The following is a 57,398-nucleotide window of genomic DNA, read 5'->3' as shown; positions in this document are numbered from 1 at the left end:
GGGCGCCGAAGCGAAGGCCGAAGCGAAGCCGAAGCGGGCACCGAAGGCGAGCCGAAGCGCGGCCGTTGCGGGGCCGCACCGAGGCCGAATCACGGCCTAAGCAGAGCCGACGCGTTCGCGAGCCGGCCGCCGGATCGGCCCCGCATCGAGGTCATTGGCTGCCCCGGCCCGGTTCGACGTCCTCCGTCAGCACGCCTTCCAGCCGCTCGAACACGCGCCGCGTCGCGCCGCGCGCCTCCAGGGCGAACAGCAGCAGCGAGCGCCCGGTGACCTGGTAGACGTCGCCGGACGAGAACTCCGGCAGCTCCTCGCGCACCGGCATGTTGGTGTCGATCAGGCAAGTCCACTGGTCGCTGCCGGGTATCTGCGGCAAGGTGAACTCGACCACGTCGTGATAGGCATTGAACACGAGCAGCAGCGTCGCGTCCGAGGCCGGTCGGCGGATGCCGGTGGCGCGCGCGCGGCCGTCGATGACCAGGCCGAAGCAGCGCATCGAGGCGTCGTCCCAATGTTCCGGCGTCAGCTCGTCGCCCGCGGCGCTGATCCACTTGACGTCGGCCACCCCCAGTTCGTCATCGACCTCGCCGGTCAGGAAACGGCCCCGCCGCAGCACCGGCAGTGCGCGCCGCAGCGCGGTCAGCTTGCGCACGAACTCGATCAGCCCGCGGCCGCGCTCGTCGATCTCCCAGTCGACCCAGCTGATCTCGTTGTCCTGGCAATAGGCGTTGTTGTTGCCCTGCTGCGTGCGGCCGAACTCGTCGCCGGCCACCATCATCGGCGTGCCCTGCGAGAACAGCAGCGTGGCCAGCAGATTGCGCTTCTGGCGCTCGCGCAGCTCGACGATGTCGGGGTCGTCGGTCGGCCCTTCGGCGCCGCAGTTCCACGAGCGGTTGTCGCTGGTGCCGTCGTTGTTGTCCTCGCCGTTGGCGTCATTGTGCTTGTCGTTGTACGAGACCAGGTCGTGCAGCGTGAAGCCGTCGTGCGCGGTGATGAAGTTGACGCTCGCCCACGGCCGCCGCCCGCTGTGGTTGAACTTGTCGCCGGAGGCGGTGACGCGCGCCGCCAGTTCGGGCGCAATGCCCTCCTCGCCGCGCCAGAAGTCGCGCACCGTGTCGCGGAACTTGTCGTTCCACTCGGCCCATCCGGCCGGAAATCCGCCGACCTGGTAGCCGCCCGGGCCGCAGTCCCAGGGCTCGGCGATCAGCTTGACGCTGGACAGGATCGGATCCTGCCGGCACGCCTTCAGGAAGCCGCTGCCATAGTCGAAGCCGCCGGGCTCGCGCCCGAGGATGGTGGCCAGGTCGAAGCGGAAGCCGTCGACCTGCATCTCGGTGACCCAGTAGCGCAGGCTGTCCATCACCATCTGCAGCACGCGCGGATGCGACAGGTTCAGCGTGTTGCCGGTGCCGGTGTCATTGATGTAGTAGCGCTTCTCGTCCGGCATCAGCCGGTAGTAGGACAGGTTGTCGATGCCGCGGAACGACAGCGTCGCCCCCAGCTCGCTGCCCTCGGCCGTGTGGTTGTAGACCACGTCGAGGATGATCTCGAGCCCGGCCTCGTGGAAGCGGTCGATCATCTGCTTGAGCTCGCCGACCGCGCCCGGCCCCCGGGCAAAGAAGCGCGGATCGGGCGCGAAGAAGCCGATCGTGTTGTAGCCCCAGTAGTTGGTCAGGCCCTTGTCGAGCAGGTGGCTGTCGTTCAGGAAGACATGGATCGGCAGCAGCTCGACGGAGGTCACGCCCAGCGCCTTGATATGGTCGATCACCGCCCGCTGACCCAGTCCCTCGAAGGTGCCGCGCATCGCCTCGGGGACCGCCGGATGGCGTTTGGTATAGCCGCGCACGTGGGTCTCGTAGAAGATGGTCCGCTCCCACGGCACGCGCACGCTCAACGGGTGCTCCCAGGTGAAGGCCTGGTCCACGACCTGGCACTTGGGCATGAAGGGCGCGCTGTCGCTCTCACTGAAGCTCAGGTCGTCCTGGCCCATTTCATAGCCGAACACCGCCGGGTCCCAGCGCAGTTCGCCGACGTAGGCCTTGGCATACGGGTCGAGCAGCAGCTTGTTCGGATTGAAGCGATGGCCGTTGGCCGGATCGTAGGGCCCGTGCACGCGATAACCGTAGACCGCGCCCGGCGCCAGCCCCTGCACGCGGACGTGCCAGACCTCGTCGGTGTATTCGGGCAGCGCGATGCGCTCGATCTCCCGTTCGCCGTTCGGGTCGAACAGGCACAGCTCGACCTTGCTGGCATGGGCGCTGAACAGCGCGAAGTTGACGCCGTCGCCGTCCCAGGTGGCGCCCAGGGGAAACGGCAAGCCTTCGCTGATGGTGTGGTTGGACATGGCGTGCGGCACTCCCGTGTGGAAACGATGGTGCGGAGCACGGCGCATGCCCGGGCGCCGGCCATGGGACACACGCCGGCGCTTCCCATATTTCCCGCCACCGGTCCTGTAGCGTTGTCAAAACTACAGAGGCGCGGCGATCGGCCGCCAGCTCGGGCCATGAGGCTCCCGGGCGGCCCGCTCTCGCAACTGAATTGCATCTCCGGGGGCACTATGGTTAAATCGCCCCCATGTCTTCGCCCACTCCCAGCCTGCCGGCCGCCGTCGATGCGGCACAGGAACGCCTCCGGGCGTTGGGTGCGCGCGTCACGCAACCGCGCGTCTGCATCCTGGCTTGCCTGATCGGCAGCGACATTCCGCTGACCCACCAGGCCGTGATCGACCGCCTTCCCGGCGGCGCCGAGGCAATCGACCGCGTCACCGTCTATCGGGTGCTCGACTGGCTGGTCGAGCAGGGGCTGGCGCAAAAGCGCGCCGGCAACGACCGCGTGTTCCGCTTCAGCCTGATCGAACATGAGGCGGCGCGCGCCGAGGTCCATCGCCGGCACAGCCATTTCCATTGCAGCCGGTGCGACCGCACCTTCTGCCTCGACGCCGACAGCGCGCCGCCGCGGCAGGCCGCGCCGCCCGTGCCGAGCGGCTTCGCGGTCGAACACGTCGAATTGACCGTCAACGGCATCTGCGCCGAATGCGGCGCGCGCACCGTGGCCGACGCGCCCGCCAACGGTGCCGTTGATGCTTCCCCCCATCCCGGAGAACCAACATGTCCAAACTGATCCCGGTCACGATCCTGACGGGCTTTCTCGGCAGCGGCAAAACCACGCTGCTCAAGCGCATCCTCAACGAACAGCACGGCATGAAGATCGCCGTGATCGAAAACGAGTTCGGCGAGGAGAACATCGACAACGAGATCCTGGTGCAGGACGGCCGCGAACAGATCGTGCAGATGAGCAACGGCTGCATCTGCTGCACGATCCGCGGCGACCTGGTGCAGGCGCTGTCGGACCTGATCGGCCGCCGCGACGCCGGCGAGATCGACTTCGACCGGGTCGTGATCGAGACCACGGGCGTGGCCAACCCCGGCCCGGTGGCGCAGACCTTCTTCATGGACGACGAGATCGCCTCGCGCTATCTGCTCGACGCGGTGGTCACGCTGGTCGACGCCAAGCACGGCAACCAGCAGCTGGACAAGCAGGAAGAGGCGCAGCGCCAGGTCGGCTTCGCCGATGCGATCTTCATCACCAAGGCCGACCTGGTGTCGGCCGACGAGCTGGCCGACCTGCGCCATCGCGTGCTGCAGATGAACCCGCGCGCGCCGATCGGCACCGCCCATTTCGGCGAGGCGCCGATCGACTCGATCTTCGACCTGCGCGGCTTCAACCTGAACGCCAAGCTGGAGATCGACCCGGACTTCCTGCGCGCCGAGGAACACGAGCACGACCATGACCACGAGCATGGCGAGCACTGCGGCGCCGACTGCGACCATGACCATGATCACGAACACGCGCACGACCACGGTCACGGCCACCACAACCACAACCACCACCATCATCACCACCACACCGACCGCATCGGCTCGTTCGTCTTCCGCAGCGACAAGCCCTTCCACTACGGCAAGCTCGAGGAATTCCTGTCCGGGATCCTGACCGTCTACGGCGAGAAGCTGCTGCGCTACAAGGGCGTGCTCTATATGGAAGGGGTCGACCGCAAGGTGGTATTCCAGGGCGTGCACCAGCTGATGGGCAGCGACATCGGCGGCAAATGGGAGGACGAAACCCCGAGCACCAAAATGGTGTTTATCGGTGTCGACCTGCCCAAGGACGCCATTCTGAAGGGCCTGGCCAACTGCCTCGCCTGATTATCGGTGCCCGCCGCAGGCCCGCTCCGGGCCTCGGTTTCCGTCATGCAAGCGCCATGCGGGCGCCCTGCTTGCCGCACTGCGGCACCCGGATGGGTGACACGGCGCCGCCGCTGCACGGTGATACGCAGCGTGCGCGGCTCGGTGAAACACCGAATATCCGGTCCGGTTTTCCACCGTATCTCCTGGTAATTTGTTCAAGTACAATAAGCCGGATGTGATGCGGGCAGCGCGGTCTTGCCGCCGCCTGCGTCGTATGCAGGGCGGCGGTTGTCGTCAGCATCAGACGGCCGTCCTCCGGTGCGGCCGCTGTGCTCGTGCGATGGCCGTCGAACGCGCGGGATCTCGTGCCGCAACGTTTCAGGCGTTGCCGCTGGGGCAACGACGCCGACCGATGTCGACCGACGCCGAGAAAGGGATCCCATGGTAGCCGCAGCAAAAACCAAAGAAAGCCGCAGCAAAACCGCTGGTGCTGCGGCCGCTACGACGAAGGCGCAGGGACAGCAAGCTGCGCCTACCCCCCGGAACGGCTCGGCGCAGGCCGGTACCGGAGCGGCAAAGGGAGGCACGCGAAGCAGCAAGACTGCAGCAGCCAGCCAGAGTGAAACGGTCGAACCGCGCAAGCGGACCGACACTGCATCCGCGCGGAACACGACGCCGCCGGTCGCATCAACAAGAGAATCAGCAGCAACCATGAGCAGCAATAAACTTCTGACTGAAGCTGAAATCCTGAAGATGGACGACAAGGACTACATGAACGAGGCCCAACTGGCCTTTTTCAAGAACCGCCTTGAACAGCTGCGCGACGAAATCCTGAAGAACGCCGACCAGACCACCGAACATCTGCGCGAAACGGTCATCGTGCCGGATCCGGCGGACCGCGCCACGATCGAAGAAGAACATGCCCTGGAGCTGCGCACGCGCGACCGCGAGCGCAAGCTGCTGAAGAAGGTCGAACAATCGCTGGCCCGCATCGAGTCGGGCGAATACGGCTGGTGCGAGGAAACCGGCGAGCCGATCGGCGTGCCCCGCCTGCTGGCCCGCCCGACCGCGACGCTGTCGCTGGAAGCCCAGCAGCGCCGCGAACTGCGCCAGAAGCTGTTCGGCGATTGAGGCCTGCGCCCCTCGATCTGCGCTGTCAACGGCCCGGAACTCCGGGCCGTTTGCTTTTGTACGCGAGACAGACCCGAGCCGTCGCCGAGAGGCGACAGCGAAGGTGCCGCGGCCTCGCATTTCTGCTACAGTCGCAACCTTGTTGCAATAAGCCGGCGATCCGCCCTGCGCGCCGCCGCGCGACATCCCCCCTCATCCTCCAGATCGCCATGGCCGACCGTCTTCCCGTCACCGTATTGGCCGGCTTCCTCGGCGCCGGCAAGACCACGCTGCTGCAGCATGTGCTGGCCAACCGCGAAGGCAAGCGCGTGGCGGTCATCGTCAACGACCTGGCGGACGTCAACATCGATGCGCGGCTGGTCGGCGAAGGCGTGCTGGCGCAGGCCGGCGAGCGCCTGGTCGAGCTGTCCAACGGCTGCATCTGCTGCACGCTGCGCGAGGACCTGCTGGTCGAGATCGCCGCGCTGGCGCGCGAGGGGCGCTTCGACTATCTGCTGGTCGAATCGACCGGCGTGGCCGAGCCGCTGCCGATCGCCGAAACGTTCACGTTCGAAGACGAACACGGCCACGCACTCGACAGCCTGGCCCGGCTCGACACCATCGTCACCGTGGTCGACGCCGCGCATTTCCCGCAGGACTTCGACGAGGCCGACTATCTGCGCGACCGCGGCCAGGCCCGCGACGACGAGGACGACCGCACCGTGGTCGATCTGCTGATCGAGCAGGTCGAGTTCTGCGACGTGATCGTGCTGAACAAGATCGATCTGGTCGACGATGCCGAGCGCGAGCGGCTGATGGCGCTGCTGCACGTGCTGAACCCGCGCGCCGAGATCGTGCCCGCCAGCTTCGGCAAGGTGCCGCTCGACAAGGTACTCGACACCGGCCGCTTCGACTTCGAAGCCGCCGCGGCCGCGCCGGGCTGGCAGGCCGAACTGCGCGGCGACCATGTGCCCGAGAGCGAAGCCTACGGCATCGGCAGTTTCGTCTACCGGCGCCGCCGCCCGTTCCACCCGCGCCGCTTCGCCGACCTGATCCATACCGAATGGCTGCGCCAGCATGGCAACGTGCTGCGCTCGAAGGGCTTCTTCTGGCTGGCGAGCCGCATGGCGGTGGCCGGCAGCTGGAGCCAGGCCGGCGGCGTGTGCCGCCATGGCGGCGCCGGTGCCTGGTGGGCCGCGGTCGATCGGGCCGACTGGCCGCAGGACGACGACACGCTGGCCGCGATCCGCGCCGACTCGGAGGTCGACGGTGCGCCGGCCCCGTTCGGCGACCGGCGCCAGGAGCTGGTGCTGATCGGCCAGAACATGGACCGCGCCGCGCTCGAGGCCGCGCTCGATGCCTGCCTGCTGACCGATGCCGAGATGGCGGCCGGGCCCGAGGCCTGGGCCGCCTACGATGATCCCTTCCCCAGCTGGGAAGACGCCTTCGGCGACGATGACCACGATCATCACGAACATGATCACCGTCACGATCACGATCACGATGGCGGCCCCTGCGACTGCGGCCACCATGGCGGACATGCGCACTGAGTTGCTGCGCAAGCTGCGGCGCCGAGGCACAGGCCGCCTGACCGGTGGACTGTGGGCCTTGTGGCTGGTGCTGTGCCTGTTGCTGGCCCAGCACGCCGGCCTGGTTCACCGCATCCAGCATGGCGGCGCGCCGGTCGGGCTGATGTCGACCGGGCTGATGTCGTCCGGCTTGATGTCGGCCGGGCTGACGTCGTCCGGCTTGATGTCGGCCGGGCTGACGTTGGCCGGGCTGACGTTGGCCGGGCAGGCATCGCCCACCGCCGCTGCGACCGCGACAGCCGCGCGCGACGACGCCTCCGCCTCCGCCTCCGCCTCCGTCGCCGATGCCGATATCGACACCGGTACCGGCACCGACCGCCACGCACCGGACAGCGCGCGCGCATCGACCCACTCGTGCGTGCTGTTCGACGCGGCCACGCAGGCCCCCGGCGCCTGCGGTGCGCCACCGATGCCGCTGCTGTCGCACGGCAAGCCGCTGGTGCCGCCCGGCATCACCTGGCGCTGGCCCCACCTGCCGCCGCAGCGCAGCTTCCTGACGCGCGCCCCACCCGCTTCGCTCGCCTTCGCCTGAGCCCGGCCGCCCTCGCGGCCGCTTGTCGACGACCCGGCGATCCCGACGTTCGACCACGCTGACCGGCACGACTCCCCGGACATGCCGCCGACATCCCGGCGACATCCCGGCGCCATGCTGGCGACAGGCCCGCACTCCCATGCCATCGCGGCGGGACGTGCCTTGCCGCGCCAGCCGGGCAATCAGTCAGCGATCGCGCCGATCGCCCCCCGATGTCCTTCGCATCGCGAGCCATGAATCCGACCCTGCAACGCACCGCCGCCGCACGCCGTTCCTCTCACGCTTCGGTCCGCCCGACGTACGACCTTCTGCAACACCTGACGCAAGACCTGTCGCATCGGCTTGGCACCCGCCTGACGCCGCTGGCCGCCGTCGCGCTGTGCCTGGCGGCACCCGCCGCCTGGAGCCAGAGCGCCCCGCCCGCCGCATCGACCGCGGTGCCGGCTGCCACCACTGCCACCACTGCCACCACTGCCGCCACTGCTGCCAGCGCCGCACCGGCCGCCCCTGCCGCGATGCCGGCCGCCACCCCCGCGGCAGCCGCCCCGACCCTCGGCGAAGTCGTGGTCACCGCCAACCCGCTCGGCAGCGACCTGAATTCGCTGGTGCCGGCCGTCTCCACGCTGCAGGGCGACAACCTGGCCGTGCGCCAGAACAGCACGCTCGGTGAAACGCTGAACAGCCTGCCCGGCGTGTCGTCGACCTACTTCGGTCCGAACTCGAGCCGGCCGGTGATCCGCGGGCTCGACGGCGATCGCATCAAGGTGCTGCAGAACGGCGGCAGCAGCATCGACGCCGCCACGCTGTCCTACGACCACGCGGTGCCGCTGGACCCGCTGGTGGCCGAGCGCATCGAAGTCGTGCGCGGCCCCGCGGCGCTGATGTACGGCGGCAATGCGATCGGCGGCGTGGTCAACGTGATCGACAACCGCATCCCGAAGGCGCCGATCGAAGGCGTCACCGGCGCCACCGATCTGAGCGCCACCATCGACGGCGACGCGGCGCGCAATGCCAGCGGGCTGGTCGAGGCCGGCAACGGCAAGTTCGCGATCCACGCCGACGCGTTCGCCCGCAAGACCAGCGACCTGCGCATTCCCGGCTTCGCCCGCAGCGAGCGGCTGCGCAACAGCCAGCCGCTGGAGGAAGGCGAGACCGAGGTCCGCGGCCGGCTGCCCAACACCAACGCCGAGCAGCACGGCGGCGCGCTGGGCGGCTCCTACACCTGGGCCGACGGCTTCGTCGGCGCCAGCTACAGCGCCTATCGCAACGACTACGGCACGCCCGCCGAAGACGAGGTGCGGCTGAACATGAAGCAGGACCGCTTCGCGCTGGAAGGCGAGGCGCGCAACCTGTCCGGCACCACCGGCGGCTGGTTCGAATCGGTCAGGGGCAAGTTCGGCTATACCGACTACGAGCACAAGGAAATCGAGGGCGGCGAGACCGGCACGGTGTTCAAGAACAAGGGCTGGGATGCCCGCATCGAAGCGCAGCACGGCAACATCGGCCGCATGCGCGGCGTGATCGGCGCGCAGTTCGGCGCGACCCGCTTCTCCGCGCTGGGCGAGGAAGCCTTCGTGCCCAGCAGCGACACCGACAATGCCGCGCTGTTCGTATTCGAGGAAATGCCGCTGGATGCGGCCGGCAACCTGAAGCTGAACCTGGGCGGCCGCATCGACCATACCAGCGTCAAGGCCACCGCCGGCGGCAACGAACGCTTTGCCGACGCCAACCGCAGCTTCAACGCGGGCAGCGCCTCGGCCGGCCTGCTGTACAAGCTGGGCCCGGCCTGGTCGCTGACCTCCAACGTCGCCTACACCGAGCGCGCGCCGACCTTCTACGAGCTCTACGCCAACGGCCCGCACGTCGCCACCGGCGCCTGGGAGCAGGGCGATCCGAACGCCAACAAGGAACGCGCGACCTCGGTCGACCTGGGCCTGCGCTTCAAGCAGGGTGACCACAGCGCCGGCGTGTCCGGCTTCTACAGCCGCTTCTCCAACTATCTGGCGCTGTCCGCGACGGGCAACGCACGCAACGAGGAAGGCGAGCTGGTGGCGCCCGGCAGCGCGGACGCCCTGCCCGAGCTGCGCTACCTCGGCATCCCCGCGACGCTGTACGGCTTCGAGGCCGAAGGCAAGACCCGGCTGGCGCGCAAGCTGCTGACCGGCAGCGATACGCTGGACTTCGAGGCGCGTGCGGACTACGTGCGCGGCGAGAACCGCGAGACCGGCGAACCGCTGCCGCGGCTGGCGCCGCTGCGCCTGGGCGGCGCGCTGGTCTACGGCGCCGGGCCGTTCGGCGCGCGCATCGACCTGACCTGGGCCGCGAAGCAGACCCGCGTGCCGGTCAACGACACGCCCACCGACGCCTACACGATGCTGGGCGTCGCGCTGACCTACAAGATCAGGAGCGGCCGCACGCAAACCCTGCTCTATCTGCGCGGCGACAACCTGACCAACGAGGAGGCGCGCAATGCCACCTCGATCCTGCGCGACATCGCGCCGATGGCAGGCCGCAGCGTGCGGGTGGGCATGCGCACGACGTTCTAGCGGTGCGCGCCGGTGGCCGGGCACCGCTTCCCGGCTACCGGGGCGACGTTTCATCGCGGTGCAACAGGCACTCGACCGGGGCGCGCGGGGGCCTGCCGTGGCCTGGACTGCCTGCTGGGGGTGCAGCGCCGCGCCGCGGGTCTATCCGTCTTGACACTGCAAGAGCGCGGTCCGGACAATGCCGCACACCTCAACCGACGGGAGTGCCCGATGCCATTCGTTCGTCGTACCCTGCGCGCCGCGGTGCTGGCCACAAGCCTGGCCTTCGGCGCCGCCGCCCTGCCCGCGCACGCGGCCAGCCTGACCATCGGCCTGTCCGGCGATATCACCTCGCTGGATCCGCACTATCACAACGTCACGCCCAACGCGAACGTCGCCGAGCACATGTTCGAGACGCTGATCGCCAAGGACGAGAAGATGCGCTTCAAGCCGGCGCTGGCGCTGAGCTGGCGCGCGGTCGACGAGACCACCTGGGAGGTCAAGCTGCGGCCCGGCGTGAAGTTCCACGACGGCAGCGAATTCACCGCGCAGGACGTCGTGTTCTCGCTGGCGCGGCCGGCCACCGTGAAGAACAGTCCCTCGCCGTACACGATCTACACCAAGGGCTTCAAGGACGTGGTGGCGGTCGACAAGCTGACCGTGCGCATCACCACCCACGGTCCCTATCCGCTGGTGCCCAACGATCTGTCCACGATCTACATGGTGTCGAAGCAGGCGGCGGGCAACGCCTCCAGCGACGACTTCAACAGCGGCAAGGCGATGGTCGGCACCGGGCCGTACAAGTTCGTCAGCTTCCGCAAGGGCGACCGCATCGAGCTGACGCGCAACGACGCCTACTGGGGCAACAAGCCGCAATGGGACACGGTGTCGCTGCGCATCCTGACCAACGACGCGCCGCGCGTGGCAGCGCTGCTGGCCGGCGACGTGCAGGTGATCGAGAACGTGCCGACCTCGGATATCCGCAAGCTGTCGGCCGATCCGGGCGTGTCCGTGTTCAAGGTGCCGACCTTCCGCATGATGTACCTGCATATGGACAGCGACCGCGAGGTGTCGCCCTTTGTCGCCGACAAGGCCGGCAAGCCGCTGCCCCGCAATCCGCTGAAGGACGCGCGCGTGCGCCAGGCGATCTCGAAGGCGATCTCGCGCCAGGCGATCGTCGACCGCGTGATGGAAGGCGCGGCCGAGCCGACCGGCCAGCTCGTCAACAGCTCGCTGTTCGGCCACGTGCCGGGCCTGAAGCCCGATGCCGCCGATCCGGCGGCGGCCAAGCGGCTGCTGGCCGAGGCCGGCTATCCCGACGGCTTCCAGCTGACGCTGCATACGCCGAACAACCGCTATGTCAATGACGAGCAGGTGGCACAGGCGATCGCCTCGATGCTGACCCGCATCGGCATCCAGACGCGCGTCGAGGCGATGCCGTCGGCGAGCTTCTTCACGCGCGCCAACAAGCTCGATTTCTCGTTCATGCTGGCCGGCTGGGGCGCCGACACCGGCGAGGCCGGCTCGTCGCTGAAGTCGCTGCTGGCGACCTACGATCCCGCCAAGGGCTGGGGCGCATCGAACCGGGGCCGCTACAGCAACCCGGCGCTGGACGCCAAGCTCAGCACCGCGCTGACGACGATCGACGACCGCGCGCGCGAGAAGCTGCTGCAGGAGGCCACCGAGATCGGCATCAAGGACTACGGCGTGATCCCGCTGTACTACCAGATCAATGTGTGGGCGGCGAAGAAGGGCCTGACCGTGATCCCGCGCCAGGACGAACGCACCTACGCGTTCAGCATTACTCGCTGACGGCCCGGGGCGACGCCGGCGCCGGGGTCCGGCTCGGCGCCGGGGTCGGAACGGAAGGCATCACCGACTCCGGCACCAGCGAGTAGATCGCCGCGCGGCAGGGCACGCCGCGCAGCACCAGCCGGTTGCGCGCGACGCATTCGAGCAGCGCGCCGGTCTTCTCGGCGACGCGGCGGCTCGCCAGATTCTGCTCGGCGGCGACGATCTCGATGCGGGTCAGATGCAGGCGATGAAAACCGAAGCAGGCCATCATCCAGGCGGCGCGGGTGGCAAGCCCCTCGCCCTGCCGGCTCTTGCGCACCCAATAGCCCAGGTTGGCCATGCGGTTCTCGGTCGAGATCTGGTTCAGCGCGACGCCGCCGAACAGCACGCGGCCGTCCTCCGAATAGATGCCGATGTCGTAGGAGAGGCCGGCCGCGAGATTGTCCGCGCAGGTATCGATCCACAACTGCGCGTCGCGCACGCTGTAGCGCAGGTGGGCCCAAGGCATCCATGGCGCGAGGCTGGCCATCGACTCCTGCACCGCGGCGGCCAACTGCTCGGCGTCGGCCTGTCGAAACGGGCGCAGCGAAAACCCGTCGCCACGCAGGATCGGCACGGTCCCCATCGCGCTCAATCCGAATTGCAAACCGTATCGCCGTCGACCGTCGCCGCGCCCGCCTTGACCAGGCCCGTCACGACCTGCTGCAGCACCTCGGGCAGCGGCGCGCCGTCCAGATAGCGCAGCCGCACGCGCTCGAGCAGCGGTGCCTGCGCCATCCACTGCAGCAGCGCGTCGCGCGTCATTTGACGCTGCTCCAGCAGCTTGAACTTGACCAGCACCTTCAGCGCGTGCGCGGCGTTGCGGCGCGGATCGGCACGCAGATAGTCGAGGCGGCCATTGGCGCGCTCCAGTGCCGCGCCGACATCGGTGAACGGACTGCCATGCCCGGGGATCACCAGCCGCACATCGAGCTCGGCGATCCGCCGCAGCACGGCTTCCTGTTCGGCGAAACCGCTGTCGCCGTCGAGCTCGGGAAAGATCACGCCGAAGCCATGCTGCCACAGCGCATCGCCGGAGATCAGGATGCGCTCTGCCGGCGCGAACAGCATCACCGCGTGCGGGTCGTGCCCAGGGGCTGCGATGACCTGCCAGCCGATGCCGCCCATCCGCATCGACTGGCCATCCTCCAACAGCGCATCGAAGGCGAAGCGATCGCACTGCTGGCCGGTGGCGCGGTAGGTCAGCGCATCGACGTCCCACTGCGCCACGGCACGCGCCTCGGCCGCGGGAATCCACGTGCGCGGCTGCCAACGCCGCTGCAGCAGCGCATTGCCGCCGCAGTGGTCCGAATGCAGATGGGTATTGATCAGCCGCTTCAGGGGCTTGCCGTCCAGCGCGGCCTCGACCAGGGCCAGGGTCTGCTCGGCGTGGCTGACATAGCCGCTGTCGACCAGCACGGTATCGTCCCCGTCGATCAGCAGCACGTTGTTGGCCGACAGCCAGCCGCGTTCGAACACGCGGATGCCGGCGGGCAGCCTCTGGCCTGCTGCGCCTGGCTCGCTTGCCGTGGATTGCGTCATGGCCGGCCTGCTTGCATCGTGTCGGACGCGTCGGACATATCGGACGGGCGGGACGTATCCGACGTGCCGGACATGTCGGACGCGGTGGCCGCGTCCGCTGCCGCGGCGCGTTGCGGCAGCGCCTGCCAGATGGCGCGCTTGTCGTCTTCGCTGCGATTGGCCCAGCCCGCGATCTCGTCGATGGTACGGAAGCAGCCCTCGCAATAGCCGTGCTGGCCCATGCGGCAGACATCGCGGCACGGCGAGGCGACCGGCTTCGCATATTGGGCGGCAAGCGCGCGGCGGCGCAGGTCGGCGATCAATTTGGGGTCGGCTGACATGGGGACGAATGGCCTGGCTGATCGACGCAGTGTAGCGCCATTGGGCGGACGGCACAGCCTTACGGATTGGGCGCCCCGCACTTCCCCGGATCAGCGGAATCAGCGGAATCAGCGGAATCAGCGGAATCAGCGGAATCAGCCGGAACAGCGGATAAGCGGATCAGCCGGATCAGCGGATTAGCCGGATCAGCGGATCAGCCGAAGACTCCGAATCGGCGCCTGACCAGTACCGGACGTTGCTCGGGGGGCGCGGCGTCGACCATTGCAAGGTATTGGCGGCGCGCGTCCCTCCACGCCTGCCGGCTGCGCGCGTCGGCAGGCGAACGGGCGAACCAGTGCGACACCTGGTCGAGCAGGCCGGTTCGGGCCCGCTCACGGGCAGGCAGCGCCGCGACCGCCTGCCATAGTGCCTGGCGGCAGCTGTCGAAACCGCGCCAATCGACTGGCCGCGCGCCTTTGGGCCCCGACTCCATGTCGATCAGACTCGGCAGCAAGTCGCCGCGTTGCTGCGGCGACAACGCCGGCAGCAGCGCGATCGCATGCCGCACTGTGGTCAGATGAAAGTGCCGCTCGTACGATGGAGCGAACAGCGCGCGCGGCACGCACAGGTTGGCGATCATGCTCAGCGTGCTGGCAAAAGGCAACTTCTCGACTTGCCTCCATACGGCATCGACGAAGGCGGGGATCGCGTCCGCCGTCCACGCCGGCCGGGCGGACTTCGCCAGGCCGTCGTGCAATTGCAGCATGGTGTCGCCGATGCCGACCAGCGCCGAGACCGCCCTGGTGTCCAGGCCGGCCGCCGTACCCTCCAGTTGCGCCAATGCCTGGGTCAGGCCGACGACCCGCGGTTGCCAGACTTCGTCCAGACGGACGCCGTATTGATGGCACTGCGACGCCACGGCACCGAGCAGCGACGCCTGCAGCGCCGCATTCGGCAACGGCGGTTCCATCGCGGCCAGCCCCACGTCGATCCACAGCTCGGGCACCACGCGATTGCGCGACAGCGCGACGATCCACTCCGCCTGCTCGAGCTTCGGCAGGCACATCAGCGCACTGTCCAGCGCATCGCTGTATCGGCCGTAGTCCCGCGCCGTGCGGGCGCGGTACCACAACGTCAGAGGTCTCAACAGGCGATGGTGGACCGCCAGGTCCACCACCCGCTCGAACAGCTCCATCGTATGCGGTCCGGTGTACAGGTATGCCGGCAGGTTGGCCAGCATCGCCGCCTGCTGCTGCGGCGGCAACCGCTCGAGCCGGGGCAGCAGCATCGGCTCCCACTGCTGGGCATCGGCCAGGTACACCAGGCATCTCGCGATCTGGCCCACATCCACCTCCGTGTCGCCGTCTTGCGTTTTCGGCGGCGCCAGGGCGGCCCACATCGCGTTCCAGGCGGCGAGCCGCGCGGGCCGGGCCAGCAGCGCGAACAGCAGTGCGTCGATCGCGCGGCGGTCATGGGCTGGCAGGTTGGCCGCGTTCTCCAGCCATCCGCCTACCGCAAGGCGGGCCCTATCCTTGGCGCCCTGGTTCGGCAGCGCGGACAACGCCTGCAACAGCGCCTTGAGCAGAAGAGCGGCCGCCTGAGTCGGCCACGTGATCGCCGTTGCCACCAGGTGCTCCCATACCGCCACGCCAGTGCGGAACGACGTTTCGCCGCCTCGCTCCTCGGCCGGCCAGTCGTGTGTCAGCATGGCGGGCGACGAGATGCGAAGCAGGGCCGCGAGCGCATGCGCGCCGGCGGCCGGGTCGAGTTCGGCCAAGGGCAGGGCTTGCTGGGCCATCGGCACTGCCTTCGATGGTGGCAAACGGGACGGCTGCGCAACAAGGGCAACCAGCGCGACGAGCTCGTCGATGACACGGCGCCGCTCGGCCGCCGGTACCACCCGCGCGGCCAGCACCCAGCACGAGTCCGGCACCAGCAGCGCGCGCACGCGGTCGGCGATCGACAGCATCGGGCTCCTGCACAGCCGCAGGGCCGCGCCGACCCGATCGGCCAGTGGCAGACGCTCGAGCGCGCCGCAAAGCTGGTACGCCAGACGCTGTACCTCGCGTCTGTCGTCACGGTCGACACATGGCAACTGCGCCAGCCGGGAAGCCAGCACGCGCAGCGCTACCGCACCGCCGTCGCCGTCGGGAAACGCCTGCTCGATCCCGCCCAGCACGGTCTGCAGGGCGGCGCGACGCTGGCTGGCCGGCAGCACCGAAATGCGGCCGGCCGCCCGCTTCAATGCCTTGTCGCGCGTCGATCGATCCGGCGGAGCGGCGAACGGTGCGTCCGCCGTTTTCGGCGACAGATGGGCGAGCGCGCGGCGCAGCGCAGCCAGCGTCGTCCATGATTCCGCGTGCAGCAAGGGCACGCAGTGCGCCATCGGTTCTGCGAAGCGAGAGCAGACCTGCCGCAGGGCATGGCAGTCCTGCAAGCCGAGTCTCGCGCTGATCGCGTGCAGCAAGGGCAGCGGCAGCGCCTCGAACCGTGACAGCGTGCTGGCGTCGCGCCGATCGCGCATCGCGGCACGCTCGCGCCGGCATCGCGCTTCCTGTTGCATCGCGCGCGCGGACAACGCGAACATCCAGGACTCCATCTCGCGACAGTCACTCTTGGTCAGCGACCACCGCGTCCCGCCCTCCAGCCGGAACAGCGACCGTATGACATCGAGCAATCGGTCAAGCAAGCTGCCGGGCAAGCGGCGCGGCCGGCCCGATGCATCGAGCCGGATCGCCACAAAGGTGTCATCGTCCAGACGCTCGATGCGGACCGGCTCACCGCCGCGGAAACGGAAGACGCCGACGGTCTGTGCGCCGCCCGACGGCGGACGTCCCAGGCGGGACAGCGCGGCAATGCTGTCCGCATGGGCCGGCTCGTAGAGATACTTGGGAGGATGCGGCATGGGGAAGCTCGTCAGTGCGCAAGGGGCCCGCCATCAACCGGGTGCCGACGCGGCGATTGGGCTCGGGTCGGCATCGGGATTCGGTGCATCGACGCCCGCGGGCGCCGCCTCTGGGGACAATGCCGTCTTGGCCAGGCCGCGCCACTGGGCGACGCAGGGCTGGTCCACGGCCGGGAGGCGATCGCACAGCGCCGCATAGTCCGCCAGGCAATCGAGCCACATCGATCGCAGGCTGTCGTCCTTGGGAGCACGCGTGATCCAGGGTCCCGCGGCGGCCAGCATGCGCAAACGATGGCCCGCCGGCACGGCGCTGCGCAACATGTTCCACTGCGCCAGGCGGGTGGCATCGAAACCGGTGCTGGCCGCTTCGATATGCGCGCTGGCCAGCTCGACCAGCAGCTCCCCACGCTGCGCGATCGGCACCTGGGCAGCGCTGCGCGAGGCCAGTTTTATCATATGAGCGAGGCTCGATCGGGACAGATAGTCGTAGAACATGGCGGCAGTGTTGCGCCGTGACCCCGCATTGCGATCGAGCAGGGTCTGGACGATCGCCATCCGCGTCGAGGCCCGCATCCGTTCGATCCAGTACCAGATTCGCCGCACGATCGCATCTGCCGCCGATACATCGTCCCCGCGTTTGCCCAGGCTTGCCGCCATGGCCGTAGTGTTGCCGAGCACGGCCATCGCGGTGGCGAATTCGTCCTGCCCCTGCACCGGCGCGCTGGCCTCCAGCTCGTCAGTCAACGTTCCGACGTGGCCGAGCCGCTCGCGCAGTGCGCCGCCGGCGCGAATCTCCTGCTCGTAATGCCAGGCCATCAGCGTGGCCAGGCGGACGCGCGTGGGCGCCTCTTTCGCGCTTGTGCAGGGCTTCTCCAGCCGGCTCATCGCCAGCGTGGCGGCATTGGGCGAGCGGGCCTCGTCGCCCTGCATCACGTCATGCAGCGCGCCGAACAGCCTGGCCGGCTCCATTCGGCGGAGCAACGACTCGGCCTGGCGCCGCTGCGCCCATGACAGCGAGCCGGCCAAGTACCACCACAACGCGGCTCCCGGGCTGTCGTGCTGCTTTGCCAGCCGCATCGATTCCTCCACCACGGCGGCCAGGCAACCGGGTTCGTCGCGCATGGCCTCCAACGGCAGCATCGTCAACAGCCGGGCCCGCAGCGCGGGCGCGAGGGGAGCGCCATGGCGATCGTCCAGGGGCGCTGGCCAGCCGGCCAGCGACGGCACGCACCACAGCATGTTGATCAGCTTGCCGGCAAGGCGAATGGCGTGCGCCTCATCGTCATGCCGGCCATTGCGCCAGTCGGACCATCTGGCGTGCCAATAGACGGCACGGTCCTCCAGCGGCAGACGGTGGATCAGCCCCGCGCCGAGGTCGACCCGCTGCGATGCCGACAGCGAAGCCGTCTCGATCCACGTGCGGAAGGCCGCGGTGCAGGCCACCGCCGCCGCCTCCGGCAATTCACGCAGGCTGCCACGCAGGCCGTGCACCACCGGTTCGAACATCGTCGCCGGCAGCGCACAGGCTTGCTGGAAGAGCGAGCGCCACCGCGCCTCGTCCTGCGCGGCATCGCCACTGGCGACCCATGCGGTGCCTATCGTTTCCAGCAGGATCGCCTTCGAGGCGGGGCAATCCGCGGCGGCGTCCCGCGCATCGACCAGCATGGCGTGCAGCACACCCGGGCTGGCGAGAGTGTGGCCTCGCTCGAACAGGGCACACAGCAGGTTCCGTCCCGCGCGCGCCCGATCCGACGCCGGCAGCCGCTCCACCACGGCAAACCAGTTTCCGCCGGTGCGGGTGAGCGCCGTAAACGCCAATCGCACATCCCGCGGCCTCGGACTGCCCAGCACCGCGCACAGCGCGGCGTATTGCAGCTCGTCCGGCAAGGCGAGGATCATGCCGAGGAGACGGTCGGCGATGGCATGACGGTCGGCATGGCAAACCGGATTGAGGGCCGTGGCGATCGCGGCAAGCACGCCGGCGCGCGCACCGGGATGGTCCAGACGCTCCGCGGCATCGAGCAACGCCGCGCAGGCGGCCGGCTGCTGCCCATTCAGCAGGACACGCACGCGCGCGGCAAGCGCGGCGAGAACGGAGGCCCGGTCGGCCATCGGTACCGGCCAGCAGGGGTCGTGTCGCCGATGCCAGCCGGCCATATCGTCGATGACGGCGAGCATGGCAGACAACGACGCGGCATTCGATGCCCCTTGCATGGCCCGCGCGACCAGCGTCTGGCTGACGATGGCGCGCTTCGCGTCCCTGCTGACCATGGCGAGCGCCAGCACGTCTTCCGGCTGCAGGAATCGGCATACCTGACGCCACAGGGCCGATGGAACGTGCGTTGGGACGTGCATTGTCACGGGCGGGCAGTGGGCACTGGGGGCCGGTTCGGCTCGCCCACCCGCCGCGGTGCGATCCGTCGCGGCGGACCCCTGTGGCTGCCGGGACCACCACCCCCGCTCGATCCGTTGCCGCTGCTTGACGAGGCTGCGGGCGTCGCGCGCACCGATGGCCCAGCTACGGCCGCCCGCGAGGCCAAACAGACTGCGAAGCCAATCGATCAGCCGCTGCCAGGGCGATCGGGGCTCGGCGGCGTGCACGCGTTCGGCACGCACCGGCTTCCCTTTGAGCCAGACGATATTGACGGGGTATGCGCGGCGAAAGACGGGCTGCAGGCGTTCGACGTCTTCGAGGCGCGGCGGCGGCGGGCCGTGGTAGATGTAGTGGAACGATTCGGGCATGGCGTTCCGGCGAGGCCGGTGAGCATGACGTGGGGAGGCGAGCCTGACCCGGTATTGTTCCCACGTGGTGCCTCGCCGCTTGTCAAAAGCGCGGCAAACGCAAGCCTTTCGAGCAACGTAACGTCATGGCGCGCCGTGTCGCCGATGCCCCCGATGGCCCCCGAATATCCCTGAATACCCCGATGGCCTCACGATGGCCCCGACGGCCCGTTCAGGACCTCGGCGCCGGCGCCGAATCCTTACGCGCCGCCCGCGCGTTCCCGCTTGGCGGCGACCTTGTCGTTGAAGCGCGCCGCGTCGATCAGATGGCGCTCGTGCACGCCTTCGGAGATCTTGTCCTCGCCATCCCAGGCGGACAGCTCGAATCGCAGCTTGCGGCCCTCGATCGCCGTCAGCACGCCCTTGACCGTGACCGTCATGCCGGCCGGCGTCGGCGCCAGATGCGTGAAGCTGACCAGCGTGCCGAGCGATTGCTCGCGCGGCCAGTCCAGGTACTCGCGCAGCATCTGCAGGCAGGCGCATTCCATGATGCCAACCATGTAGCCGGTGGCCAGCACGTCGGGCATCTCGGGACAACCCGGCACGTCGTCGTAGAGATTGGGCACGGTCGCCTTGCGTGGCACCGTATAGCGCCAGGTGAAGGCCAGGCCGGGCTTCAGATCGGGGCTCATGCCGCGCCCTCTTGGGCCACGTCGGCCACTTCCGCGCCGGTGATCGCCTGCAGCTGCTGCGGGGTCAGGTTGAACACCGCGTGCGGATGGCCGGCGGCCGCCCACAGGCTGTCATGGCGGAACAGGTCGCGATCGAGCAGCATCACCGGCGCGACCGCATGGCCGATCGGGCAGACGCCGCCGATGGCATAGCCGGTCTTCTCGCGAACGAAACGGGCATCGGCCTTGCCCAGCGCGCCGACGCGCGCGGCGACCTTGGCCTCGTCGACGCGATTGCTGCCGCTGGCGATCACCACCACCGGCGCATCGTCGTCAAGCCGCCGAAAGACGATCGACTTGGCGATCTCGGCGACGGAGCAGCCCAGGCCGGCGGCGGCCTCGGCCGAGGTCTTGCCGGTCGACGGCAGCATCACGATCGGCTTGTCATGGCCCAGTTCGGCGAGCAGGCGCGCCACGCGCTGGGCGGATTCGGGCAACGCGGCCTCGGTGGCGGTGCCTGCGGACAACGACAAGGGTTGGGCGAGGTTCTGCATCGGGCTTCGGTCTCCGCGCGTTCCTGTTTTTGGTTGGATAGGTCGGACAGGCTCAAGCTCAAGCTCAGGCTCAGGCTCAGGCTCAGGCTCAGGCTCAGACTCAAGCTCAGGCCCAGGCCCAGGCCCAGGCCCAGGCTCAGGCTCAGACTCAAGCTCAGGCCCAGGCCCAGGCCCAGGCCCAGGCCCAGGCTCAGGCTCAGACTCAAGCTCAGGCCCAGGCCCAGAATCAAACGCAGGCCGCGGCGTTCCCCTCGGCCTTGTCGGCGGCCCATTTGGTCAACAGCGCGCGGCCCACCCGCGAGTTGTTGGCGCGGCCGATCGCCTGCGAGATGAAGTCGCCGGCGCGCACCACCTGCTCCAGGTCGATGCCGGTACGCACCCCCATGCCGTGCAGCATGTAAAGCACGTCCTCGGTCGCCACATTGCCGGTTGCGCCCTTGGCATAGGGGCAACCGCCCAGGCCAGCCACCGAGGCGTGGAAGATCTGGATGCCGACGTCGAGGCTGGCGAGGATGTTCGACAGCGCCTGGCCATAGGTATCGTGGAAATGGCCGGACAGGCGGTCCAGCGCGAACTCGCCGGCGGCGGCGCGCATCACCTCCTGCACGCGGGCCGGCGTGCCGACACCGATGGTATCGGCGATGTCGATCTCGTCGCAGCCCAGGTCGCGCATCCGGCGTACCACGTCGACCACCGCCGCGACCGGCACCTCGCCCTGATAGGGACAGCCCAGCGAGCACGAAATGCTGCCGCGCAAGCGGATGCCCTTCTCCCTGGCCGCGGCCGCCACCGGCTCGAAACGCGCGATCGATTCGGCGATCGAGCAGTTGATGTTCTTCTGCGAGAAGGCCTCGCTGGCCGCGCCGAAGATCACCACTTCATCGGCGCCCGCCGCCACCGCGCCCTCGAAGCCCTTCATGTTCGGCGTCAGCACCGAATACAGCGTGCCGGGCCGGCGCTGGATGCGCGCCATCACGTCGGCGCCGTCGGCCATTTGCGGCACCCACTTGGGCGACACGAAGGACGCCGCCTCGATATTGACGAAGCCCGCCTCGGTCAGCCGGTCGATCAGCGCGACCTTGGTGTCGGCCGGCACCATCGCCTTCTCGTTCTGCAGGCCGTCGCGCGGCCCGACCTCGACGATCTTCACGTAGTTGGGTTGGTTCATCGCTGCTCCTCGTCTGGTGGTGGCCGCCGCTCGCGGCGGCGGTCCGGTTTTTCGTGGCGCGGGTCAGTAGCCGCGCTGCAGATCGACCACGCCGGCGATGGGCCGGCCGTCCCGCAGCGCGCGGATCTTGTCGGCGATCTGCGCGATGCTGTCCTCCCGCAGCGTCAGCGCCGAGATATGCGGCGTGATGGTGATGCGCGGCTCGCGCCAGAACGGATGTTCGGGCGGCAGCGGCTCGGTGCGGAACACGTCCAGCGTCGCGCCGGCGATCTGGCCCTGCTGCACCGCGGCCAGCAGATCCTCTTCGACCAGGTGCGGGCCGCGCGCGACGTTGATCAGATAGGCGCCCTTGGCGAGCCGGTTCAGCAGCGCCGCGTCGATGATGTTCTCGGTTTCCGGCGTCAGCGGCAGCACGTTGACCAGCACGCGCAGCCCGTCGAGGAAGGTGGCCTGCCCTGCCTCGCCGGCATGGCACTGCACGCCCTCGACGGTCTTCGGCGAGCGGCTCCAGCCGCGCACCGGAAAGCCGAACGCAGCCAGCGTGCGGGCGATATGCGCGCCCAGCGTGCCGACGCCCATCACGCCGATGGTGAAATCGGCGCGGCGATGCGGCTTGAGGAATTTCCAGGTGCCCGCCTGCTGCTGCGCCGCGTAGTCGTCGAGCCGGCGGAAATAGCGCAGCACCGCGTGGGTCACGTACTCGGCCATCTGCGCGCCCATGCCGGCATCGTCAAGCCGCACGATCGGCACGCCGGCCGGCAGCGCGTCCGGGTCGGTGTCGCGCAGCCGCAGGATGCCGTCCACGCCGGCGCCCAGGTTGAACACGGCCTTCAGGTCGCGGCGTCCCTTCAGCATCTCGAGCGGCGGGCGCCAGACCACCGCATAGTCGACCGGCTGTCCCTGGCTCTCTTCCCAGGTGACGCACTGCGCCTCGGGCAGGGCCTGCGCAAACCCCTCGATCCACGGCGCATAGCGGCCATCGGGCACGTACAACTGCAGCTTCATCGCTTCTCCACGTCTTTGGTCTTGTCCCGGCGTATTGTCTCAGACTCCGTCATTCTCCAGCCGGCGCCGGCAGAGCCGGGACGGGTCGCCTACCATTCCGGTTCCATCCAGTGCTCGATACGCTGGCGCGCCATGTGGTGTTCGACTGACAGGCCTCGCACCCGGGCGAGGAAGGCCGACTTCGCCTTTTCCCATGCCCGGGCCTCGGCGCGGTCCGCTGGCCGGCCGGCGAACCATAGCGCGAGGCGTTCCGCGGCCACCGCAAACTCCCTGTCCGGCAACGCGACGGTCTTGAGGTGGATCTGCATGCGCGCACTGCCAAAGTGGGCGCCGAGGTTGGACTGGCCATCGAGCATGTATTCGGCCTTCGCCAGCCCCACCAGCAGATTGGCGCGGCCCGGCATGTCGTCCGATATTGCCTGCGCGGCACGAAGCAGCGTCCTGCCGGCCCAGAATTGCGGCGTGCGGCGTATCTCGTTCGGCTGCAACGGCTCCTTCAGCATGATCAGCGCATCCAGCATGGCGCGACGGTCGGCGGGCGGCAGCGCATCCGCAAGCGCCCAGGTCGCCTCGAACAACGCGTCGATGCGACCGGCGCGTGCAATGTCGGGCTGCTCGTTCGCCACCAGAATGATGCTGTTGATCAGCTGCGCCAACCGCGGCAGAGCGGCGCCGCCGCGATCATGGCGGCACGTGGCCTGTACCAGCGGCAGCAACGCCTCTGCCAGCGCCAGCGCAGGCTCCACTTGCTGGCTGACGATCTGCGTATCGGCCCATGCGGCCACCGCCATCGCCACCCGCTCGCCGGCGTCACCCGCCGCACCGTCGCCATCCCGGACGATACGCTCCACGAGCCGGGCCAGGTCCGGTTGCAGCGCAAGCAGATCCGACAGGCTCCACTGCGGCGCCGCATCCCGATGACCACGGTACTCGAGCCATTGCACCAGCGCCTCGCAATGGCGCGGCCATTCGAGATGCTTCCGGATGGCCGCGGCGGTCTCGGCCTTCGGCCGCCACTGGCATCGCAGCAGCGGGAAAACGGGCCCACCGCTCTCCATCAGCTTCATCGCGGCCTGGTGAAGCTCGGGCTTCAATGCCTTGACGTCGAGCTGGCCGAAGAAGAACCGCCTCATCTCGACGAACTGGACCAGGGCGAGCAGCATATCGGCGCGTTGATTCGGCGAGGCCTTGCGATCGTCCATGCAGAAGTTCACCACGCGCTGCCAGCCCTCCTGCGCCGGCACCCACGCGAGCTCACGCGCGGCCTGGGGGCCCAGGTGGCCAAGTTGCCCGGTTTCGATACGGTCCCACACCGCCGACCAGCGTTTGGCCAACCCTTCCGTCGATTTCATGTGCGCCAGCCGGGCAAGGAGCCTGACCTGCTGTTCGCAGGTCAGCTTCACGCTGGCTTGCCAGGCATCGAGCAACGCCACCGCCTTCGCCCATTCGACACTGTCGGCCTCGAGACGCTCGAGGCTTCTGGAGAGGGCATACGCGAGTTCGACGGCTTCCGTGGCGGGCAATGCCGGCAACTGCTGACGCAGCGCATGCCAGCGATCCAGCGCGGCCGCGAGCAGCTCGCGATCGTCGTTCCCGCCAGGCCTTGCGATCTTCTTCAGGCATGTGGCCAGCGCAAACAGTTGCCGCCCCGCCAGAGCGGGCCGGGCAAGCAGGTCGCCCCTGGCATCGGCAAGCAGCTCGTCCCAGCGGCTGACGGCCGGCTCGGCGGTGCCGGGCTGGTGCAGAAAGGCCTCGGTGATGGCGACGAGCCGCTCCCGCTGTTCCTGGGGCGTCTGCGAGCGGATCAGCGCGGCGTAGGCTGCCTTGTCGGGCAAGAGCACGGCGGCCGCCTTTTCGCGCTGCTCCTTGGGCAGCGACATCAGCAGCGCGGCGCGTACGCGCAGGCCGGTGCGGCCCTCCAGGCCCGCGGCCTGCCGGCACAGATAGTCCAATGCCGCGCCGTGCCGCCCCCCTTCCAGCATCGGGATGCGCTCGGCAAGCGCGACGACGAGCGCCTCCTTCTGTCCTGGCATCAGCCTGTCCGCTCGGGTGGGATCGGCCTGCTGCCCGGTGTCCAGACCGTAGTCCGCCGCAACCTTCTGCAGGCCCTCCAGCGTGCGCAGGCCGCGCGCGCGGGCCAGGGCACCCTGCAGAGCGAGCTCGCCGTGCATCGCGTACTGCATGCGCTTCGAGGTCAGTCCGATCGCGGCACGATCGCGGCTATTGAGGCAACCGAGCACGACTGTCCAGGCCGCCTCGGCGCAAGCAAGCGCCGGCAGGTCCGTTGGTGGCCGCGGCGATTGCGTCGATTGCGTCGATTGCGTCGATTGCGGCGGCGCGGACGTCGTGAAGGATCGCAGATGCCGTTGCCTGTCCTGCGCCCAGCGCTGTCCGATCACGTCGTTGCTGTCGCGCTTGTTCAGATACCACGACGCGCCGCCCTCGGCCTTGAACAGGGTCTTCAACCAGTACAGCAGCGCATGAAGGGGACCGGGTGACGTGGCATGCTTGACGAGCCGCTCGGCTCGCATGCCGCGGTCGTCCATCCTGATGGAGACGGCATAGCCGTCGAAGCGGAACACGCCGAAATCGTGTTCGGGGGATCGGGTGGCGGAGGTGGCGGCCGCGGTGGGGGCGGCCGCGTTGCATGGCGGCGGTGCGCAGGCGTCGAGGGTGTATCGGGGCATGGGAAACTCAGGATGTGCGATTGAGGATTTCCTCGTGCCGCGAAGCCATGCGGTCCGGTGCCGACCTGCCGATGGCGCCCGCCCCGGGGAACCCGGGAGAGCGCCGATGCCGTGGGCTCGATGTCAGGCGGGGCACCCGGGCACCGGCCTCGCGAAGACAAGGCATCGGGCCATTGTCAACGCGACGCCGCAGCCGGCTTGCGGGAAGGCATGCGAATCTTGCATTTCGCAACGCAAGTACCGCTCGCCCTGCCCGCGAAGCTTCAACCCGCCTTGGCCTCGAAGCCGAGCAACTGCTCGCCCTCCCCGACCTGGTCGCCCACGCCATACAGCACTTCGCCGACGACGCCGTCGGCCGGCGCGCTGATGGTGTGCTCCATCTTCATCGCCTCCATCACCAGCAGCGGCGTGCCGCGCGTGACGGTGGCGCCCGCCTCGACCATCACGGCGATCACCTTGCCCGGCATCGGCGCGGTCAGCTTGCCGCCCTCGCCTTCGGCATCGCCCGCGTGCGCCAGCGGGTCCTTCCATTCCAGCGCGACGTGGCGTCCGCCGGCGAACACATGGAAGACATCGCCGTCGCGATGCACCTGACCGTGCGCGCGGCGCGTGCCGAGATCGACCTGGACGTCGTCGGCGACGCAATGCGTGCGGAACGGCGCGGCCTGGTCGGCATAGAACAGCGTGCTGCCCTGCGCATCGGCCTGCAGCGTGACTTCCAGCGTGTCCGCGCCATGCGCGAAGCGCAGCACCCGCTGCGCGCCCGCGTTCAGCCGCCACGGGCCGGCATGGGTCCATGGCGAATGCGGATCCGCGGCATCGATGCGGCGCTCGCGCGCCTCGGCGTCGAGCAGCGCGGCCACCGCCAGCGCGATCAGCTCCATGCCGACCGGCGCCGGCGGCGCGAACAGCGTGGCCTCATGGCGCGCGATCAGGCCGGTGTCGAGGTCCGCCCTGGCGAACGGCTCCGAGGCCACCAGCCGCTGCAGGAAGGCGATATTGGTCGACAGGCCGACCACGTGATAGGCGGCGAGCGCCTGCCGCATGCGCGCCAGCGCCTCGTCGCGATCCTTGCCCCAGACGATCAACTTGGCAATCATCGGGTCGTAATACGGGCTGATCGCATCCCCCTCGCGCACGCCCGAATCGATCCGCACGCCGGCGGGGCCGTGCACGTCTTCGCCCCGCATGAACTGCACCGCGGGCGGCGTGCGCAGGTAGCGCAGCGTGCCGGTCGACGGCAGGAACTGCTTGTCGGGATTCTCGGCGTAGACGCGCGCCTCGAGCGCATGGCCGTCGATGCGCAGCTGCTCCTGCGACAGCGGCAGCGGCTCGCCGGCGGCCACGCGCAGTTGCCATTCGACCAGGTCCTGGCCGGTGATCATCTCGGTCACCGGGTGCTCGACCTGCAGCCGGGTGTTCATCTCCATGAAGTAGAACGAGCCGTCCTGATTGGCGATGAATTCGACCGTTCCGGCACCGACGTAGCCCACCGCCTTGGCCGCCGCGACCGCCGCCTCGCCCATCGCGCGGCGGCGCTCCGCGGTCATGCCGGGCGCCGGCGCTTCCTCCAGCACCTTCTGATGGCGCCGCTGCACCGAGCAGTCGCGCTCGAACAGGTAGACGCAGTTGCCCTGCGTGTCGGCGAACACCTGGATCTCGATATGGCGCGGCCGCGTCAGGTATTTCTCGACCAGCACCTTGTCGTCGCCGAAGCTGGCGCTGGCCTCGCGCTTGACCGAGGCCAGCGCGGCGTCGAAGCCGGCGGCGTCCTCGACCACCCGCATGCCCTTGCCGCCGCCGCCCGCGCTCGCCTTGAGCAGCACCGGATAGCCGATGCGGTCCGCCTCGCGGCGCAGCAGCGCCGGGTCCTGGTCCTCGCCGTGATAGCCCGGCACCAGCGGCACCGCGGCGCGTTCCATCAACTGCTTGGCCGCGCTCTTGCTGCCCATCGCGCGGATCGCCGATGCCGGCGGCCCGATGAACACCAGCCCGGCCGCGGCGCAGGCCTCGGCGAAACCCTCGTTCTCCGACAGGAAGCCGTAGCCGGGGTGGATCGCCTGCGCGCCGGTCGCGCGCGCCATCTCGATGATGTGGTCGCCGCGCAGATAGCTGTCGCGCGCCGCGGCGCCGCCGATATGCACGGCCTCGTCGCAGTAGGCGACATGGCGCGCCTGCGCGTCCGCGTCGGAATAGACCGCGACGGTGCGGATGCCCAGGCGCCGGCAGGTAGCGGCGACACGGCAGGCGATTTCGCCGCGGTTGGCGATCAGGATCTTGGTGAACATGGCTCCTCCTTGTTGATGGGGAACGGCGACCGGCTGGCTGCTGGTGTCCGCGCCGCGCGCAACGCCCCGTCGTCCCCGCGCATGCGGGAACCCGGCGGCTTGCGCAAGCCGCCGGGGCCCCGCTTTCGCGGGAATGCGGGGTGGACCGCAGGCGCGGACACCTTCGTCATCCCGCGTGTCCTTCCGCGCGGATGCCGAGCCGGCCCAGCAGCGCGCGATCGCGCTCGGCCTGCGGGTTGCCGGTGGTCAGCAGCTTGTCGCCGTAGAAAATCGAATTGGCGCCGGCCAGGAAGCACAGCGCCTGCAACGCTTCGTCCATGGCCTCGCGGCCGGCGGACAGGCGCACCATCGCGCGCGGCATCGTGATGCGCGCGACCGCGATGGTGCGGACGAACTCGAACGGGTCCAGCGGCGCGGTGCCGGCCAGCGGCGTGCCCTCGACCTGGACCAGATTGTTGATGGGCACCGACTCCGGATACGGGTCCATATTGGCCAGCTGCGCGATCAGGCCGGCGCGCGCCCCGCGCGTCTCGCCCATGCCGACGATGCCGCCGCAGCAGACGTTGATGCCGGCGTCGCGCACATGGCCGATGGTGTCCAGCCGGTCCTGGTAGGTTCGCGTGCTGATGATCTCGCCATAGAACTCCGGCGAGGTATCCAGATTGTGGTTGTAGTAATCGAGGCCGGCGTCCTTCAGGCGCTGCGCCTGCTCGGCGCGCAGCATGCCGAGCGTGACGCAGGTCTCCAGCCCCATGGCCTTGACCTCGCGCACCATGTCGATCACGGGTTCGAGATGGCGGTCCTTCGGGCTGCGCCAGGCGGCGCCCATGCAGAAGCGCGTGGCGCCGTTGGCCTTGGCGGTGCGCGCCGCCTCGAGCACGTCTTCGAGCGCCATCAGCTTGCCGGCCTTGACGCCGGCATCGTGGTGCGCGCTCTGCGGGCAATAGCCGCAATCCTCCTCGCAGCCCCCGGTCTTGATCGACAGCAGCGTCGACAGCTGCACGGTATTGGCGTCGAAGTGCTCGCGATGGACCTGCTGCGCGCGGAACAGCAGGTCGTTGAACGGCAGCGCGAACAGCGCGGCGACCGCGTCGACGGTCCAGCGGGCGTTGTTGCCGTTGGCATCGTCGGTGCCGGCCTGAGTGGCTTGAGTGGCTTGAGCGACCTGCTGGCGCGCGCTGTGGCGCAGCGAATCGGCGGAAATGGTGGCGATGGTAGTCATGTCGGGTCGAATTCTGTGGTCAGGCGGCGCGCTCGATGGGCGCGTCGCCGGGATGTCGGGTGGGGTCGAGCAGCGCGGCCAGGTCGAGGCAGCGCGCGGCCTGGTCGGCAGGCAGTTGCCAGGGCAGCGTGCCGAGGCAAGGCGTGCCGATCGCGTCGAAGGCACCGCGCAGCGTGGCGATGTTCTCGTCGGCCAGCAGCATGTCGGGGTCGATCCGGTTGGCGATCCAGCCGGCCAGGCGCAGCCCGCGCGCGCGTACCGCCTCGGCGGTCAGCAGCGCATGGCTCAGGCACCCCAGCCGGATGCCGACCACCAGGATCACCGGCAGGCCGAGCCGGACCGCGAGATCGGCGGTGTCCCAGCCGTTCGGGCCGCCGGCCAGCGGCACGCGAAAGCCGCCGACGCCTTCGACCACCACCGCGTCGGCCTGCGCGCGCAGCGCCGCAAACGCCGACAGGATCGGCTCGGCTTCAATGCGAACGCCGTCGGCCTGGGCCGCCAGATGGGGCGAGCACGGCGTGCGCAGCAGCCAGGGGCAGGTCTGCGCGAGCGGCACGTCGACGCTGCTGGCCGCGCGCAGCAGCGCGACATCGTCGTTGTGCCACTGGCCGTCGCGCCAGTCGCAGCCGCTGGCGACCGGCTTCATGCCGACCGCCGTGCGGCCCTGCGCGGCAAGCGCGTGCAGCAGCGCCGCGCTGGCGTGGGTCTTGCCGACCCCGGTATCGGTGCCCGTCACGAAGCAGGCGAATGGGGAGACTGGGCTCATGCGGCCTCCCTGCACGGCGGCGTGGCCCGTGCCGCCAGCGCACCCAGCGCCGCCAGCAGGGCCGCGACGTCCGCTTCGCGATGCGCGGCGGACAGCGTGATGCGCAGCCGCGCGGTGCCCTCGGGCACGGTCGGCGGACGGATCGCGCCGACGCGGATGCCGGCCTGCTCCAGTCCCGCCGACAGCGACAGCGCCGCGGCGTTGCCGCCGACAATCAGCGGCTGGATCCCGGTCGCGCTGTCGGCCAACTGCCAGCCAGCGCGGGCGGCCATCGGCGCCAGACCGGCCCGCAATTCGGCGATGCGCTGCCGCAGCGCCGCGCGCCGCTGCGCGCCCTCGTCGCCCTCGATCAGCGCGAGGCTGGTCAGCAGCGCATGGGCAGACGCCGGCGGCGCCGCCGTGGTGAAGATATACGTGCGCGCGGTATTGACCAGATGTTCGACGATCAGCCGATGCGCGGCGACGAAAGCGCCCGCCACGCCGGCCGCCTTGCCGAGCGTGCCGATATAGACCAGCCGCTGCGACGACAGGCCCAGTTGCTCGAGCACGCCGTGGCCGCGTTCGCCCAGCACGCCGAAGCCGTGCGCATCGTCCACGATCAGCCAGGCATCGTGCCGCTCGGCCAGCGCCAGCAGTTCGGCCAGCGGCGCGACATCGCCGTCCATGCTGAAGACACCGTCGGTAACGACCAGCTTCAGCGGCGATTCGCTGGCGGCGAGCAGCGCGTCGAGCGCGGCGACATCGCCATGCGGGTAACGCTGCACGCTCGCGCGCGCCAGCCGCGCGCCGTCGATCAGCGACGCGTGGTTCAGCGCCTCGCAGAACAGCGTGGCGTCGGCACCGCCAAGCGCGGTCAGCACCGCCAGATTGGCCATGTAGCCGGTGCAGAAGTACAGGGCGGCCGCGTCGGGAATCGCGTCGGCGTACCAGCGCGCCAGTTCGGTCTCGAGGCGGTGATGCGCGAGTCCGTGGCCCGTGACCAGATGCGAGGCGCCGCTGCCGGCGCCCCAGCGCCGCGCGCCCTCGGCGAAGGCGTCGACGATGGCCGGATGGTTGGCAAGCCCGAGGTAATCGTTGCTGCTGAAGCCCAGCAGGGAACGGGGCTCGGCCTCGCTGCCGTCGGGCAGCAGCGCGCCGACGGTCTGCCGGGGCGCGCACGGCGTATGCGCGATACGGCGGGTCCGGGTCAGTGCCTGGCGTTCGCGCTCGGCCGCGGCCTGGCTCAGTCGATCAAGCAGCATGGCGCGCCTCCCTGGCCGAACCGGCCGGTGCGACCACGCTGTCGAGCGCGGCCAGCAGACGCTCGCCGAGCCAGCTGGCCAGCGGCGCATCTAAGACGTAGGGCGGCATCACGTACAGCGTGTTGCCGATCGGCCGGATCAGCACGCCGCGCTCCAGCGCGGCCCGATGGAAGTCCGCGGCGAACGTTTCGGTGGCGAACGGCTCGCGCAGATCGGCGGCCCAGATCAGCCCGCGCTGGCGCACGTGGCACAGCCGCGCATCGGCGGCCAGGCCGGCCAGCCCCTGCGCCAGCCACTGCGCGCGCTGCCGGTTCATCGCCAGCACGTCGTGCTGCGCGAACAGGTCCAGTGTCGCCAGCGCCGCGCGGCAGGCCAGCGGATTGCCGGTGTACGAATGCGAATGCAGGAAGCTGCGCGACAGCTCGTCGGCGACGAAGGCCTGCTGGATCGCGCTGCGCGTCAGCACCAGCGACAGCGGCAGATAGCCGCCGCTGATGCCCTTGGACAGGCACAGGAAATCGGGCCACTGCTGCGCGCCTAGCGGGGCCTCGCCACGCGACTGTTCCCACGCGAAGAAGGTGCCGGTGCGCCCGCAACCGACCGCGATCTCGTCGGCGATCAGATGGACCCGGTAGCGGTCGCACAGCGCTCGCACGCCGTCCAGATAGGCCGGATCGTGCATCGCCATGCCGGCCGCGCACTGCACCAGCGGCTCGACGATCAGCGCCGCGATGCTGGCGGCGCGCTGCTGCAGCAGCGCTTCGAGTTCGTCGAGCGCGCGCTGCGCGACCTCGCGCGGCGACTCGCCGGACGCCGCCTGGCGCGCGTCCGGCGACATCGCCACGTGGGCGCGCATCAGCAGCGGATCGTAGGCATCGCGGAATACCGCGACATCGGTGACCGCCAGCGCGCCGACGGTCTCGCCGTGATAGCCCTGGCGCAGGCAGACGAACTCGCGCTTGCCCGGCAGCCCGCTGTTGCGCCAGTAGTGGAAGCTCATCTTCAGCGCGATCTCGACCGCCGAGGCGCCGTCCGACGCGTAGAACGCATGGCCGAGCGCGCCGCCGGTCAGCGCCGACAGCCGTTCCGCCAGCTCGACCGCCGGACCGTGGGTGCAGCCGGCCAGCATCACGTGCTCGAGCGTGTCGAGCTGGTCCTTCAGCGCGGCGTTGATGGCGGGATTCGCATGGCCGAACAGATTGACCCACCACGAGCTGGTGGCGTCGAACAGGCGCCGGCCTTCGTCGTCGTAGAGCCAGGGCCCTTCGCCGCGGACCACGGCCAGCGGCGGCCGGTCGCCGCCCGGACGCAGGCGCGTGCAGGGATGCCATACCGCGCGCTGGCTGCGCGCGGCGAGCCCGTTGCCGTCCTGCCGCGCGGGCGCGGCGGGCGGGTCAGTGGGGGCGGTTTGCAAGGACTGGGTATGCAAGGGAGTCCTCCATGGTTGGCCGGCCGCGCGCGTGCCGTTCCGGGTGGGCCCGGACGGCGCGGGGAACGCGGCTGGATTGGGAGAACGCATGGTAGGAAGGTCCTTGCGGGCTTGGCAAACGGCGCCGGATTTGCGCGTTATGGGCGTGTTGGCGTCAGATTCCCGGCAGTTGGGCGACGAAGCCGCGATCGCCCACCACTGCGCGCGCATCTGCGCACATCGTCGCCGGCGGCGGCGCGGACATCGTCGGCATCGCGCACATCCTCGGCATCGCGGACATCGTCGATCTCATCGGAATCGTCGCCTTCAGGCCGGCCGCCACGACGGGCTGCGCTTTTCGAGGAAGGAGCGCACGCCCTCGCGGCCCTCGTCGGAGGCGCGGATCGCCGCGATGCGCTCGGCGGTATCGGCCAGCAGGTCGTCGTCGATGGCGCGGCCGGCGATGTCCTGCACCAGCCGCTTGCTTTCGCGCACCGCGTTCGGGCTGTTGGCGACCAGCGCGGCGGTCAGCTCGGCAACCTTGGCGTCGAGCCCGTCGGCCGGCACCACCGCATGCACGAAGCCCAGCCGCAGCGCCTCGGCCGCATCGAAGCGTTCGGCGGTGATGAAGTAGCGGCGCGCCGCCTGCTCGCCCATCGCGCGGATCACGTACGGGCTGATCGTCGCCGGCAGCAGCCCCAGGCGCGCCTCCGACAGGCAGAAATGCGCGTGGTCGGCCGCCACCGCGATATCGCAGGCCGCCACCAGGCCGACGCCACCGGCATAGGTATCGCCGTGGATGCGCGCGATCACCGGCTTCGGACACGCCCAGATCGCATGCAGCATCTGCGCGAGCTGCAGCGCGTCGGCCCGGTTCTCGTCGTGCGAGTAGCCGGCCATCTTCTTCATCCAGTTCAGGTCGGCGCCGGCGCAGAACGCGGGCCCCTGCCCGGCCAGCACGATCGCGCGCACCTCCGGCGTATCGCCCAGCGCGCGGAAGGCGCCGCTCAGCTCGGCAATCACGGTCTCGTTGAAGGCGTTGCGCACATCGGGGCGGTTCAGCGTCACCGTGGCGACATGGCGCTCAACGGTCACGGTCAGGGTGGTGAATTCCATCGTGGTCTCCTGGCAGTTCTGGTGTGGATTGCGTTTCCGGCTATCTGCGGGCGTCGTTCGGTCGACCGTCGATCGGCCGCCCTTCGATCGGCCGCCCTTCGATCGGTCGGACGCCGTTCGGCCGGACGTCATTCGGTCGGACCGCGCTCGCCGCCGCCGGCCGGTTCAATGGCCGCGGCTCGAAGCCGGCATCGCGCAGCGCCTTCTCGGCCAGCGGCTTCCAGCGCGTCAGGCCCCGCGCGAACAGCTGGTGGCCGTCCTGCCGGAAGGCCGGCAGCGCGTGGTACTTGCCGACGCCGCCGGCGCCGCGGAAGGCCTCGAACCATTGCGCCGGATACGGTCCCATGTAGCGGTCGTTGGTCGTGTAGATCCAGTGCGTCGGCACGCGCGCGCTGCGGCCGTATTCGGCGAACAGCGCGGCCTGCTGGTCGGGCGCGCAGGGCTCGCCCGGATGCAGGCGCGGATCGCCGCCGCCGCCGCCGGCGAAGTTCAGCACCAGCCGGACACCCGGCGGGTTCTTCGCCGCCAGCGCGATCACCGCCGCGCCGCCGAACGACTGGCCGACCAGCACGACCCGCGACACGTCGATCTCCGGCCGCGAGCGCGCCATCTCGATCACCTGCAGCACCTGCTGCGCGGCCACCTCGAAGCCGGGGCGATAGTTCTTGCGCGTGCAGCTGCCGGTGTTCTCGATATCGTCGCCACCACTGGCGCCATAGCCGATCCGCGTCGGCACCAGCACCTGGAAGCCGAGCGAGGCGAAATACGCGGCCTGCTCGGCCAGCCGCACGCGGCCCAGCCGGGCGCGCGCATAGGGATCGGGCGCGCGACCGTGGCTCAGCACCAGCAGCGGATAGCGCTGGTGGCCGGGCTCGCGGAACGCGGTGACGACGATGCGCTGCGAGACCTGTCGCCCGTGCGCATCGGTAACCGTCACCGGCACCGACCAGGTCTCCTCGAGCGGCGCGGCGCCGGCCGGCAGCGCGGCCCATGCCAGCAGGCACAGCGCCAGCCGGGCGAACGGCACGCTGCGGCGAACATCGCGGGGAACATCGCGGGCGGCATCGCGGGCATCATGGGCACCTGGCGCGCGGCAACGACGCAGCATCGCTTACATCCGGAAGACGCCGAACTTCATCTCGTCGATCGGGGCATTGAGGCTGGCCGACAGGCCCAGGCCGAGCACCGTGCGGGTCTGCGCGGGGTCGATCACGCCGTCGTCCCACAGCCGCGCGCTGGCGTAATACGGATGGCCCTGGTGTTCGTACTGCTCGCGGATCGGCCGCTTGAAGGCCTCCTCCTCCTCGGCGCTCCAGCTGCCGCCGCGGCCCTCGATGCCGTCGCGCCGCACCGTGGCCAGCACGCTGGCCGCCTGCTCGCCGCCCATCACCGAGATCCGCGCGTTCGGCCACATCCACAGGAAGCGCGGCGAATAGGCGCGCCCGCACATGCCGTAATTGCCGGCGCCGAACGAGCCGCCGATGATCACCGTGAACTTCGGCACCTGCGCGGTCGCCACCGCGGTCACCATCTTGGCGCCGTTGCGGGCGATGCCCTCGTTCTCGTACTTGCGTCCCACCATGAAGCCGGTGATGTTCTGCAGGAACACCAGCGGAATCTTGCGCTGGCAGCACAGCTCGATGAAGTGCGCGCCCTTGAGCGCCGACTCCGAGAACAGGATGCCGTTGTTGGCGACGATGCCGACCGGGTAGCCCCAGATCCGCGCGAAGCCGCACACCAGCGTGGTGCCGTAGCGCGCCTTGAATTCGTCGAAGTCCGAGTCGTCGACGATGCGGGCGATCACCTCGCGCACGTCGTAGGGCTTGCGCGTATCGGTCGGGATCACGCCGTACAGTTCCTCGACCGGATAGCGCGGCTCGACCGGCGCGTGCAGCCGGATCTGGTCCGGCTTGCGGCGGTTCAAGTGCTGCACGATATTGCGCGCCAGGCCCAGCGCATGCGCGTCGTTCTGCGCGAAGTAGTCGGCCACGCCCGACAGCCGCGTATGCACGTCGGCGCCGCCCAGGTCCTCGGCGCTGACCTCCTCGCCGGTGGCCGCCTTGACCAGCGGCGGGCCGCCCAGAAAGATCGTGCCCTGGTTCTTGACGATGATCGACTCGTCGCTCATCGCCGGCACATAGGCGCCGCCGGCGGTGCACGAGCCCATCACCACGGCAATCTGCGGAATGCCCATCTTCGACAGGTTGGCCTGGTTGTAGAAGATGCGGCCGAAGTGATCGCGGTCGGGGAACACATCGTCCTGGTTCGGCAGGTTGGCGCCGCCCGAATCGACCAGGTAGATGCAGGGCAGATGGTTCTGCTCGGCGATCTCCTGCGCGCGCAGATGCTTCTTGACGGTCATCGGGTAGTAGGTGCCGCCCTTGACCGTGGCGTCGTTGCACACGATCACGCATTCCTGCCCGGCCACGCGGCCGATGCCGGTGATGATGCCGGCGCCGGGCGCGGCATTGTCGTACATGTCGTAGGCCGCCAGCTGCGACAGCTCCAGGAACGGCGTGCCCGGGTCGAGCAGCTGCTGCACGCGCTCGCGCGGCAGCATCTTGCCGCGCGACAGATGCTTGTTGCGCGCGTCTTCGCCACCGCCCTGCGCCACCTGGGCGATCTTCGCCTTCAGGTCGGCGACCAGGGCCTGCATCGCCTCGGCATTGGCCTTGAAGGCCTCGGAACGGGCATTGAGTTTGGATTCGAGCGTGGGCATCGGGTCTGTCTCTTCCTGATCTTGTGATGCGTTGCGATGAATGCGATGCGATGAATGCGTTCGCGGTGCGGAAATTCAGCGTACGGCGGCGGCCCGGTTCATCGCGCTTCCCCGCGAATGTCCCCATCGAGGTACAGCCAGCGCGGCGCTTCGCCGCTCGCGCGCGGCTCGCGCACGAAGCGGCTGCGTTCGTGCAGCCGCGACGCACGCCCGCCGACCTTGTAGCGCGCGACGAATTCGACCTCGGCGTGGGTGTCGTCCTGCGGTACATGCGCGACGATGGTCAGGCCCAGCCACTGCGTGCGCGGGCCACCGGCGTCCTGGGCAAGATCCTGCTCCAGCGTCGCCGGGCAGGTCGACGGATGCCAGCTCTGGCGCAGCCACTGCGCGTCGTTCAGCACGTAGGCGCTGTAGCGCGAGCGCATCAGCTGCTCGGCGGTGTCCGGCAGCGCCTCGCCGCGATGGAAGCGCCCGCAGCAGCTGGCGTAGCTGGCCCCGCCGCAAGGGCAGGCGCCTTCGCGCGAAGGCGCTGCCGCCCGCTTCATGCCACCAGCTCCGGCAGTTGCCGCATATCGGTGAAGATGGTCTGGGCGCCGGCCTCGCGCAGCATCGCGGCATCGTTGCGCGCGGCATAGCCGAACACCGTCATGCCGGCCGCCACGCCGGCGGTGATGCCGGCCGGACTGTCTTCCACCACCGCGCAGCGCGAGGGCTCCACGCCCATCGTGCGCGCCGCCAGCAAATAAACGTCGGGCGCGGGCTTGCTGCGCTCGACCTCGGTGGCGGAGAACACGTGCTCGCGCTGCTGGCCGTCGGCGTCGTGCTGGAACAGCTCCAGCAGGCCGGTGCGCTTCAGTTGCAGCTTGACCTTGACGCGGTCGGCGCCCGAGGCCACGCACAGCGGCATGCCGGTCGCGGCGATCGCGGCGATGGCGTCGCGCACGTGCGGCACGGCCTCAACCTCGGCCTCCAGCACTGCATTGCGCCGGGCCAGCCAGTGCGACAGCCAGTTCTCCGGCAGCGGCGCGCCGCGCATGCGCTCGATGGTGTCGAGCTCCTCGCGCACGGCGCGGCCGAGGAACAGCGCGGTCGAGTCCTCCAGCGAGATCGCGATGCCCAGTTCGTTCAGCATCTGGTTCAGCACGCGGTTGACGATCGGCTCGCTGTCGACCAGCACGCCGTCGCAATCGAAGATCACGCAGTCGAAGCGGCGGGACGGCTGGGCGGCACCGCTGTCGCGGTCGCGGGAGGGAGAAGCACTGAGGGTCATGCGGGTTTCTTTTCCTTGAGATCGGGGGACGGCACGGCCCGCAATTCGGTGGGCGTGCCGCTCTTGAGCAGGGCCTCGATCTGGTCGAAGCGGTCGAAGCCCCAGTAGGGTTCGCCATCGACGATGACGAAGGGCGAGCCGAACACGCCCTTGGCCATCGCCACTTCCATCTCGGCCTTCAGCTGGTCCTTGATCGGCTGGCTGCTGGCGCCGGCGTCCATCGCATTGGCGTCGATGTCCAGCGCCGCGGCGATCTTCACCAGCTCGGCCGGTTCGGCGATGTTGATGTCGTCGACGAAGTAGGCGTGGTACACCGCCTTGGCGAAGCGCACCGCCACGTCGGCGGCATGATGGTTCTGCAGCCACAGCATCGCGCGCGCGGCCTGCGTGGTCGGCAGCGGGAAGTTCGACGGCCGGCGGTAGGCAATGCCGTGATGGCGCGCGGTGCGTTCGAAATCGCGCCAGCTGTAGTCGCCCTTGAGCGGGATCTGCGGCAGCGGCGCCATGCCGGTGGTCTTGAACACCACGCCCAGCAGGATCGGATGCCAGGCGACGCTGCGGCCGTACTGGCGCGCGAGGTCGTCGATGCGCGTGCTGGCGAAGTAGCCGTAGGGCGAGGAGAAATCGAAATAGAAGTCGATGGGGGCAGCGGTCATGTCAGGTCCTGGCGAGAGTGCGGCGAACGGAGCGGCGAACCAAGTAGCCAACCAAGTGGCGATCCAAGTGGCGAACCAAGTGGGCGAATGAAGCGGCAACCGGAAACTGCGGTGCGTACGGCAGGGACTTCGGTACGGCCGTGCGCGCGCCTCTCACGCCAGCGCCCGCGCGATCAGCATCTTCTGGATGTCGCTGGTGCCCTCGTAGATCTGGCAGACCCGCACGTCTCGGTAGATCCGCTCGACCGGGAAGTCGCTGACATAGCCATAGCCGCCAAACACCTGGATCGCGTCCGAGCAGACCGCCTCGGCCATCTCGCTGGCATTGAGCTTGGCCATCGCGGCCTCCTTCAGGCAGGGCCGGCCGGCGTCCTTCAGCGAGGCGGCATGCCAGATCATCTGGCGCGCGACCTCGATGCGCGTGGCCATCTCGGCCAGGCGGAACTGCACCGCCTGATGCGCGAACAACGGCTGGCCGAAGCTCTCGCGCTCCTTCGAATAGGCCAGCGCCGCCTCGAAGGCCGCGCGCGCCATGCCGACGCTCTGCGCGGCGATGCCGATGCGCCCGCCCTCCAGGCCGGACAGCGCCATCCTGTAGCCCGCGCCCTCCTCGCCAAGCAGGTTGGCGGCCGGCACGCGGCAATCCTCGAACACGATCTGCGCGGTGTCCGACGAATGCTGGCCAAGCTTGTCTTCCAGCCGCGCGACCACATAGCCCGGCGTATCGGTCGGCACCAGGAAGGCGCTGATGCCGCGCTTGCCGGCGGCCTTGTCGGTGACCGCCATCACGATCGCGACATCGGCGTGCTTGCCGCTGGTGATGAACTGCTTGACGCCATTCAGCACGTAGTGATCGCCGTCGCGCGTCGCGGTGGTGCGCAGCGCCGCGGCGTCCGAGCCGACATGCGGCTCGGTCAGGCAGAACGCGCCGAGCATCTCGCCCCTGGCCAGCGGCACCAGCCACCGCTGCTTCTGCGCCTCGTCGGCAAACGCCATCAGCATGCTGCAGACGGGGCAGTTGTTGACGCTGATCACGGTCGAGGTGCCGCCGTCGCCGGCGGCGATCTCCTCCAGGATCAGCGCCAGCGACAGGTAGTCGAGCCCCGCGCCGCCGTAGGCCTCGGGCACCGCCACGCCATAGGTGCCCATTGCCGCGAGCTCGCGGTGGACCTCCTTCGGGAACGTCTTGTCGCGATCCCATGCGGCGGCCTGCGGCGCGATGACCTCCTGCGCGAACTGCCGCACCGCGTCGCGGATCATTTCCTGTTCGGGACTGAGCAGCATCGGAACCTCACCAGGGCAGCACGCTGCCGTCGTAGTTGCGGAAACCGCCGTTGTCCTGCGCGGTGGCGCCGGCCAGCACGCGGCGCAGGCCGGACACGCTCTGCTGCGGCGTCAGGTCGGCGCCGGCGCCGCCCATGTCGGTACGAACCCAGCCCGGATGCAGCGCCAGGCAGACCGCGTGGCGGGCGTCGAGCGACACCGACTTCAGCGCCGCGTTGACGGCCGCCTTGCTGACGCGATACAGCCAGCTGCGATTGCTCTCCATCGCCCCGATGCTGCCCATGCGCGAGGACAGCACCGCCAGCACGCCGCCCTTGCCGCCGCGGCCGGTCTCGACGAAGGGCAGCACCAGCGGCAGCGCCATCATCGGGCCCAGCACATTGGCATGCATCACGTCGTCGAACTCCTCGACCGAGACCGGCTGCGCGCCCTCGGTGCGCGGGCCGATCACGCCGGCGTTGTAGACCGCCACGTCGAGCGATTCGCCGTCGAGCGTCCAGCCCAGGCCCGCGACCTGATCGGCCTCGGTCAGGTCGACGCGGTGCGCCTCCGCGCCCAGCGATTTCAGTGCGGCCAGCCCTTCGTCGCTGCGGGCGGTGGCGATCACGCGCCAGCCGTCGGCGCGGTACTGGCGGACGAACTCCAGGCCGATGCCGCGCGAGGCGCCGAGTATCAGTGCGGTTGGCAAGCTAGCCTCCTGTCGGGTCGAGGTTCGGGAACGAGGGTTCAGGCAGCGTTCGGGCCGGCGGCACTCAGACCAGCTCGATGCCGACCGCCGTCGCCTCGCCGCCGCCGATGCACAGGCTGGCCACGCCGCGCTTGCCGCCGGTCTTGCGCAGCGCGCCGATCAGCGTGGTCATGATGCGCGCGCCCGAGGCGCCGATCGGATGGCCGAGCGCGCAGGCGCCGCCGTGGATATTGACCTTGTCGCGCGGAATCTTCAGCTCGTGCATCGCCGCCATCGGCACCACGGCGAAGGCCTCGTTGATCTCGAACAGGTCGACGCTGTCGCTGTTCCAGTCGAGCTTGCGATACAGCTTGGCGATGGCCTCGACCGGCGCGGTGGTGAACCAGCCCGGCGCCTGCGCATGGCTGGTATGGCCCAGCATGCGCGCCAGCGGCCGCAGACCCAGCGCCTTCGCCGTCGATTCGCGCATCATCACCAGCGCGGCGGCGCCGTCGTTGATCGACGACGACGACGCGGCGGTGATGGTGCCGTCCTTGGCGAAGGCGGGCTTGAGCGACGGGATCTTGTCGACCTTGATGCGGCGCGGGCCTTCGTCGGTGTCGATCACCACATCGCCGCCCTTGGCCGCCACCGTGACCGGCGCGATCTCCCAGCGGAAGTCGCCGCGTTCGGTGGCCTGCTGCGCGCGCCGCACGCTCTCCATCGCGAAGGCGTCCTGCGCCTCGCGGGTGAAGCCGTACTTGGCCGCGCAGTCCTCGCCGAAGGTGCCCATCGCGCGGCCCTTCTCGTAGGCGTCTTCCAGTCCGTCGAGCATCATGTGGTCATAGATCATGCCGTGACCGATGCGATAGCCGCCGCGCCCCTTCGGGATCAGGTACGGGGCATTGGTCATGCTTTCCATGCCGCCGGCCACCGCGATTTCGTACGAGCCCGCCACCAGGCTGTCGTACACCGTCATCGCGGCGCGCATGCCGGAGCCGCACATCTTGTTGACGGTGGTACAGGCGACCGACAGCGGCAGCCCCGCGCCCAACGCCGCCTGGCGCGCCGGCGCCTGGCCCTGGCCGGCGGGCAGCACGCAGCCGAACACCACTTCCTCGACCTGCTCCGGCTGGATGCCGGCGCGCTCGATCGCCGCGCGGATGGCGACGGCGCCGAGCTGCGGCGCCGTGACGCTGGCGAACTCGCCCTGGAATGCGGCCATCGGCGTGCGGGCCGCGGATACGATCACGATCTGGTCTTGCATGGTGGTCTCCTTGATGTCTTTGCCGTGCTGCCGTGCTGTCGTTCGATTGGCTCCCTGCCTCGACCTGCGGGGCCGGGCAGGGAGCGGCTTGTCACCGCACCGGAATATGCGGCGGATCCCCGTACTGCCGGTAGGCCGCCTGCAATTGCGTGCGCAGTTCCTCGTTGCTGCTGGCCGCCATGCCGAGGTCGCGCAGCAGGCCGTCGGACACGCCGTAGATCCAGCCGTGCACCGTGACCTGCTGGCCGCGCGCCCAGGCGTCCTGGATCACCGTGGTCTGGCAGACGTTGTTGACCTGCTCGATCACGTTGAGCTCGCACAGGCGGCTGTGCGCATCGTCCTCGCGCACGATGGTGCCCAGGTAGGCGTCGTGCTTGTCGGCCACGTCGCGCACATGGCGCAGCCAGTTGTCGACCAGACCCACGCGCTCGCGCTTGAGCGCGACCTTGACGCCGCCGCAGCCGTAGTGGCCCACCACGGTGATATGGCGCACCTTCAGCACCTCGACCGCGAACTGGATCACCGACAGCGCGTTCAGGTCGCTGTGCGCGATCACGTTGGCGATATTGCGGTGGACGAAGACCTCGCCCGGCGCCAGCCCCAGGATCTGGTTGGCGGGCACGCGTGAATCCGAACAGCCGATCCACAGGTATTCGGGCGCCTGCTGGTTGGCCAGGCTGGTGAAGAAGTTCGGATCTTCCGCGTTGACGCGGTCGACCCATTCGCGGTTGTTGCGGAACAGCTGGGCGATGGCGTCAGTCATGCTGCCCTCCTTGCCGGCTCGTCGCCGGATTCGGTTGGGCCGTATCGATGAATGAAGCGTTCCGAGGCATGGTAAGCGTAGAAGTCATGAACATGTCCGGCCAGCAGCCGGTCCTTGTGTCCCTGCCACAGGGCAGGATCGAAAAAGTCCGCATGGTGCCGCAGGAAGGCCGCGCGCACGCGCGGGTCGCCCAGCAGGAAGGTGCGGAAGGTTTCGGGAAAGATGTCGTGGCGGCCGACGCTGTACCAGACCTCGCCCGACATCTCCTCTTCCTCGTTGCGGGGAGTCGGTACGCGGCGGATGTTGCAGTCGGTCAGGTATTCGATCTCGTCGTAGTCGTAGAACACCACGCGGCCATGGCGCGTGACGCCAAAATTCTTGTACAGCATGTCGCCCGGGAAGATGTTGGCGGCCATCAGCTCCTTGATCGCATTGCCGTATTCGATGATGCCGTGCTCGACCTGCTCGTCGGTGCCTTCCTGCAGGTAGATGTTCAGCGGCGTCATGCGGCGCTCGATATAGAGATGGCGTACCACGATTTCCTCGGTGCCGTCCTTGGCGCGCTGATATTCGATCATCGACGGCGCATGCTCGTGCAGCTCGCGCACCAGCGCATCGTCGAAGCGCGACAGCGGAAAGGCGACGTCCGAATATTCCAGCGTGTCGGCCATGCGGCCGACGCGGTCGTGCTGCTTGACCAGCTGGTACTTGGACTTGATCAGCTCGCGCGTGGTTTCCTTCGGCGCCGGATAGAAGTCCTTGATCACCTTGAAGACGTAGGGATAGGACGGCAGCGTGAACACCAGCATCACCAGCCCGCGGATGCCGGGGGCGATGATGAACTTGTCCGACGAATGCTGCAGGTGGTGCAGGAAGTCGCGGTAGAACAGGTTCTTGCCCTGCTTCTGCAAACCCAGCGAGGTATAGATCTCCGCGCGCGGCTTGCGCGGCATGATGTCGCGCAGGAAGGTCACGTAGGCCGACGGAATCTCCATGTCGACCATGAAATAGGAATGCGTGAACGAGAACAGGATCAGCAGCTGTTCCTTGCGCAGCAGCACCGTGTCGAGCGCCAGCTTGCCCGACGGCCCGTGCACGATCGGGATCGCCAGCGGATAGGTGCGGTCGCCGTTCAGCACGCGGCCGATGATGAAGGCCGACTTGTTGCGGAAGAACAGCGACGACAGCACGTGGATCTGGAAATTCGGCGCGATGCGGAAATCGCCCAAGTGCTCGGTGACGGCGCGCACCACATAGCCGATATCGCGCTTCAGGTCCTCGTACGGCCGCTCGAGCTGGAAGTTGTGCACGATCCGTTCGAAGCAGTCGGCCATGCCCTCGCGGCTGCCCGGGTAGTAGGCGCGGAAGGTCGGCCTGGTCGGCGACTCCTCGTTCTCGATGTATTCGGTCGAGATCGCCGGGCGCACGAAGATGAAGTCGTTGTTGAAGTACGAGCGGTGCAGGATGCGGGTAAAGACCGAATTGAAGAAGGTCTCGGCCAGCTCGGGCTGGTGGTGGTTGGTCAGCAGCCCGATGTAATGCAGCTTGATCTGCTGCCAGATCTCGTCCTCGATCTGCTCGGCGTCGTACTCGTCCTCGAGGATCACCGTGGTTTCGCGCACGCGCTCGTTGTAGAACGCGATGCGGTCGCGCTGCAGCTGCTGCAGCCCGGCCCAGTCGCCGGCCTCGAAGCGGACCTTGGCCTCGATGCTGACCTCGCGAAACAGCCGATAGTGCTTGTCGAACCCGTCCAGCATGGTGCGCGCCACATCGTAGGCGATCTGCGACGACAGCAGTTTCGGGAAGTGGGACATGGCTGGGACGGACTACCTGGGCGCGGGTGAGGTTCGGAAGGCGGTTTCGGCGGAGATATCGGCGGAAATATCGACTGAAAAATCGGCTGAGATATCGGCTGGAACCTGTGCATCGGCGCTCGCGGCGAGGCCGGATGTCAGGGGTGATTGTAAGCGCTTCGCGCGAGGCATCGGTGGCGCCGCCCACCATGGAGCGGCGCACCGTGCACGGCGCTTTCCTGTCTTTTACCTCGCCATCACATCGTTTCGGAGAACAGTTCGCGGCCGATCAGCATGCGGCGGATCTCCGAGGTGCCGGCGCCGATCTCGTACAGCTTGGCGTCGCGCCACAGGCGGCCGGTCGGATATTCGTTGATATAGCCGTTGCCGCCCAGGATCTGCACCGATTCGCCGGCCATCCAGGTCGCCTTCTCGGCCGTATAGAGAATCACCGCCGCGCAGTCCTTGCGTACCTGGCGCACGTGCTCGCTGCCGAGCGCGTCGAGGTTCTTGCCCACCGTATACAGATAGCTGCGCGCGGCCTGCAGCGTGGTGTACATGTCGGCGATCTTGCCCTGGATCAGCTGGAATTCGCCGATGCTCTGGCCGAACTGCTTGCGGTCGTGGATGTAGGGCGTGACCACGTCCATGCAGGCCTGCATGATGCCGACCGGGCCGCCGGACAGCACCGCGCGCTCGTAGTCCAGGCCGCTCATCAGCACCTTGGCCCCGCCGTTCTCGGCGCCGAGGATGTTCTCGGCCGGCACCTCGACGTCCTGGAACACCAGTTCGCCGGTATGCGAACCGCGCATGCCGAGCTTGTCCAGCTTCTGCGCCACCGAGAAGCCCTTCATGCCCTTTTCGACGATGAAGGCGGTCATGCCGCGCGCGCCAAGATCCGGCTCGGTCTTGGCGTAGACCACCAGCACGTCGCAGTCCGGACCGTTGGTGATCCACATCTTGGTGCCGTTCAGCACGTAGTGGTCGCCCTTGCGGTCGGCCCGCAGCTTCATGCTGACCACGTCCGAACCGGCATTGGGCTCGCTCATCGCCAGCGCGCCGATCCACTCGCCGGACACCAGCCTGGGCAGGTACTTCGCCTTCTGCGCCGGCGTGCCGTTGCGGTGGATCTGGTTGACGCACAGGTTCGAATGCGCGCCGTACGACAGGCCGACCGAGGCGGAGGCGCGGCTGATCTCCTCCATCGCGATCATGTGGGCCAGATAGCCCATGTTGGCGCCGCCGTACTCCTCGGCGACGGTGATGCCCAGCACGCCGAGGTCGCCCATCTTCTTCCAGCAGTCCATCGGAAACTGGTCGGTACGGTCGATCTCGGCCGCGCGCGGCGCCAGTTCGGCCTGGGCCCAGGACTGCACGGACTCGCGCAGCATCTCGATGTCTTCACCCAGGTCGAATTTCAGGCCTGGCAGGGTCGCGGTCATGGTTTGTCTCCTGTTGGAATCCGGATTCGATACGGAATGGGGGCCGGGTGCGGCCGGGGTGGCGCGGGTGGCAGGTACGGACGGGCTCAGACGTGGTCGAGCGTGCGCACCACGCACAGCGTCATCAGCATCGTCGCCACCGCCTTGCGGACGCCGCCGGTTTCGGTAAACACGTCGCCCTGGGCGACGATCAGCGTGCGGCCCGGCTTGAGCACGCGGCCCACGGCAATCAGCCGCTCACCCCGGGCGGGCGACAGCAGATTGATCTTGTACTCGGCGGTCAGGCCCGCCTCGCCTTCGCCGACCATCGACAGCGCGGCGTAGCCGCAGGCGCTGTCGGCCAGCGCGCCGACCACGCCGCCGTGGAAGAAGCCATGCTGCTGGGTGACGCCTTCGGACCATGGCATAGCCAGCTCGACCTCGCCGCGCTCGACGCGGACCAGCGAGGCGCCGAAGGTTCGCATCAGCCCCTGGCGCGAGAAGCTGGCGGCAATTTCCTCGGCGCGGCCCGGCGGCAGGTCGGCGGCGGTGCGGGCCGGGGCATCGGCCTTCATGTCGAGGGCGTCTGCGGCCTCGGCGGCCTCAGCGGCCCCTGCGGCGGCGTATGTCACAACATCCGTGGCGGAATTCGGCATGGCAGCTTCCTGTCGGCGCCGGCACCGCGCGCTGCGGTGGGCTGTCGGCTTATTTTATTTACGTTTACGTAAACGTCAATCAAATTTGTCGGGCGACGAGGGGCGAAGGTGGCATCGGCCACATTCAGGCGCCGGCCGCGCGCTCCCGCTCGGGCTCGGCCGCCGCCAGCAGGGCGCGGCATTGGCGCTCGTGCTGGTCGATCTCGGCCAGTTGCGCCTGCAGGTCTTCCATCTGCCGCTCCAGCGCCTGCCGGTGCTGCGCCAGCGAGGCCAGGAAGCGCTCCAGCTGGGGCACCGTGTCGCGCGGCGATTCGTACAGATCGAGGATCTCGCGGATCTCGTTCAACGTCAGGCCGAGCCGCTTGCCGCGCAACGTCAGCTTCAGGCGGGTGCGCTCGCGGCCGCTGTAGAGCCGCTGCCTTCCCCCGGCGCCGACGCGGTCCGGCGACAGCAGGCCCTGGTCCTCGTAGAAGCGGATCGCCCGGGGCGTGATGTCGAACTCGCGCGCCAGTTCGGTGATGGTGTAGGTGGTGCCCGCCGGCGGGTTGGCGGGCATCGCGGTAGAGGTGGCGGAGCTGGGCATGGGCGCCTGTAAAAGAGAACGAACGTTCGATACGCGTGGGCGTTTTCGCTTAAGATGGCAACAGGCCGTCCGAATTGACGTTTACGTTAGCGTCAAGCAGCGCGCCTGGCAACCGCCCCGACGCCGTTCCGCGCATTGCGTGCCTCATGGCGCCCGGAATCGCGTCCGGCATCCGGATCCACGACGAGAAAGCCCACCGCAGGGCTTCGCAACCGAGAGACTCCCCGATGAACGCACTCGAACACCAGCTCCAATACCCGTTCGGCGAGACCATGCCCGAGCCCGGCGCGCGCCAGCAGGTGGCCCCCGGCGTCTACTGGCTGCGCATGCCGCTGCCGTTCGCGCTTGACCATATCAATCTATGGCTGGTGCGCGACCGTGTGGACGGGCGCGACGGCTGGACCGTGATCGACTGCGGCATCACCAACGACACCATCAAGGCGCACTGGGAAACCGTGTTCGCCAACGAGCTGGAAGGCCTGCCGGTGCTGCGCGTGCTGGTCACCCATTGCCATCCCGACCACGTGGGCCTGGCGCACTGGCTGTGCCAGCGCTGGGACGCGCGGCTGTGGATGAGCCTGGGCGACTATATGAGCGCTCGGGTGATGGGGGGCGGCAACGGCGTCGGCTCGAACGCGGGCGGCGACTTCGCGGCGAGCCACTTTGCCCGCCATGGCCTGGCCGACCCCGACAGCCTGGAAAAGCTGCGCGCCCGCAAGAGCTACTACGCGACGCTGGTGCCCGATCTGCCGACGCAATACCGCCGCCTGATGGACGGCGATACGGTGACGATGGGCGCCGATCCGGCGGCCGCCAGCTGGCGCGTGATCACCGGCTTCGGCCACGCGCCGGAGCACGTCGCGCTCTACAACGCCGAGCTGAAGGTGCTGATCTCCGGCGACATGGTGCTGCCGCGGATCTCGACCAATGTCAGCGTGTTCGACATGGAACCGGAGGCGAACCCGCTGGCGCTGTATCTGCGCTCGCTGGACCGCTACCAGGACCTGCCCGAGGACACGCTGGTGCTGCCCTCGCACGGCCGGCCGTTCCGCAATCTGCAGACGCGCATCGGACAGCTGCGCGAGCACCATGTCGAGCGCCTGGCCGAGACCCGCGCCGCCTGCGCCGAAAAGCCGTGCAGCGCGCGCGATATCGTCGACGTGATCTTCCGCCGCCAGTTCGACATCCATCAGATGACCTTCGCGATGGGCGAGGCGCTGGCCCACCTGCACGTGCTGTGGCATGCCGGCGAACTGCGGCGCGCCACGGACGACGATGGCATCATCCGGTTCCGGGCCAACGGCTGAATTGCCGCCTGAATTGCCCCCTGAGTCGCCGCCTGAGTCGCGCCTGAATTCCCGCCTGAATTGGGCCTGACTCGCGCCGTGAATCGCGTCCTGAATCGCGCCGTGAATCGCGCCTGAATCGCCGCCCATGTCCGCCACCGACAGCCCCACCCACGGCGCCCCCGACAGCGCCTTCGCCCACACCCCGCCGCCGCCCTATTACGCGGTGATCTTCACGTCCACGCGCACCGGCGAGGACGTGGGCGGAGAAAACCACGAGGCCGACTACGGCGCGATGGCGCAGCGGATGGTGGAACTGGCCGCGACCATGCCGGGCTTTCTCGGCGTCGAGTCGGTGCGCGACGGCAGCACGCCGGGCGCGCCCGGCATCACGGTGTCGTACTGGCGTTCGCTGGAGGACATCGCCGCCTGGCAGGCGCATGCCGAGCACCGGGTCGCGCAGCGCCTGGGACGCGAGCGCTGGTATCAGGGCTTCCAGCTGCGCGTCTGCAAGGTCGAGCGGGCCTACGGCTTCGAGCGCTGACCTGCGCTGGCGTCAGGCCTGGCGCGCCAGCGTCTGCAGATACGCGATGCCGTCGATCGCGCGGCTGCCGTACCACGACACCATTTCCCCATCGACCAGCAGCACCGGCAGGCCGAGCTGGCGCTCGAGCGCGTCGGCGTGGTCCTCGGTAAAGCGATAGGGTTCGGTCGACAGCAGCACCAGGTCGAGCTCGCGCACCAGCGCCTCGCTCCAGCGAAAGCTCGGATAGCGCTGCCCCGGCGCATTGGGCCGCGCGCAATCGCCATCGACGCAGGCCTGCGGCGCGGCACCCGCATCGTCGGCATCCTGGGCATCGGGCCAGGTCTGCCAGCCGATCAGCGCCAGCATGCGGCTGATATAGGTGTCGCGCGACACCGTCATCCACGGGTCCTGCCAGATCGCGTACAGCACCCTGCGCGTCGGCCACGCGCTCGCCTCGAGGCGCGCCAGCGCCTGCTCCAGCCGCGTGCATAGCGTCTCGCCTTCGGCTTCGCGGTCGAAGATGCCGCCCAGCAGCCGGTACAGCTCCAGGTTGTCGCGCGGCGCGCACGGATGGGTCACGATCACGTTCGGCACGAAGCCGCGGATCTCGTCCACGGTCTCGCGCCGGTTCTCGTCGATGTTGACCACCACGTGGGTCGGCGCCAGCGCGCGCAGCTTGTCCAGCTGGACGTCCTTGGTGCCGCCGACCTTGGCGACCGCGCGCACCTGCGGTTCGGGATGGATGCAGAAGCCGGTGCGCGCCACCAGCCGGTCGCCGAGTCCCAGCGCAAACAGCAGTTCGGTAACCGACGGCACCAGCGAGGCGATGCGCGCATCGGCAGCGGCGCGCGGGTGCGGCTGGCCCAGCGCGTCCCGCCACATCACGCGCTCCCGCTGCCGTCGCCGGCCGGGTCCGCCGGGCCGTCCGGCCGTTGCGGCCGCTCCGGCTGGCGCGGCTTGCGTGGCGCGCGCGTGAACAGCGCGTCGTAGAGCCAGCGCGGCAGCACGTGCAGCACCGAGGCCACGACTCCCATTTGCCACGGCACCACGGCAAAGCGCCGGCCCGCGGCGATCGCCCGCACCGCCTTGCGCGCGAAGGCGTCGGCGTCCATCAGGAAGGGCATCGGATACGGATTGCGCGCGGTCATCGGCGTGCGGATATAGCCGGGCGCGATGGTGACCACGCGGATGCGGTGCGGCCGCTGCTCCAGCCGCAGGCTCTCCAGCAGCTTGATCACCGCCGACTTCGACGCGCTGTAGGCGCCCGCGCCCGGCAGTCCGCGCACGCCGGCGACGCTGGCGATGCCGACCAGCGTGCCGCGCCACTCGCGCGGCCCCACGTCCCGGGCCTGCATCGGCGCCAGGAAGGGCTGGAAGGTGGTCAGCACGCCGAACCAGTTGGTATCCATGACCGCGCGGAACGCCTCCAGATCCTCGCGTTCGCTCGCCACCGTGCCGACCGACACGCCGGCATTGGCGATCACGACATCGGGACAGCCGAAATGGTCGAGAAAGTCCTGCGCGGCGCCGAGCATCGCGTCGGCATCGCGCACGTCGGCCGCATAGACGCGGGCGGCATTGGGATTGGGCAGGGTGGCGACGAACGCGCGCAGTGCATCGTCGCGGCGGCCGACCAGGCCGAGAATCGCGCCCTGCCGCGCATATTCGCGCGCCAGGGCCTGGCCGATTCCGCTCGATGCGCCGGTGAGAAAGACTTTGACGGGTCGCATCGGGCGGCGGGGGAAGGAGAGAGGCGAAGCGGAGGGACGAAGCGGAAGGAAGCGCGCCGCTCAGCCGCGCGCCGGCCGTGCTTCGGCGGCGACGGCGGCGCGCGGTGTCATCACAGCTTCTTGTCGCGGACCTGGGTCACCAGGTAGTCCATCGTCTGCAGCGCGGCGCCCTTGCTGCCCGCGATGGACGGCGAGGTCACGTACTTGCCCTGGATCACGATGGTCGGCACGCCGTCGATCTTGTAGGCGTCGGCGATCTTGTTGGCCCGCGTGGTATTGGTCGACACCGAGAACGAGTTGTAGGCCTCCAGGAAGGCCTTGCGGTCGATGCCGTTCTTGGCCATCAGGTCGGCGATCTCGTTCGGGTCCAGCAGGCGCTTGCGCTCGGCGTGGATCGCGCTGAAGACCTTGTTGTGCATGGCGTCGAGCTTGCCCATCGATTCGAGCGCGTAGTAGATGCGCGTATGCGGCAGCAGGTCGTCGCGGAACGCCACCGGCACGCGCTTGAACACCACGTCCTTGCCCTGCTTCTTGACCCAGCCCTCCAGCTCGGGCTCGAAGTCGTAGCAATGCGGGCAGCCGTACCAGAAGAACTCGGTGATCTCGATCTTGCCTGCGGTGACGGGCTGGGCCGCCTTCAGGACCTGGTATTCCTTGCCTTCGGCCGGCGCGGCCTGGGCGGGCGATGCCATCATCAGTCCCGCGGCGGCGGCGAGCGTGGCGAACAAGGCGGCGATTTTCTTCATGGCGCGAGAGAAAAGTGAAACGGTCTGCGTATGACAGCGATGCGCCGCGCGGGTTCAGCCCGCCCCGGCGCCGCCGCCTCCTGGCTTACTGCTTGGTGAAGCGGATCACCGACGCCTCGAAACCGGCCGATTGCAGGCGGTCGCGCGCGCGGTTCATGTCTTCGATCTTGTTGTACGGGCCGAGCCGCACGCGATACAGCTTGACGCCGTTGACCTCGCGGTCGGTGACCTTGGCCTCGAAGCCCTGCATCGCCAGGTTGGCCTTCTGCCGGTTGGCGTCGTCCTGCGAGCGGAAGGCGCCGACCTGCAGCAGATAACCGACCTTGTTGGCATCGGCCTGGGCGATCTCGGCGATCGGGTCGGCGACCGGACGCTCGGCTGCCTTTTCCGCCGGCTTCTCGGCGGTCTTGGGCGCGGGCCTGGCGGCTTCCTCAGGCGCCGGCGCCGGCTTGGTCGCGGGAGCGGCCGGAGTGGTGGGCGCGGTGGGCTCCCGATGCGCCGGTTCCGCCGGCGGGCCGACCGGCTTGGGCGGGGTCTTGCTCCACAGCGGCTTGTTCGGGTCCGACGGCGGCTCCTGCACCGGCGACGGCAGGGTCCCGACCACGTTGCCGGGCTCGGCCGGCTTGGGCGTGCCCTTGCGCTGGAACGGCGTCGGCGCCTTGGTGATATACAGCGCCACCACCACCGCGATGGCCAGGCCGATGATCAGGCCGAGCACCAGGCCGAGAAACGTACCCCCGCGCTGCTGGGCGCGGCTGGCCTTGCGCGGGGCACGCTTGCGTTGCTGTTGCATGGAGTCCTCTTGGATATTGCCGGAAGATTATAGAGCCAGTGCCCGGCATGGCGACCGGGCAGCCGAGCCATCGCGGCCTGCAAACGGGTGGGACGTCGGCAGGCCGCGCAGCCGCCTCACATGCGCTGCGGGGCGGAGACGCCGATCACCGCGAGGCCGTTGCGCAGCACCTGGCGGGTCGCCGCCAGCAGCGCGAGCCGCGCCAGCTTGACCGGCTCGTCATCGACCAGCACGCGGTCGGCGTTGTAGAAGGCATGGAAGTCGCCCGCCAGATCGCGCAGGTAGAAGGCCACCGCGTGCGGCGCCAGCTCGTTCGCGGCCTGGGCCAGCATCTCGGGGAATTCGGCCAGCCGTTGCCCCAGCGCCAGCGCCTGCGGGCTCGCGGCGGCGCCGGTCACCGGCTCCAGGTCGGCGCCGGCCAGCTCGGCCAGGCGCTGCTGCCAGCCCTCGCCGCCCCACGACTCGAAGATCGAGCAGATGCGGGCATGCGCGTACTGGACGTAGTACACCGGGTTCTCGTCGTTCTGCTTGAGCGCCAGGTCGACGTCGAAGACGAACTCGGTGTCGGCCTTGCGCGACAGCAGGAAGAAGCGCACCGCGTCGCGGCCGCGCGTGAAATGCGCCGGCCAGTCGGCCACGCCCGCTTCCAGGCAGGCGCGGATGGTCTCGTCGCCGCCATTGCTCCATTCGATCAGGTCGCGCACCGTGACATACGAACCGGCGCGCTTGGAGATCTTGACCTCCTCGCCGTTCTTCATCACGGTGACCATCTTGTGCAGCACGTAGTCGGGATAACCGGCCGGGATGCCGATCTCCAGCCCCTGCAGGCCGGCGCGCACCCGCGCGATGGTGCCGTGGTGGTCGCTGCCCTGCACGTTGATGACCTTGTGGAAGCCGCGCTCCCACTTGGCGGTGTGATAGGCGACGTCGGGCACGAAGTAGGTGTAGCTGCCATCGCCCTTGCGCATCACCCGGTCCTTGTCGTCGCCGTCGTCGGTGGTGCGCAGCCACAGCGCGCCTTCGCTCTCGTAGGTCTTGCCCTTGGCGATCAGCGTCTGCACCGCTTCCTCGACCTTGCCGTCGGTGTACAGCGACGACTCGAGGTAATAGCGGTCGAACTTGACGCCGAACGCCTGCAGGTCGATGTCCTGCTCGTTGCGCAGGTAGGTGACGGCGAACTTGCGGATCGAATCGAGATCCTCGACGTCGCCCGAGGCGGTCACCGGCTCGCCGTCGGAAGCGCGCACGGTCTTGCGGGCGAGGAAGTCGGCGGCGATGTCGGCGATGTAGTCGCCGTTGTAGGCGGCCTCGGGCCAGCCGGCCTCGCCCGGTTTCAGCCCGCGCGCGCGCGCCTGCACCGAGATCGCCAGGTTCTGGATCTGCACGCCGGCGTCGTTGTAGTAGAACTCGCGGTGGACCGCGAAGCCCTGCCACGACAGCAGATTGGCGAGCGCGTCGCCCAGCGCGGCCTGGCGGCCGTGGCCCACGTGCAGCGGGCCGGTCGGATTGGCCGAGACGAACTCGACCAGCACCTGGCCGCGCGCGCCCTGCTGCTGGGCGCCATAGCCGTCGCCCTGCTCCAGCACCGCGCGCAGCGTCTCGGCCTTGGCCGCCGGCGTCAGCCGCAGGTTGATGAAGCCGGGACCGGCGATCTCCAGGCTCGCCACCAGCGAGGCGGTACGCGCATCGGCCTTCACGGCGTCGACGATCTGCTGCGCCAGCTCGCGCGGATTGCGCTTGAGCGTGCGGGCCACCTGCATCGCCAGATTGCAGGCGAGATCGCCGTGGGCGGCCACCTTGGGCCGTTCGAAGGCGACAGCGGGCAGCACGGCATCGGCCGGCGCCAGCGCGCGTACCGCATCGGTGAACGCGGCGGCAAGTTTGGAGGTCTGAACAGGCAGCATGAATGTCTGGGCCCGGGCGCCACGACCAGGACCGCGATGGCCTGGGCCATAGTGGCGGTGCCGTCACCGGCAGCGTGGCGATGCCGCAGCGCGGCACGGGCAATCGATTGCAGAACGCGGATTTTATCAGGTGCTATGCTGACATCATCCGCAGGAGCCAGTCGGCCGGCTCCCGGCGCGCCGGAGCAGGACGGCTACCATCCCAACAAGGCTGACAAGGAACCACCATGCTGATCACCTTCAAGTCCCACGCGTCGCAAGACCTGATCATGATGAACGATCTCGCCGTCACGTTGCTTGGCATCATCGGCAAGCACGTCGGCGAACGCGGGGTGATCACCAAGGAAGAACTCCCCCGCGCGATCCACCGGCTCGAGGCCGCCGTGATGCAGGCCAAACAGTCGCCGGCGCAGAGCCAGTTGCCCGAGGAGCAGCGCGGCAAGGGCAGCGACTACGACGATGACGAAGAGGAGCCGCTGCACCTCGGACAGCGCGCCTATCCCTTCCTCGACATGCTGCGAGCCTCGCAGCGCGAGGGCTGCGACGTGTTGTGGGGCGTGTAGGCGTCTGAGGAAGTCCCGCCTCCCCCCAAAAAAAACAGCCCGGCCGCTGGGGGCGGACCGGGCACCGGACCAGGGGGGATCCGAAGGGGGGTACTGCGATATTGCGGCGTCGGGGGAGGCACCGCAATTCCTTGTCCGGCGCTGCCGATGGCTTCATCGGCAGCGCCGGCGACATTCTTGATGGCGGCATGCGCGGCCGCCGTGGTCGGCCGGGACCGTTACTCCTTGCTCAGCATGTCGGCCAGTTCGTCCGCGTGCTCCTCCTCGACCGCCAGGATCTCTTCCAGGATGCGCCGCGTGGTCGGGTCGCGCTCGCCCATGTACTGGATCATCTCGCGATAGCTCTCGATCGCGATCCGTTCGGCGATCAGGTTCTCGCGGATCATGTCCGTCAGCCCGTTGGGCGCGACATATTCCGAATGGCTGCGCGCCGACAGGCCGTCGGGCGAGAAATCCGGCTCGCCGCCCAGCTGCACGATGCGCGCGGCGATGCGGTCGGCGTGGGCCTGCTCTTCATCGGCATGGACCTTGAACTCGGCCGCGATCGGCTCGGCGTGGATGCCCTTGGCCATGAAGTGGTGGCGCCGGTAGCGCAGCACGCAGACCAGCTCGGTTGCCAGCGCTTCGTTCAGCAGCTTGAGCACAGTGGCGCGGTCCGCGTCGTAGTTCTCGGTGACCGCGCCGTCCTCGATATGTTTGCGGGCACGTGCGCGGATGGTGGCGACATCCGACAGAAAGCCCTGGGTCGGCCCCTTGCCGGCGGAGGAGGCATCGGTGCGGGAAGAGGCGGCGCCCGTGGTCTGGGTGTCCATGTATGCGGTTCTCCTGTCAGGTTGCTTTGTGGGGTTCGCGGCCGGAGGTGCGTTGCCTCCGTTGCCGTCGCTCGTTGCCGTCGCTCGTTCGCTCAGTTGCCGTCGTAGTTGCCGTCCTCGCTGCGGCGGCGGCTGCTGCCACCCACCAGCAGCAGCGCGGCGATCGCGCCGACCGCCGCGGCGATCGCGATGGCGCGGAACGGCGACTCGGCGACGCTGTGCTGCACGCCGACGACCGCCTGGTCGACACGCTCGCGCGCACGGCTGGCGCTCTGCACCGTGGCCTCGCGGGCCTGATCGGCCAGCATGCGCGCCCGCGTCTGCAGCCGGCGGCTGGCCTGCGCGGCCTCGGACGAACCTTCGCGCGCCAGCACCTCGATCGTGTGTTCGAGGGCCGAGATCAGTCCCCTCACCTCGTCCACCACCGGCGAGGCGGCCTCGCGCGCGGCGCCGCTGGTATCGCGGGCGGCGTGGCGCAACTGGCGAACCGTGTCGCTGGCGCAATCGGCAAGATGGCGGACTTCCTTCTTCACCTTCGGATTGTGGGTCAGCATGGGACTCTCCTTAAGACGCGCGTCGGCCAACGCGCGACGCTAAGCGCCGCGCTTGGCCGACGCAATGCAGGCAACCTGGCGCAGGGCCTGGCGACGATCAGCGGGCCGTCAACGAGCCCTTGTCGGACCATCGACGGCCCTTCATCGGCCTTTCATCGGCCGATCATCGGCCCTTGCGGACCAGGCTCATGACGAAGGTCACCAGCGCCACTACCAGGAAGATGAAGAACAGGATCTTCGCGATTTCGACCGCGCCGGCAGCGATGCCGCCAAAGCCGAACACGGCGGCGACCAGGGCGATGATGAAAAAGACCAGTGCGTAGTAAAGCATGGTGAAACTCCCCTAGTTGGATCGAACTGCCTTAACACAACAGCGCGCGTGAGCGCGAGCGGTGATCGTCGGGTGGGCCGTCATTTGACCGACTTGAAGATCGTTACCCCAAGCACCAGGAACAGCACGAACAGAATCAGGAACAGGAAGAACAGCACCTTGGCGATGCCCGCCGCGCCCGCCGCGATGCCGGTGAAACCGAGCAGCCCCGCGACGATGGAAATCACGGCAAAGATCAGCGCCCACTTCAGCATGGTGTTTCTCCTGTTCTCGCGGCTCGGTGCTTCGGTGCGCCAGGCCATGCAAGCATGGTAGGAATCGCCACTTCGGCGAGGCACCGACCTTGCACCGATTCCCCTGTCAGCGGTTTCCTACAGGTCCCGCGCGGCGCCAGGTCTCGTGCGGCGCACCGCTTCGCCACGCCTCCGGATGTCCCGGGGGATCGGTTGACCGGGCGCAATCGTTGTGATTCCATCGGCGCAGTCACCGCGCGCGACCGCGAGCGCGCAATCCAGGAAATTCCATCATGTTGAAGCTATCGTCGTTGCGGTCCACCGTGCTGCTCGCGGGTGGCATCCTGCTCACGGTGGTCGTGCTGATCGCCTCGGAGGCCGGCAATATCCGGCTGCGCCAGGGCTACTCGCAGGTCATCCGCTCGCAGAACGTGCAGAGCGACATCAGCGCGCTGCTGGCCGAGCTGGTCAACGCCGAGGCGGGCCAGCGCGGCTACCTGCTGACCGGCAAGGAAAGCTATCTCGAGCCGTACCATCGCGCCATTCCGCGCATCAACACGCTGATGAACGACATCCGCAACCGCTTCGCCGACGACCCCGAGGCGTTGAAGCAGTTCGGCGAGGCGTCGCTGCTGATCAGCCGCAAGCTGACCGAAATGGAGCTGACGCTGATCTACGGCAAGCGCGATGTCGAGGTGGCGCTGGACCTGATCCGCACGGACTTCGGCAAGCAGACCATGGAGAAGGCGCGGCTCGGCCTGGAGACGCTGCGCGCGCGCTCGGCCGCGTCGGTATCGCGCAATCTCGAGAACGCGGACCGCGACATCAACCTGTCGCGCTATGGCATCGGCCTGCTGACCGCGATCAACATCGTGCTGCTGGTCATCGTCGGCTTCCAGCATTCGCGGCGCCTGGCGGTCTCCGAGGCCGCGCGCAGCGAGCTCGAGGAGGAAAGCGCGCGGCTGGACCGCATGGTGCGGGCGCGCACGCGCCAGCTGTCGGCGCTGGCCTCCCACCTGCAGCGCGTCACCGAGGACGAGAAGACCCGGCTGGCGCGCGAGCTGCACGACGAGCTGGGCGCGATCCTGACGGCGACCAAGCTCGACATGCACTGGATCCGCCGGCGCCTGCAGAACGACTATCCCGAGATCCAGGAAAAGATCACGCGGGTGATGCTGCATGTGGACCAGGGCATCCAGATCAAGCGCCGCCTGATCGAGGACCTGCGCCCGACCGTGCTGCTGAACCTCGGCCTGAAGGAGGCGATCGCCCAGCTGGTCGAGGAAGTGGCCACGCGCAATCACTGGGAGACCGAGGTCGAGCTGGACCCGTCCGTGCCGCCACTGCGCGACGCCGCGGCCATCGCGCTGTACCGCATCGTGCAGGAGTCGCTGACCAATGCGACCAAGTACGCCGAGGCGAGCCGCGTGTCGGTCGCGCTCACGCGTACCGACGACCATCTGCTGCTGAAGGTCAG

The 57,398-nt window shown here is 68.9% G+C and carries 50 protein-coding genes (1 of these 50 running past the window's edge); 11 read left to right on the top strand and 39 right to left on the bottom strand.

Annotated features, from left to right (window positions below; all coding sequences use genetic code 11):
- Positions 1-151: 151 nt before the first annotated feature.
- Positions 152-2,341, bottom strand: a complete 2,190-nt coding sequence (glgX, locus tag K7G19_RS15505; RefSeq protein WP_226108014.1) for a glycogen debranching protein GlgX — start codon at positions 2,339-2,341, stop codon at positions 152-154.
- A 230-nt stretch (positions 2,342-2,571) separates the two neighbouring features.
- Here glgX and K7G19_RS15500 point away from each other — a divergent pair, with 230 nt between their 5' ends.
- From K7G19_RS15500 to K7G19_RS15470, 7 genes are all read left to right on the top strand, one after another.
- Complete coding sequence (locus K7G19_RS15500; RefSeq protein ID WP_226108013.1) at positions 2,572-3,117, top strand: Fur family transcriptional regulator; 546 nt, start codon at positions 2,572-2,574, stop codon at positions 3,115-3,117.
- Positions 3,105-4,199 carry a GTP-binding protein gene (locus K7G19_RS15495; protein WP_226108012.1) on the top strand — a complete coding sequence of 365 codons (1,095 nt, stop codon included), beginning with the start codon at positions 3,105-3,107 and terminating at the stop codon, positions 4,197-4,199. Before K7G19_RS15500 ends, K7G19_RS15495 begins: the two co-directional genes overlap by 13 nt.
- Before the next feature lie 423 nt (positions 4,200-4,622).
- On the top strand, positions 4,623-5,312 hold the full coding sequence (dksA, locus tag K7G19_RS15490; protein WP_223819530.1) for an RNA polymerase-binding protein DksA: 690 nt from the start codon (positions 4,623-4,625) through the stop codon (positions 5,310-5,312).
- A 209-nt stretch (positions 5,313-5,521) separates the two neighbouring features.
- Positions 5,522-6,841: a zinc metallochaperone GTPase ZigA gene (gene zigA, locus K7G19_RS15485; RefSeq protein ID WP_226108010.1), complete on the top strand. Its 1,320-nt coding sequence runs from the start codon at positions 5,522-5,524 to the stop codon at positions 6,839-6,841.
- A complete protein-coding gene (locus tag K7G19_RS15480; protein WP_226108008.1) occupies positions 6,831-7,412 on the top strand; it encodes a hypothetical protein in 582 nt (193 codons plus the stop codon). Before zigA ends, K7G19_RS15480 begins: the two co-directional genes overlap by 11 nt.
- Before the next feature lie 233 nt (positions 7,413-7,645).
- Positions 7,646-9,958 (top strand): TonB-dependent receptor, encoded by a 2,313-nt coding sequence (locus K7G19_RS15475; protein WP_226108006.1) that lies wholly within the window; start codon positions 7,646-7,648, stop codon positions 9,956-9,958.
- A gap of 210 nt (positions 9,959-10,168) precedes the next feature.
- On the top strand, positions 10,169-11,749 hold the full coding sequence (locus K7G19_RS15470; RefSeq protein ID WP_149317273.1) for an ABC transporter substrate-binding protein: 1,581 nt from the start codon (positions 10,169-10,171) through the stop codon (positions 11,747-11,749).
- Here the strand turns inward: K7G19_RS15470 and K7G19_RS15465 are convergent.
- From K7G19_RS15465 to K7G19_RS15325, 29 genes are all read right to left on the bottom strand, one after another.
- Positions 11,739-12,377 (bottom strand): GNAT family N-acetyltransferase, encoded by a 639-nt coding sequence (locus K7G19_RS15465; protein WP_226108004.1) that lies wholly within the window; start codon positions 12,375-12,377, stop codon positions 11,739-11,741. The genes K7G19_RS15470 and K7G19_RS15465 overlap by 11 nt on opposite strands.
- Positions 12,362-13,312, bottom strand: coding sequence for an MBL fold metallo-hydrolase (locus tag K7G19_RS15460; RefSeq protein WP_226108002.1), 951 nt, complete (start codon positions 13,310-13,312; stop codon positions 12,362-12,364). The genes K7G19_RS15465 and K7G19_RS15460 overlap by 16 nt, the downstream gene beginning before the upstream one ends.
- On the bottom strand, positions 13,309-13,614 hold the full coding sequence (locus K7G19_RS15455; RefSeq protein WP_317845735.1) for a DUF1289 domain-containing protein: 306 nt from the start codon (positions 13,612-13,614) through the stop codon (positions 13,309-13,311). The genes K7G19_RS15460 and K7G19_RS15455 overlap by 4 nt, the downstream gene beginning before the upstream one ends.
- A gap of 212 nt (positions 13,615-13,826) precedes the next feature.
- Positions 13,827-16,517, bottom strand: a complete 2,691-nt coding sequence (locus K7G19_RS15450; RefSeq protein WP_226108000.1) for a hypothetical protein — start codon at positions 16,515-16,517, stop codon at positions 13,827-13,829.
- A gap of 33 nt (positions 16,518-16,550) precedes the next feature.
- On the bottom strand, positions 16,551-19,259 hold the full coding sequence (locus K7G19_RS15445) for an F-box protein (RefSeq protein WP_226107998.1): 2,709 nt from the start codon (positions 19,257-19,259) through the stop codon (positions 16,551-16,553).
- Positions 19,260-19,498: 239 nt separating this feature from the next.
- Positions 19,499-19,930 (bottom strand): thioesterase family protein, encoded by a 432-nt coding sequence (locus K7G19_RS15440; protein ID WP_226107996.1) that lies wholly within the window; start codon positions 19,928-19,930, stop codon positions 19,499-19,501.
- The gene (locus K7G19_RS15435; RefSeq protein ID WP_150082733.1) at positions 19,927-20,463 is read right to left on the bottom strand and encodes a YbaK/EbsC family protein; all 537 of its coding nucleotides are present in this window, start codon (positions 20,461-20,463) and stop codon (positions 19,927-19,929) included. Before K7G19_RS15435 ends, K7G19_RS15440 begins: the two co-directional genes overlap by 4 nt.
- 226 nt (positions 20,464-20,689) lie before the next feature.
- Positions 20,690-21,631 carry a hydroxymethylglutaryl-CoA lyase gene (locus K7G19_RS15430; protein WP_150082732.1) on the bottom strand — a complete coding sequence of 314 codons (942 nt, stop codon included), beginning with the start codon at positions 21,629-21,631 and terminating at the stop codon, positions 20,690-20,692.
- 63 nt (positions 21,632-21,694) lie between these two features.
- Positions 21,695-22,636 carry a glyoxylate/hydroxypyruvate reductase A gene (locus tag K7G19_RS15425; protein ID WP_226107994.1) on the bottom strand — a complete coding sequence of 314 codons (942 nt, stop codon included), beginning with the start codon at positions 22,634-22,636 and terminating at the stop codon, positions 21,695-21,697.
- An 89-nt stretch (positions 22,637-22,725) separates the two neighbouring features.
- Complete coding sequence (locus tag K7G19_RS15420) at positions 22,726-25,323, bottom strand: hypothetical protein (protein WP_226107992.1); 2,598 nt, start codon at positions 25,321-25,323, stop codon at positions 22,726-22,728.
- Between the two features lie 263 nt (positions 25,324-25,586).
- Positions 25,587-27,611, bottom strand: a complete 2,025-nt coding sequence (locus K7G19_RS15415) for an acetyl/propionyl/methylcrotonyl-CoA carboxylase subunit alpha (protein WP_226107989.1) — start codon at positions 27,609-27,611, stop codon at positions 25,587-25,589.
- A 166-nt stretch (positions 27,612-27,777) separates the two neighbouring features.
- A complete protein-coding gene (gene bioB / locus K7G19_RS15410; RefSeq protein ID WP_226107987.1) occupies positions 27,778-28,833 on the bottom strand; it encodes a biotin synthase BioB in 1,056 nt (351 codons plus the stop codon).
- A 19-nt stretch (positions 28,834-28,852) separates the two neighbouring features.
- Positions 28,853-29,599: a dethiobiotin synthase gene (gene bioD, locus K7G19_RS15405; RefSeq protein ID WP_149317285.1), complete on the bottom strand. Its 747-nt coding sequence runs from the start codon at positions 29,597-29,599 to the stop codon at positions 28,853-28,855.
- Entirely contained in the window at positions 29,596-30,840 is a 1,245-nt protein-coding gene (gene bioF, locus K7G19_RS15400; protein WP_226107985.1) for an 8-amino-7-oxononanoate synthase, read from the bottom strand. Before bioF ends, bioD begins: the two co-directional genes overlap by 4 nt.
- Complete coding sequence (gene bioA, locus K7G19_RS15395; protein WP_226107983.1) at positions 30,830-32,254, bottom strand: adenosylmethionine--8-amino-7-oxononanoate transaminase; 1,425 nt, start codon at positions 32,252-32,254, stop codon at positions 30,830-30,832. Before bioA ends, bioF begins: the two co-directional genes overlap by 11 nt.
- Positions 32,255-32,575: 321 nt before the next feature.
- Positions 32,576-33,364, bottom strand: a complete 789-nt coding sequence (locus K7G19_RS15390) for an enoyl-CoA hydratase/isomerase family protein (protein ID WP_226107981.1) — start codon at positions 33,362-33,364, stop codon at positions 32,576-32,578.
- A gap of 40 nt (positions 33,365-33,404) precedes the next feature.
- Entirely contained in the window at positions 33,405-34,472 is a 1,068-nt protein-coding gene (locus K7G19_RS15385; RefSeq protein WP_226107979.1) for an alpha/beta hydrolase, read from the bottom strand.
- Between the two features lie 3 nt (positions 34,473-34,475).
- The gene (locus tag K7G19_RS15380) at positions 34,476-36,083 is read right to left on the bottom strand and encodes a carboxyl transferase domain-containing protein (protein ID WP_150082725.1); all 1,608 of its coding nucleotides are present in this window, start codon (positions 36,081-36,083) and stop codon (positions 34,476-34,478) included.
- Between the two features lie 98 nt (positions 36,084-36,181).
- Positions 36,182-36,628 carry a YchJ family metal-binding protein gene (locus K7G19_RS15375; protein WP_149317291.1) on the bottom strand — a complete coding sequence of 149 codons (447 nt, stop codon included), beginning with the start codon at positions 36,626-36,628 and terminating at the stop codon, positions 36,182-36,184.
- On the bottom strand, positions 36,625-37,353 hold the full coding sequence (locus K7G19_RS15370) for an HAD family phosphatase (RefSeq protein WP_149317292.1): 729 nt from the start codon (positions 37,351-37,353) through the stop codon (positions 36,625-36,627). Before K7G19_RS15370 ends, K7G19_RS15375 begins: the two co-directional genes overlap by 4 nt.
- Positions 37,350-38,009 carry a 2-hydroxychromene-2-carboxylate isomerase gene (locus tag K7G19_RS15365; RefSeq protein WP_149317293.1) on the bottom strand — a complete coding sequence of 220 codons (660 nt, stop codon included), beginning with the start codon at positions 38,007-38,009 and terminating at the stop codon, positions 37,350-37,352. Before K7G19_RS15365 ends, K7G19_RS15370 begins: the two co-directional genes overlap by 4 nt.
- 153 nt (positions 38,010-38,162) lie before the next feature.
- On the bottom strand, positions 38,163-39,293 hold the full coding sequence (locus K7G19_RS15360) for an acyl-CoA dehydrogenase family protein (RefSeq protein ID WP_149317294.1): 1,131 nt from the start codon (positions 39,291-39,293) through the stop codon (positions 38,163-38,165).
- 7 nt (positions 39,294-39,300) lie between these two features.
- Positions 39,301-39,981, bottom strand: a complete 681-nt coding sequence (locus tag K7G19_RS15355; RefSeq protein WP_150082723.1) for an SDR family oxidoreductase — start codon at positions 39,979-39,981, stop codon at positions 39,301-39,303.
- 64 nt (positions 39,982-40,045) lie between these two features.
- The gene (locus tag K7G19_RS15350; protein ID WP_226107977.1) at positions 40,046-41,227 is read right to left on the bottom strand and encodes an acetyl-CoA C-acetyltransferase; all 1,182 of its coding nucleotides are present in this window, start codon (positions 41,225-41,227) and stop codon (positions 40,046-40,048) included.
- Between the two features lie 91 nt (positions 41,228-41,318).
- A complete protein-coding gene (can, locus tag K7G19_RS15345; RefSeq protein WP_006578377.1) occupies positions 41,319-41,990 on the bottom strand; it encodes a carbonate dehydratase in 672 nt (223 codons plus the stop codon).
- Entirely contained in the window at positions 41,987-43,804 is a 1,818-nt protein-coding gene (aceK, locus tag K7G19_RS15340; protein WP_149317297.1) for a bifunctional isocitrate dehydrogenase kinase/phosphatase, read from the bottom strand. The genes can and aceK overlap by 4 nt, the downstream gene beginning before the upstream one ends.
- Before the next feature lie 236 nt (positions 43,805-44,040).
- Positions 44,041-45,225, bottom strand: a complete 1,185-nt coding sequence (locus K7G19_RS15335; RefSeq protein ID WP_149317298.1) for an isovaleryl-CoA dehydrogenase — start codon at positions 45,223-45,225, stop codon at positions 44,041-44,043.
- Between the two features lie 86 nt (positions 45,226-45,311).
- Complete coding sequence (locus K7G19_RS15330; protein ID WP_149317299.1) at positions 45,312-45,779, bottom strand: PaaI family thioesterase; 468 nt, start codon at positions 45,777-45,779, stop codon at positions 45,312-45,314.
- 205 nt (positions 45,780-45,984) lie between these two features.
- A complete protein-coding gene (locus K7G19_RS15325) occupies positions 45,985-46,416 on the bottom strand; it encodes a MerR family DNA-binding transcriptional regulator (RefSeq protein ID WP_149317600.1) in 432 nt (143 codons plus the stop codon).
- Between the two features lie 254 nt (positions 46,417-46,670).
- Between K7G19_RS15325 and K7G19_RS15320 the strand changes: the two genes are divergently transcribed.
- Together K7G19_RS15320 and K7G19_RS15315 are read left to right on the top strand one after the other, a co-directional pair.
- Positions 46,671-47,750, top strand: coding sequence for an MBL fold metallo-hydrolase (locus K7G19_RS15320; RefSeq protein WP_150082722.1), 1,080 nt, complete (start codon positions 46,671-46,673; stop codon positions 47,748-47,750).
- A 127-nt stretch (positions 47,751-47,877) separates the two neighbouring features.
- Positions 47,878-48,273, top strand: coding sequence for an antibiotic biosynthesis monooxygenase (locus K7G19_RS15315; protein WP_149317302.1), 396 nt, complete (start codon positions 47,878-47,880; stop codon positions 48,271-48,273).
- A gap of 12 nt (positions 48,274-48,285) precedes the next feature.
- On the opposite strand, the gene K7G19_RS15310 is transcribed toward K7G19_RS15315, so the two are convergent.
- The 5 genes from K7G19_RS15310 to argS all read right to left on the bottom strand — a co-directional run bounded on the left by K7G19_RS15310 (position 48,286) and on the right by argS (position 53,428).
- Entirely contained in the window at positions 48,286-49,137 is an 852-nt protein-coding gene (locus tag K7G19_RS15310) for a helical backbone metal receptor (RefSeq protein WP_226107975.1), read from the bottom strand.
- Positions 49,137-49,985 (bottom strand): SDR family oxidoreductase, encoded by an 849-nt coding sequence (locus K7G19_RS15305; RefSeq protein WP_149317304.1) that lies wholly within the window; start codon positions 49,983-49,985, stop codon positions 49,137-49,139. The genes K7G19_RS15310 and K7G19_RS15305 overlap by 1 nt, the downstream gene beginning before the upstream one ends.
- Before the next feature lie 110 nt (positions 49,986-50,095).
- Positions 50,096-50,731: a thiol:disulfide interchange protein DsbA/DsbL gene (locus K7G19_RS15300; protein WP_149317305.1), complete on the bottom strand. Its 636-nt coding sequence runs from the start codon at positions 50,729-50,731 to the stop codon at positions 50,096-50,098.
- 85 nt (positions 50,732-50,816) lie between these two features.
- The gene (locus K7G19_RS15295; protein WP_226107972.1) at positions 50,817-51,524 is read right to left on the bottom strand and encodes an SPOR domain-containing protein; all 708 of its coding nucleotides are present in this window, start codon (positions 51,522-51,524) and stop codon (positions 50,817-50,819) included.
- A gap of 116 nt (positions 51,525-51,640) precedes the next feature.
- Entirely contained in the window at positions 51,641-53,428 is a 1,788-nt protein-coding gene (gene argS, locus K7G19_RS15290) for an arginine--tRNA ligase (RefSeq protein WP_226107970.1), read from the bottom strand.
- A 227-nt stretch (positions 53,429-53,655) separates the two neighbouring features.
- On the opposite strand from argS, the gene K7G19_RS15285 reads away from it, so the two are divergent.
- A complete protein-coding gene (locus K7G19_RS15285; RefSeq protein ID WP_149317308.1) occupies positions 53,656-53,991 on the top strand; it encodes a DUF1840 domain-containing protein in 336 nt (111 codons plus the stop codon).
- 218 nt (positions 53,992-54,209) lie between these two features.
- Here the strand turns inward: K7G19_RS15285 and K7G19_RS15280 are convergent, their stop codons facing one another.
- From K7G19_RS15280 to K7G19_RS15265, 4 genes are all read right to left on the bottom strand, one after another.
- Entirely contained in the window at positions 54,210-54,803 is a 594-nt protein-coding gene (locus K7G19_RS15280) for a bacterioferritin (protein ID WP_006579440.1), read from the bottom strand.
- A gap of 92 nt (positions 54,804-54,895) precedes the next feature.
- The gene (locus K7G19_RS15275) at positions 54,896-55,357 is read right to left on the bottom strand and encodes a DUF883 family protein (RefSeq protein WP_149317309.1); all 462 of its coding nucleotides are present in this window, start codon (positions 55,355-55,357) and stop codon (positions 54,896-54,898) included.
- Between the two features lie 163 nt (positions 55,358-55,520).
- Positions 55,521-55,688, bottom strand: a complete 168-nt coding sequence (locus K7G19_RS15270) for a DUF1328 domain-containing protein (RefSeq protein WP_006579618.1) — start codon at positions 55,686-55,688, stop codon at positions 55,521-55,523.
- Positions 55,689-55,768: 80 nt separating this feature from the next.
- On the bottom strand, positions 55,769-55,942 hold the full coding sequence (locus tag K7G19_RS15265; protein WP_006579617.1) for a DUF1328 family protein: 174 nt from the start codon (positions 55,940-55,942) through the stop codon (positions 55,769-55,771).
- 272 nt (positions 55,943-56,214) lie between these two features.
- Between K7G19_RS15265 and K7G19_RS15260 the strand changes: the two genes are divergently transcribed.
- Positions 56,215-57,398, top strand: partial view of a CHASE3 domain-containing protein gene (locus tag K7G19_RS15260; protein WP_150082718.1) — the 5' portion only. 457 nt of this gene lie beyond the right edge of the window; 1,184 of the gene's 1,641 nt are visible here — the first part of the coding sequence; its start codon is at positions 56,215-56,217; its stop codon lies beyond the right edge, outside the window.

It is taken from the genome of Cupriavidus sp. DB3, assembly GCF_020418465.1.
GTDB lineage: Bacteria > Pseudomonadota > Gammaproteobacteria > Burkholderiales > Burkholderiaceae > Cupriavidus > Cupriavidus cauae.
The sequence above is the reverse complement of the archived record's forward strand: the minus strand, read 5'-3'. Positions and strand labels throughout refer to the sequence as shown.

Coding starts and splice junctions, on each gene's coding strand:
- K7G19_RS15275 (WP_149317309.1), bottom strand. CDS start 55,357: ATGCTGACCCACAATCCGAAGGTGAAGAAGGAAGTCCGCCATCTTGCC.
- K7G19_RS15435 (WP_150082733.1), bottom strand. CDS start 20,463: ATGCAGAACCTCGCCCAACCCTTGTCGTTGTCCGCAGGCACCGCCACC.
- K7G19_RS15300 (WP_149317305.1), bottom strand. CDS start 50,731: ATGAAGAAAATCGCCGCCTTGTTCGCCACGCTCGCCGCCGCCGCGGGA.
- K7G19_RS15295 (WP_226107972.1), bottom strand. CDS start 51,524: ATGCAACAGCAACGCAAGCGTGCCCCGCGCAAGGCCAGCCGCGCCCAG.
- bioF (WP_226107985.1), bottom strand. CDS start 30,840: ATGCTGCTTGATCGACTGAGCCAGGCCGCGGCCGAGCGCGAACGCCAG.
- K7G19_RS15335 (WP_149317298.1), bottom strand. CDS start 45,225: ATGACCGCGACCCTGCCAGGCCTGAAATTCGACCTGGGTGAAGACATC.
- K7G19_RS15460 (WP_226108002.1), bottom strand. CDS start 13,312: ATGACGCAATCCACGGCAAGCGAGCCAGGCGCAGCAGGCCAGAGGCTG.
- K7G19_RS15280 (WP_006579440.1), bottom strand. CDS start 54,803: ATGGACACCCAGACCACGGGCGCCGCCTCTTCCCGCACCGATGCCTCC.
- K7G19_RS15450 (WP_226108000.1), bottom strand. CDS start 16,517: ATGCCGCATCCTCCCAAGTATCTCTACGAGCCGGCCCATGCGGACAGC.
- K7G19_RS15285 (WP_149317308.1), top strand. CDS start 53,656: ATGCTGATCACCTTCAAGTCCCACGCGTCGCAAGACCTGATCATGATG.
- K7G19_RS15390 (WP_226107981.1), bottom strand. CDS start 33,364: ATGGAATTCACCACCCTGACCGTGACCGTTGAGCGCCATGTCGCCACG.
- K7G19_RS15470 (WP_149317273.1), top strand. CDS start 10,169: ATGCCATTCGTTCGTCGTACCCTGCGCGCCGCGGTGCTGGCCACAAGC.
- K7G19_RS15445 (WP_226107998.1), bottom strand. CDS start 19,259: ATGCCCGAATCGTTCCACTACATCTACCACGGCCCGCCGCCGCCGCGC.
- K7G19_RS15440 (WP_226107996.1), bottom strand. CDS start 19,930: ATGAGCCCCGATCTGAAGCCCGGCCTGGCCTTCACCTGGCGCTATACG.
- K7G19_RS15380 (WP_150082725.1), bottom strand. CDS start 36,083: ATGCCCACGCTCGAATCCAAACTCAATGCCCGTTCCGAGGCCTTCAAG.
- K7G19_RS15350 (WP_226107977.1), bottom strand. CDS start 41,227: ATGCAAGACCAGATCGTGATCGTATCCGCGGCCCGCACGCCGATGGCC.
- aceK (WP_149317297.1), bottom strand. CDS start 43,804: ATGTCCCACTTCCCGAAACTGCTGTCGTCGCAGATCGCCTACGATGTG.
- K7G19_RS15315 (WP_149317302.1), top strand. CDS start 47,878: ATGTCCGCCACCGACAGCCCCACCCACGGCGCCCCCGACAGCGCCTTC.
- K7G19_RS15310 (WP_226107975.1), bottom strand. CDS start 49,137: ATGTGGCGGGACGCGCTGGGCCAGCCGCACCCGCGCGCCGCTGCCGAT.
- K7G19_RS15360 (WP_149317294.1), bottom strand. CDS start 39,293: ATGCTGCTCAGTCCCGAACAGGAAATGATCCGCGACGCGGTGCGGCAG.
- K7G19_RS15320 (WP_150082722.1), top strand. CDS start 46,671: ATGAACGCACTCGAACACCAGCTCCAATACCCGTTCGGCGAGACCATG.
- K7G19_RS15475 (WP_226108006.1), top strand. CDS start 7,646: ATGAATCCGACCCTGCAACGCACCGCCGCCGCACGCCGTTCCTCTCAC.
- K7G19_RS15265 (WP_006579617.1), bottom strand. CDS start 55,942: ATGCTGAAGTGGGCGCTGATCTTTGCCGTGATTTCCATCGTCGCGGGG.
- K7G19_RS15270 (WP_006579618.1), bottom strand. CDS start 55,688: ATGCTTTACTACGCACTGGTCTTTTTCATCATCGCCCTGGTCGCCGCC.
- K7G19_RS15330 (WP_149317299.1), bottom strand. CDS start 45,779: ATGAAGGCCGATGCCCCGGCCCGCACCGCCGCCGACCTGCCGCCGGGC.
- K7G19_RS15375 (WP_149317291.1), bottom strand. CDS start 36,628: ATGAAGCGGGCGGCAGCGCCTTCGCGCGAAGGCGCCTGCCCTTGCGGC.
- K7G19_RS15370 (WP_149317292.1), bottom strand. CDS start 37,353: ATGACCCTCAGTGCTTCTCCCTCCCGCGACCGCGACAGCGGTGCCGCC.
- dksA (WP_223819530.1), top strand. CDS start 4,623: ATGGTAGCCGCAGCAAAAACCAAAGAAAGCCGCAGCAAAACCGCTGGT.
- bioD (WP_149317285.1), bottom strand. CDS start 29,599: ATGAGCCCAGTCTCCCCATTCGCCTGCTTCGTGACGGGCACCGATACC.
- K7G19_RS15325 (WP_149317600.1), bottom strand. CDS start 46,416: ATGCCCGCCAACCCGCCGGCGGGCACCACCTACACCATCACCGAACTG.
- K7G19_RS15365 (WP_149317293.1), bottom strand. CDS start 38,009: ATGACCGCTGCCCCCATCGACTTCTATTTCGATTTCTCCTCGCCCTAC.
- K7G19_RS15420 (WP_226107992.1), bottom strand. CDS start 25,323: ATGCCCCGATACACCCTCGACGCCTGCGCACCGCCGCCATGCAACGCG.
- zigA (WP_226108010.1), top strand. CDS start 5,522: ATGGCCGACCGTCTTCCCGTCACCGTATTGGCCGGCTTCCTCGGCGCC.
- K7G19_RS15430 (WP_150082732.1), bottom strand. CDS start 21,631: ATGAACCAACCCAACTACGTGAAGATCGTCGAGGTCGGGCCGCGCGAC.
- bioB (WP_226107987.1), bottom strand. CDS start 28,833: ATGACTACCATCGCCACCATTTCCGCCGATTCGCTGCGCCACAGCGCG.
- argS (WP_226107970.1), bottom strand. CDS start 53,428: ATGCTGCCTGTTCAGACCTCCAAACTTGCCGCCGCGTTCACCGATGCG.
- K7G19_RS15495 (WP_226108012.1), top strand. CDS start 3,105: ATGTCCAAACTGATCCCGGTCACGATCCTGACGGGCTTTCTCGGCAGC.
- glgX (WP_226108014.1), bottom strand. CDS start 2,341: ATGTCCAACCACACCATCAGCGAAGGCTTGCCGTTTCCCCTGGGCGCC.
- K7G19_RS15385 (WP_226107979.1), bottom strand. CDS start 34,472: ATGCTGCGTCGTTGCCGCGCGCCAGGTGCCCATGATGCCCGCGATGCC.
- K7G19_RS15500 (WP_226108013.1), top strand. CDS start 2,572: ATGTCTTCGCCCACTCCCAGCCTGCCGGCCGCCGTCGATGCGGCACAG.
- K7G19_RS15425 (WP_226107994.1), bottom strand. CDS start 22,636: ATGAAGCTGCAGTTGTACGTGCCCGATGGCCGCTATGCGCCGTGGATC.
- K7G19_RS15305 (WP_149317304.1), bottom strand. CDS start 49,985: ATGCGACCCGTCAAAGTCTTTCTCACCGGCGCATCGAGCGGAATCGGC.
- can (WP_006578377.1), bottom strand. CDS start 41,990: ATGACTGACGCCATCGCCCAGCTGTTCCGCAACAACCGCGAATGGGTC.
- K7G19_RS15415 (WP_226107989.1), bottom strand. CDS start 27,611: ATGTTCACCAAGATCCTGATCGCCAACCGCGGCGAAATCGCCTGCCGT.
- K7G19_RS15480 (WP_226108008.1), top strand. CDS start 6,831: ATGCGCACTGAGTTGCTGCGCAAGCTGCGGCGCCGAGGCACAGGCCGC.